The sequence below is a fragment of the Streptosporangium sp. NPDC049248 genome, from assembly GCF_040678965.1.
Lineage (GTDB): Bacteria > Actinomycetota > Actinomycetes > Streptosporangiales > Streptosporangiaceae > Streptosporangium > Streptosporangium fukuiense.
The window spans coordinates 346,653-401,348 of record NZ_JBFAQY010000006.1 but is presented as its reverse complement, the minus strand read 5'-3'; the positions used below and the strand labels follow the sequence as shown (position 1 = coordinate 401,348).

Sequence of the window (54,696 nt, the reverse complement as noted above, 5' to 3'; positions counted from 1 at the left end):
AGGATGGACGTGCCGGGCTGCCCGGCGGGGCCGACCGTGATCCAGCGCATCTTGCCCTGTCCGACGTCGTTGCGTACCTCGAAGCCGAGGGTGTCACGGTAGAAGGTCAGGGAGGCGTCCGGGTCGTCGTGCGGGAGGAAGCTCGTGTGAATGGTGATGTCCATGTCTGTCACGTTATCTGCGGTTCGGTGGCCGGTGCTTCTCGAATCCTGATCGGTTCGGCCACCTGTTCACCCGGGATCTCCAGGACCGCCTCCCAGGTGATCGTCGGTTCGGCTTCGCGATCTTCCGGCGGAGGGCTCCTCCCACAGTGAGCCCGTCTCCCCCTGACGGCAGAAAACGGCCCGAACCGGCTCGGCTTCTGGCAGGGTCGAGCGAGACAGGACCGTTGACGGATGACGATCGTTCAAGTTGGCAGTGGTGCTTCTAAAAGCGCGATCGGCGGTGTGCGCGATGGCCTCTGGACGGCAGGCGGGTCACGGTGCCGACGGCGGTGTCCTCCGGGACCGCGATCGGGAGTCCCCCGTCCCGGCACGGACGCGGGTGAAGTGCCGTTTCCGCATGATGGCGGCCGTACTGCTGATGGGAGCCTGCGCCTGCGGGCCCTCCGTACCGCCGTCGGCCACCGACGGGCAGGCTCCGAGCGTCCCTTTCGAAGAAGATAATTCACCGGCGTGGCTCGCCCCGTCGGAGACACCCCCACCCGTGCCCCCTCCCGTTCGGAAGGCCGAAACCCCTTTCGCGCGGGCCTATCCCCGGGCCAGGATCCTGTGGATCCCCGCCAAGGACACGATGTCCCGTTCCGTCGTCGGTGCCCTGCCCGACGGGCGGCTCATCGTCCGCAGGTTCTCCCGGTACCTCCCGTACCTCGACCACGTCGACATCCTCGACCCTGTCACCGGCCGCAGCACGCTGTTGCAACGCGAGAACAGGGAGTCGTACACCGCCGTCGCGGCGGCGCACGGCACGCGCGTGGTGAAGCTCCTCGGAAACAGCGAGCCGGGTGGGTGGATTCTCGAGGTCACCGACATGCGCACCGGCCTGACCCGGCAGGTGATGAACACCTGGGGCGTTCCCGGCGGGCACTGCGGGACCGACTGGCAGTACCCCATCGACCTGCAGTTCCATCGGGGTGAGCTCTACTTCTCCGGGTGCGTCACCAACGCCACCGGAGACGTGGGCGTCTACCGCATGGGCCCCGGCGACAGGACTCCCCTGCTGTGGCTGCGGGGACTGTACGACATCGTCTGGGAGGGCGGCACCTTCCTCGCGAGGTCCCCCGTAGTGGCGGATTCGTCGGATCCCGGGGAGTTCACCGGCTCGCCGCCGGCCCGCTACGGCCCGGACGGGGCCAGGCGCGGCGTTCCCGATCAGGCCTCGTACATCGCCGGGGTGGGCAGGAACCGGGATCTCCTGGAGTACAGCGACGGCACCGTCGCCGGCCTGAGCCCACATGCCAGGAACATCGGCATCTCGCGTCACGGGCGTTTCGCGACGTGGCGCGAGGGCGGGGCCGGATGGCTTCTCGACGCGCGGACACGTACCGCGGTGCGCCTGCCGGGCCGGGAGACGGACAAGGTGAGCGTCTCCAACGCCAGGTACCTCCATTGGAGGACGGCGGACGGCTACCACGTCCTGGACCTGGCGGCCCTGAGCGACCGGGGTTGAGCGTCCTCGTCTCCGGCGAGGACCGGAGCAGGAACGCTCCTCCCGGTTCGAGAAGCCCTATGACAGAGCGGCATGGGACCGCCGACGGCCGGGCCCCTCCACCGGCACGGGTGGAGGGGCCCGGGTCAGCGGATCAGCCCGGGGGGAAGTTGCCGTTCTTGGCGACCGGCAGGGCCAGCTGGCTGGCGCCGCTGAGGGTGGCCTGCTCGACCGGGAGACCGGCGAGGACGGGGTTGATGTGCCGCAGGGTCAGCGAGACCGTGGGCAGGGCGGCCGGGGTGACGATGTCGAACTTCTCCAGGTCGATCCACCGGACGATGTTGAACACTTCGCCCGGGATGTTGTCGCCGGCCTTCTGCACCGGGACGCACAGCTGGCGGGCGTAGAGGACCTGCGCGCCGTGCGTGGGGATCACCGGGGTCAGGACGGGGTTGAGCTGGCGCAGGGACACCTGCTGGTTCAGCGGGTTGTTGGGGGTGATGCCGTAGCACTTGAGGTCGATGTGGCGGACGAGCGACAGCACCTCGGCGGGTGGGGCCACGTTGTTCTTGATGACCGGCACGCACAGCTGCTGCGGGGTGTTCATGGAGATCTGCGTACGTGGCAGGCCCTGGAACAGCGGGTTGAGGTGGCTGAGCACCAGGCCCGTGTTCACCGTGGTGCCGGAGATCTTGTAGCAGGCCAGGTCGATGAACCTGATGAAGTCGAGCGCGGGCGACGGCGGCGCCTGGTTGTTCTTGGCGACCGGGACGCACAGCTGCTCACGCTGGCCGAGGGTGACGGTCTCGATCGGCAGGTTGCCGAGCACGGGGTTGATGTGCCGCAGCGTGAGCGTGGTGGCGGGTGGCTGGTACGGGTTGGTCTTGAAGCATTCGAGGTCGAGGAAGGCGGTCAGATCCTTTGGCGTCGGCAGCGCGAGGGCGGCGGCGGGCGGCACGCAGAGGAATGCCACGGCGAGCATCGCGACGATGGCGGATGTGAGGCGCCGGAGCGTCGATTTTCTACGCCCGTGAATTCCGATTACGGCTCGGTTCATTGCGGCTCCAAAAATCTGGGATGGCCTTCTCAACGCCGAGTGTGTGCCTCCACGACCGGACTTTCAATATTGCTACCACTTTTTGTTATACGCAGAATTCGGACCGGCGGGCCGGGGAGTTACCATCAGACATAAAAGCGTTGTCAGCTCGCCGACAACCGGAACACGGCATCTTTATCGAGGCTCTGGCAACCCGATGGAGCAGGACATCAAAAATACGCACCGGGGTGGGTTGACATGAGAACAGGCTCCCGGTAAGGCTGTGATTCGTTATATCGAGGGATTCCATAATCGGCGTCGACTTCATTCGTCCGTTGGCCACCGGACGCCATTCGAAGCCTTCGGCGAGTATGCGGCTTCAGCCGGTTGCGTAGTGCACGGCCGCAGATTCCGGCCGCCTGTGCGGTTGGTCCAAGATTTTGGCCGTGTAGTTCGCCGGTTGTGCCCTCATCTGCTCGGCGGTCATGCCGCCGAGCAGATGAGGGCGATGCGGGTCTTACCGGTGGTCACGCAGGCGTGCGCGCAGCAGGTTGGGATCGGTGGCCGTGGTGTAGGCGGCGCTGAGCACGTACACGTCGTTGCCGCGCAGCGCGACCGAGGTGGGGTTCTGAAGTCCGTCGGCGGCATCCAGCACGGTGGTGCTGGTGCCGTCGGACCGGATGTGCACGACCGTGTTGGGGGCGTTGAGGGCGGCGAGGATCTCGTCGCCCCGGCCGGTGAAGGTGAAATCGTCGATACCGACCATGCCTGACGCCTTGACCTGCGGTGCTCCCGCACGGTTTCCGGAGCGGATCGGAATGCGCAGGAGGGTGCCCTGGTCGAGGTTGGTCACCCACAGCGCGCCACGGTGTACTTTCGCACCGTTGGCTCCGAGGAAGCCGGTCGAGGCGAGTTCGGGGGCGGTGGACCACGCGGTGGGAGTGCCGCCGGTGACGGGGACGGTCCACACGGTGCCGAGCACCGAGTCGGTGATGTAGAGCCGTTCACCGTGCTCACCCAGTGCCAGCCCGTTGGGCAGGCCGTTTGCGGGCAGCGCGGCGATGCGCTGCGGGACCTGCCCGGGGCGCAGCCGCCACAGCCCTGTCAGATCGGCCGTGCCGGTCGCGTACAGCACGTACACGGTGCCGTCCGAGGTACGGGCGATGCCGGTGGCCAGAGGGAAACCGAGGATCGGTGTGTTGACCCCGCCGTCGGCGGGTGCGGGCAGCGTCGCCAGGATGCGCGTCGTACCCCGGGGGGTGATCTGAGCCACCTGGCGGCTGGCGGCGAAGGTGATGTTCGCCGTGCCGTCGGGCAGCAGGGTGATGTTCTCCGGCATCTGGCCCGCGGACAGGTCGAAGTGGGTGGCGATCCGCACGTCCGTCAGCGGCCCCTTGGGGGGCGTCGCGTTGGCCGGCGCGGCCGTCGTCAGGGTGGCCGCGGCCATCAGAAGGGCCGACATGGTGATCTTGATGCTTCGCTTGGACATGGTTCCTTCACTGTTTTCGGGCATGCGGCAGCCGCGGTGCGGCGCCGTGGTCGAGGGGGCGCCTCGGAGGGAAGGTCGCGATCGTGCTGCCGACCGGCAGGCGTGGGAGCGGTCGGCGACAGGGCGGCCCGGCAGGGACGCCGCGGACGGAGGGGCTCAGGTCAGGTGGCGCGGATTTCGGCTCCGTGGCGCGGCTGGGCCGCTTCCTGCGATGCGGTGACGTGGGCGAGCAGGGTCAGGGCTGTCGCAGAGGGGGAGCCGGGATCGGCTGTGGCCACCACCAGGGCCGGGCCGTTTCCCTGCGGGCTCTGCAGCGTCTGCTGGGTGACCGTCAATGTCCCGACCAGGGGGTGGCGCATCTCGTAGTCGGCGACATCGCAGGGTAGAACCCGGTGATCGGCCCACATCGCGGCGAACTCCGGACTCCGCATGGTCAGCTCGCCGATCAGTCCGGCCAGCAATGGATCGTCCGGGTATCGCCCAGCCGTCGGGCGCAGGTTGCCCACCACGGCCCTGGCCTTGGCGAGCCAGTCGGTGTACAGGTCACGGGTGTGCGCGTCAAGGAACACCAGCCTGGCCATGTTCGGCCGCCGGCCTGGGTCGTTGGGGCCGTCCGGGTCGAGATGGCCGGCGAACAGCCCGTGACCTTGGCGGTTCCAGGCCAGGACATCGCTGCGGCGGCCGATCACGATGGCGGGTGTGCGCTCGAAGGCTGCCAGCAGAGCGCTGGTCGCCGGGGTGACGCGTTCGGCACGCGGCCGGCCCGCGGGTCCGCCCCGTCCCGGTGCGCGGGCCAGGGTGTGCAGATGGGCACGCTCGGACTCATCCAGTCGCAGGGCACCCGCTATGGCGTCGAGCACCTCGCGCGAGGCGTTGCGTGACTGGCCCTGCTCCAGGCGGGTGTAGTAGGGCGCGCTGATGCCTGCGAGCATCGCGAGCTCCTCCCGCCGCAGCCCAGGCACCCGGCGCCGCTCGCCGTAGGTCTGCAGCCCGACGTCTTCCGGCCGCAGCTGGCCCCGGCGTGTCTGGAGGAAGTCGGCGAGATGCCCGTGCTCGTTCATGGAACCGAGTATGCGTGCCACCGACGATCCGCGCCTCACCCCGCTGGGGTAGGGATCCGCAGGGTCTGGCTCACCCGAGCCCCTGCCTCCAGGATGAGCGCGTTCGCCTTCGTCGTCGGCGGCGCCGACCACGGCATCGTGCGCTGGGGCTGGCACTTTCGCGAGCAGGGCAGGGGCAGCATCGTCCAGCAGTCCTGGCGGCTGTCACGCGCCGATGCGGTCCTGGGCGAGACCCGCGAGGACGTCCAGGCGTTGCGCGACCACATGGCCGACAGCGCGGAGTCCACTCTGCTCGCCCTGGCGGAGTGGATCGCCGGCCATCGTACCCGCTGATCATTCGGGCCCGTCTCCGGTACGCCGCTGCCGCCGGGAGCGCCGGTCGAGAGGCGACCGCATTCGAGGAAATCGGTGGGATGCCGAGGCGGTGCCCGCCACCCCTTTCCCAAGGCTTGTTGGAAATGTCATAATCCCAACATGTCTTGGGAAAATGGTGACGGCCTGGTGCCGCTGCGCGCGCTGGCGAACCCGCTCCGGATCCGCATCGTGTCGCTGCTCACCGGCACGTCCATGTCGGCCACCGAGGTCGCGGAGGAACTGGGCATCGCCCACGCCTCCGCCAGCTACCACCTGCGCCAGCTGGCCGAGGCCGGCTTCCTGCAACAGGTGGACGAGCGGCCGTCACCGGGCGGCAAGGGCAGACCCCGCCGGCTCTACCGTTACGACCCCTCCAGCGGCGCGCGGCTGGACCGCGCGAACGGCCGGCAGCTCGTGCACGAGGCGCTCAGCACCGACCTGGCACGACGCCTCGTCCAGACAAAGCTGCAGCGCATGTCCATGGACGCCGAGGTATGGCTGGATCGCACCGTGTGGGAGGAGATCGTCGGACTGATCGAGCAGGCGGTCGCGCTGGCCCACGACAAGGCCGGACCGCCCCGCTCCGGCGACCGGGTCAAGGTGAGCATGACCGCGATCCTGCTGGAACTCGACGACGTGCGATGACCCGCCCGCTGATGGTGTGCGCGGGAGCGTGCTTCCTGTCGCTCGGGCTGCTCATCCCCACGATCCCCAAGTACGTCACCGGCCCGCTGAACCAGGGGCCGGGCCTGGTCGGCGGTTGCTTGGCGATCACCGCCGTGTGCGCCGTGCTCTTCCGCCCGCCGGCCGGTCGGCTGGCCGACCGGCGTGGCCGCAGGGCGGCGGCCTGCACCGGCGCCGCGCTGCTGGCGATCACCTCCTTCGCCGTGCTCATGGTCGAGTCGCTGCCGCTGTTCCTGGCGTGCCGGGCGGTCGCGGGAGCAGGGGAGGCCCTGACCTACGTCGGCCTGGCCGCCGCGGCCAGCGACCACGACCGTCCGGGCGCCGCGATCAACCGTTTCTCCATCGCGGTCAACGCCGGCCTGCTCGCCGGACCGGCGCTCGCCGAGGCCGGCCACTCCGTCGCCGGCCTGCGGGCCGTATGGGCACTGTCCGGAGCCGTGGCCCTCGCGGCCTTCGTGGCCTGCCTGTTCCTGCCCGCGGGCCCGGTCGTCGCCGGCGATCCGGCCGGTACGAGGAAGGCCGGGCCGCTCGTGCATCGCGCGGGACTGCGTCCCGGGCTGGCGTACTGGGCGTCGGTGTGGGGATACACCGCCTTCAGCGCCTTCCTCCCGCTGCACGTCGCCGCGCTGGGCGGGAGCGGCAGCGGCCCGCACTTCCTCGTCTACGGCGGCGTGCTGCTCGCCGTGCGGCTCGGCGGCCAACGATGGACGAACCGGATGGACCCGCGTGGGACGGCGACCGCGGCGCTGCTGGTCACCGCGGCCGGGCTGGCCCTGCTCGTCGCCTGGCCGTCCGTGACCGGGGCGCTGGCCGCCGCGGCGGTGATCGGCGCCGGGCAGGCGCTGGGGCTTCCCGCGTTCCTCACGATGGCGGTGGCCGGTCTGCCCGCCGCGCAGCGCGGCTCGGCGGTGGCCACCACGACGGCGTTCTTCGATCTCGGGTTCATGACGGCCGCGCTCGCGCTGGGCGCCATCGTGCAGTCGTCCGGCCTGACCTACGGCTTCGCCGTCGCGGGCTGCGTGCCGGCCCTGGCGCCGCTGCTGTTCCTCTCCCGCTCTCGCAAGACCCGCAGGACATCACCCCAAGGAGACAGCCGTGACCATTCCCACCGCTGAGCTGGCCGGCTACGCCGACGTCGTCTTCGACGTCGCCGTACCGGTCGTCGCCGGCGACCGGGTGCTGATCAACGCCGAGATCGAGCACGCCCCGCTCGCCCGCGCCCTGGCCGAGGCGGCATACGCCCGAGGTGCCCGCTATGCCGACATCTGGTACTTCGACCCCTACGCGAAGCGATCCCGGGTCCAGCACGCGGACGCGGCCACGCTGAGCGAGGTCCCGGCCTGGCTGGACGCGCGCAACGAGGAGCTGGCCCGCCACTGCGGCATCCTGCTCAACATCCGCGGCGCCGCGGCACCGGATCTCCTCGCCGGGCAGGACCCGGTACGGGCGGGCCTGGACCGCATGCCGTACCTCACGTCGAGGCAGCGGCTGCAGCTCGGCAACCTCGTCCGCTGGGCGATGGTCCCCTGCCCGACCGCGGAATGGGCGCGCGCGGTCTTCGGGGAGCCGGACGAAATCCGCCTCTGGCAGCACCTGCGCCCGATACTGCGCCTGGACCGGCCCGATCCCCGTGCCGCCTGGGAGCAGCGGATCGCCGAGTTGCTGGGCCGCGCGGGGGTGCTGAACGGGATGCGGCTCGACGCCGTCCGGTTCGAAGGGCCGGGCACCGACCTGACCGTCGGCCTGCTCCCGGACGCGCACTGGACCGCGGCGCGCCTCGAATCCGTGCGGGGGCACCGCTTCCAGGCCAACCTCCCCACCGAGGAGGTGTTCACCACGCCTGACCACCGCCGGGTGGAGGGCACCGTCCGTTCGACGCGGCCACTCGCGCTCAACGGGAACGTCATTCGCGACCTGGAGCTGACCTTCACCGCCGGGGTGGTGACGGAGGTGAGGGCGAGCGCCGGCGCCGACGTGGTCCGCACCCACCAGGCGACCGACGCGGGCGCGGCCCGTCTGGGCGAGCTGGCCCTGGTCGACGGCTCGTCGCCGGTCGGGCGATCGGGCCTCACCTTTCTCGAGACCCTGCTGGACGAGAACGCCACCTGCCATCTGGCCTGGGGCGCCGGCCTGCCTCCGGGCGTGCCCGAGCACCTGCGCGAACGGGACGCCGCCGGGCTTGAGGCGGCCGGGGTCAACATCTCCGGTGTGCACGTCGACTTCATGGTGGGCGGTCCCGACGTCACCGTCACGGGGATCGGGCACGACGGCGGCGCGATCGAGTTGCTCCGCGGCGACGAGTGGCAGGTCTGAGTCGAAGACGAGTCCACGGAGCCGGGTCCAGCCGGTCTTGTGCGGCCGGTGTCCGAAAGATCGTGCTTCGCACCCCAACGGACACACCAAGGGTCAGTCGACACAAGAATATTTATTGTGCACTGAGTTCACAATATGCTTTACTCGTGATGCACGCTCACCTTCGAAAGGGGGCCCCGCGACAGCCTCGCCCCACGGGCGCGTCTCGCGTGGCCCCCCATCGCGACCACCAGCCGACCCTTTATGAGGACCCCGACTCACCGACGACTTCCCGTACGCAAAGACGGAGCCTCCCGAGCAACAGCGCAATCCCAGAGGAGATGCCTGATGTTCCGCCAGATCATGCCAATCACAGGAATATTGTTCCGCTCTCCCGAAAATTTCGACCCACCCTTTTCGGCAAGCCGAACAAACGCCACATATCTACGCCGATAACCATCTAACCTGGCCACCACATATTCCAGGGTGTGGCTTCCAACAGCTTCACATCGATGACTCAAGGCGCTTAGTCCGTGATAAATGATCAAATTCCCGCCAGGTGGCCCATCGGCACCCTCATGGACAGACTCAGCCCGGAGGAGCGGAAGGAACTTCTGGGTCTCGTGCCGCCGTCCCCGCGGCAGGCCGGCGAAACACTCATCTATCAGGGAGACCGAGAGAGGTCCGAGGTCTATCTGCTGAGGTCCGTCCCCGGCCAGCTGCTCACGGCGTGCGTGAAGGTGACGGCCTACCTGGAATCGGGCGGAGCGGCCATATTGGGCATCCGGGTCAGCGGCGATGTGGTCGGCGAGCTGGCGGCTCTGCGCAGAGAGCCGAGATCGGCCATGGTGACCGCGTGCAGTCCGATGTTGGTGCACGTCATCCGCGCGGAGGCGTTCACCGACTTCCTCGACCGTCATCCGGCGGCATGGAACGCACTGGCCAGGATGATCGCCGACCGGCTCGACTGGGCCAACCGCAGAAGAGCCGACTTCGCCCAGTTCAGCGTGCCCGTACGGGTCGCGAACGTGCTCGTGGAACTCTCCGGCCGGCATGGGGTCGACAGGGCGGACGGCAAACGGGACCTGGGAGTCGATCTCACCCATGAGGAGATCGCCAATCTTGTCGGGGCCAGAAAAGACGCCGTCTTCAAGGCCATCCGACGTTTCAAGGAGCTTGACCTGATCGACCCCGGTCATCGCAGGAAGCTCGTCATCGACCCAATCGGTCTGTCCAATTACCGGTAAAACGTACTGGTACGTCTTGAGGCGATGCGATCTTCGCCAGACTCGTCCCCGGCGATCTCCCCCACCGCTCTGGTGGATCTTTCTCGCAACCACAAGGTGACGTGATGCTCGATTCTGATTTCAGCCGCCGCTTGGTCATGGCGGTCGACGCGGAGGGATACGGCCGCGGCGACGACCTACGGCACGACTCGATCCAGTCGGGCCTGGCCCAGGTCATGGACCGTGGCGCACGAGAGGCCGGCCTGCGCCGCGAGACCTGGGCCCGCCAGGAAGCCGGCGACGGTGAGGTCATCGTCCTTCCCGAAAGGGAGGGCGAGCTTCGGGTCGTCGACGACCTGGTCCACCGCGTGCGCAAGGCGCTCCACGACCACAACCGCGAACGCCGAGACGACGCCCGCCTGCGAATACGCATCGCGATCGGCCACGGCGTCGTGAAACGCGGCGCGATGGGCTTCGTCGGCCAGGTCGTGGTGACCACCAGCCGGCTGCTCGACGCGCAGGCCGCCCGTACCGCCCTGAAGGTGAACCCGCGCGCCGACCTGGTGCTGATCCTCACCGATCGGCTCTATGAGGACGTCGTCCGACAGCTCCACACCTCCTACCGGCCAGAGTCGTTCACCCGGCTGGAGGTACCGACCAAGGAGCGCACCGAAATCGCCTGGATGTGGATTCCTTCCGAGGACCTGGATCAGAGAGGAACTGTCGACATGGACAACCTGCCCGAGGTCGCGGACACCCTGTGGGCCCTGATCGCCGGAGGCGCCATCGAACGTCTCGGCGCCTACGGCACCGAGACCGGCCTCGGTGGAGCCCGCAGACTGCTCGCGAAGATCACGAAATTCCGGTCGGAGCAGGGCCAACCGACCGCCCCGGAGTCGCGTGACGACCTGCTGGAGTCTCTGGAGAAGCTGGTGCGCGTCGACCCCACCGCGAAGCGGTTCGCGCAGCAGTTCAATGCCGAGCAGATGACCGTAAACATGATCACCGCTCCCGTTTCCGGGGAGGAGATCAACTTTGGCATCCGAAACTGATTCGCCGCCCGATGGCGTCCTGATCGGCGAGGCGGCCATGCCGGTGGATCTGACCGATCAGGCCGAGGCGACGGACGAAGGTTTCGCGCAGGTCTCCCAGGTCCAGACCGTCATCAACCACATTCACGGCAACGTGGGGGACGCCTCTTTCGGCATCTCGGGTTCCCGCCCCAGGTCCCGCCGCACCGCAGGACCCGTATCCGCTGACGAGATGGCGGAGGCCCGCACCCGCCACGTGCGCCATGCCACCTACGAGGCCGCCGCCGAACAGCTGGGCAGATGCAACATGGTGGCCTTGATCGGCAATGCCGGCACCGGCCGCCGGACGGCGGCGCTCAATCTGCTTCATGACGTCGTCGGGGGACGACGCGAGGTGGTGGAACTCAGCCCGGCCTACACGCTGGAGAAGCTGGCCGCCCGCGAATACCGGAAGGCTCACGGCTATTTGCTGTGCGACTGGCCCAAGGACGACATCGACGGAAGCATCGCCGACTTCCACGTACGGGAGATCAGGCGCCGCGTGCGCGATGCCGGGGCCTACCTGGTGATCACGACGACGGCGACCTCGCTGCCGGAAAGAGACCGGATTCTCTGGCTACCTCCGCCGGCCCGCGACGTCCTGCTGGCTCACCAGGTGGCGCCCGAGGTCGCCGACGAGGCGGCCGCGCGGATCACCGTCGACCATGCCATGGCCGACGTGGTGACACTGGCGCGCGACCTGGCCTCGGGGATTCCGCTGGGCAATGCGCTCGGCAGGCTGGAGTCCGCCGGGCGGCGCGATGTGGTCGCCTGGTTCGACGGCCCGCGTACTCGGGGGGAGCTCTTCGAGATGGCCGCGATGGCCTTCATCGCCGGCCTTCCGGAAGCCGGCTTCGAGTCGCTGCTCGCCCGGCTGGAGTCGATCGCCGGTATCGGCGCCGAGGGTGCGGTCGCCGTTTCCGCGGATGATCCGATGCCGAGCCGCCGCCTGCTTCGGGTGGCGGAGGGCTCGCTTTTCAGCCTGTCGCCGGGGCGCAGGCTGGAGTTCAGGGTCCCGAGTCATCGAACGCATGTGATGCGGGAGCTGTACCGGCGACACGGCATGCGGTTGTGGGAGCCGGTCACCGAATGGCTCCATGAGTGCGCGGCTCTCCGCGACCCGAGCGCGCAGGCGGAGATCGCCAGGGGCGTGGCGGTTCTCGCCTCTGTCTCGGACTACTCGTACGTCGAGAGCACTTTTCTCACCCCCTGGGCCCGTGGAAGAGGCGTCATGCGCAGCCAGGCCACCGCCGCGATGGCCATCTCATGGTTGTGCCTGGACGAGACGACCCGTCCGGAGGTGCTGCGTACCGTCAGCTTGTGGACGCGGGCGTCCGCCGCCAGACCCAAATTCACCGCCACCCTCGCCTGGTCCGGTGAGCTGGGCATCCGGTTCCCGCTGGAGGCGGTCCGGATGCTCTGGATACAGATCAGAGGCAGTGAGAAGCCTGTCCGGCATGCGGAGATCGCGCTCGCCCGTCTGTTCGCGGCGCTGACCGAGGCCACCGGTAACGCCCTGCCGATGCTCGACTGGCTGGCACGTCAGATCGGCAACGACAGGCGGATCGGCCGCGCGGTCGATCCGCTGATTCGGGCGATCTTGAGTGTCCTGTCGGCTCGCGCGGATGGCGTCGGGCCTCCCACGGTCACCGCTCATCTGCGCAGTTGCCCCGGTTCCGCCGTCCCCCTCGCCGAACTCTGGTCCGCGGTTCTCGTCAAGCGCCCTCACCGCAAGGATGCGCTGGCCGCCCTGTACGACGCCGTCTGCGCCTTCGATGGGCGCGACGGCGATGACCGCGACCATGTCCATGCCCTGTTCGCGGCGCTCGTGGAGACGCTCCCGGCCAAGGAACGGCCGCTACTCGCCCACGACCTGCGGCGTTATGCCATCTCCCGCGACACCGACGAGAACCGGCTGGAGATTCTCCTGTCGCTGCTCCGGGTCTTCCTGAGCCCGGCCGTTCTGTCCCTCGACACCATCGGAAAGCGTCCATGAGCTACCCCGTGATCAGCCAGACCTCCCTTGATCCTGTCGCCAGGCAAGGGTTCCTGAGCAAACCCCGGCGCCCGATCTCCAGCCTCCCCCGCCAGCTTCCGCACCAGCGACTCGTCTTCGAGTACGACGGCACGTTCGTGCTGGGCGACCGGCTGCTGCGCGGCGACGAACCGCACGTGCTGCACGCCGCCAGCGTCAGCGTCGTGGACGTGACCAAGGATCACCCCACCACGATCCAGGTGCCGATCAACTCCTCCGGCGCCCACGACTTCACCGTCTCGATCCACTTCCGCTGCACGGTCGACGAACCGATCGAGGTGGTGCGCGCCGGTCTGACCGACGTCAACGAGCACCTGGTCACCTACATCCAGGCCTACCACAAGCTCTTCGAACTCGGCCGTGGCCACGGGTTGCACGAGGTCCACGAGTTGTGGACGCTCGTGCACGCCCAGGTGAAGGCTTACACGACCGTGGTGCCCTGTGTGCTGCCCGGCATGACGGCCGAGTTCTCCGGGCTCAACGTGCACGCCCCCGACGAGATCGCCCAGAAGCGGCGACACTACGAGACCAGCCTGCACAACATCAAGGGCGAACACGGCCTCCGCGACGTCAAACGCAGGCTCGATCGTGACTACGAACTCGACGAGCAGGATTATCTGCACGCCAAGGGCCACAGCGCGAACGACTTCACCCGGCAGGAGGCGGCCCTCGACCGGGATCAGCAGATCACCGAGGCCAAGAAGATCAGGGACCTCCTCAACAGTGGTCCCGGCGCCGCCGACGGCCTGTACGTCACCGTTCGCGGTCTCAGCGAACAGCAGATCGCCGAACGTTACGCCGCCCTGGGCGACCGGGAGTACAGCGCCATCCAGCGCGGAATCCAACTGGAGCACGACCTGCAGGTCGTTCAGGCCCGTGCCCGGGCCGATGTCGTCCGGGCGGCGATCGCCCAGGGCCTGTTCAACGAGACGACCGGCAAGGAACTGCTCGCCACCTTCGACGACGTCGAGCCGGAAGCGGAGGCGAAGCACCTCGAAAGACCCGCTTACCAGGCCCACGCCGAGGTGACGGCAGGCGACAGCGACGACGACTTCTTCATGGAGGAGGACGTCCGTGGTTGACATCCTCCACGGCCCCAAGGCGGCCCAGCAGCACAGACGGCACCCCCGGCGGCGGGAGAAGCCCGATCTTGGGAGGTTCTTCCGACGGTTCACCGGAGTCGACGAGAAGATCCTCGCGAGTGTTCCTCAGGAACGCTCCCGCTACACCAGTCTCGGCGGGATCGTGGCCAGCACCGCACTCATAGCGGGCACCTCCCTGCTGGGCGCGCTGACCCTGATTTCGCAGGCGTCTCCGCTGTATCTGTTGCCGGTGGCAGCGCTGTGGGGCCTGATCGTCGCCAACATCGACCGGTTTCTGATCACCAGCCTCACCGGTGACAACGACGGCTGGTCCCGTTGGGGCAACCTGCTCATCCGGCTCGCCCTCGCCGTCGTCATCGGCGTCTTCATCGCCGAGCCCTTGACCCTCAAGCTCTTCCAGGAACGGCTCGACCGGCAGATCATGGCGGAACGCGACCAGGTGATCAGCCTGACGGAGAGCCGGTACAAGCAGTGCAACCCCCTCAAGGGACCGGATCCCGGAGGTGTCGACTGCGCCGATTTCGTCCTCGACGGCGGCGGCCGGGCACTCGCCGTCGAAGGCAACATGACGGCGAGGCAGAGCGTCCTCAAGGCCGCGGAGGATCGGCTGGCAGCGGACATCAAGGAGAAGGAGAAGCTGAAGGGAGACCGCAACCGGGAGTGCTACGGCATCAAGGTCCTGGGCCAGACCACGGGCGTGTTCGGCAACGGACCCGAGTGCAAGGTCAGAAAGAACGAGTTCAACACCTTCGTCGCCAACCACGACATCCCCCGGCAGCAGACGGAGGTGGCGAAACTCAAGGCGGAGCTCGGTTCTCTCGCGGCCGATCGCGCCAGTGCGGAAACGGAACGCGCGGCGGTACTCAGCAAGAAGATCACCGAGCGCGTCGAGGAGAAGAAACGGGCCTACACCCACATCGGCCTGCTTGACCGATGGGAGGCATTGGGTACGGTCGCAGGGCAGAGCGGCATGGTCAACTTCGCTCACTGGTTGTTGCGCGTCATCTTCGTGCTGCTCGACTGCATGCCGATCATCTCGAAGATGCTGAACGGCAAGACCGAGTACGACCGCCTTCTCACCCAGGAACTGCGCGCGGGCTCGGCCTGCCACGAGGCCGAACTGAACTTCACCACCCGGCAGAGGACCGGCGAGTACGAGATCCGACTGCGCGAGGAAGAGCGCCGGCTGAAAGCCGAACGCGGCCGGATCGACCGAGATCAGCGCGTGGACGAGGCTTCCAGGGACGACGAAATCGATCGCCTCGCCCGTACTTTCATGAGCTCGATGCCTACGCGCCGGTAAGGACCGGAGCGACCGCGAGCCCTTCCGTGACACCACCGGTCACTTCCTGGGGTTACATGTCCTTCGGTTCGTCAGTTCAGGACGTCGTCTTGCCCGAGGTGCGCACGAACGGCTCCAGCAGGGCCCGCGCGGACTCCCAGGTGGTCTGCAGGTCGGTGCCGGACTCGATCAGCCGGGACCCGGCGAACACGATGGCATTGATCATCTCCGCCGTCTCGGGCACCGCGGGGACGCCGAGGTGGCGCAGCGCCTCCACGAGCGGCTCCAGGAGCTGCTGGTGCATGGCACGGCTCTGCTCGGCGACCGTGTCGCCCGGCGCGACCTCCGCGAGGACGGTGGCCAGCGCGTGCTCGCCCTCGGTGATGAGCTCGAAGTTGGTCAGCACGTAGGCGAGTACCCGGTCGGCGGGGGTCGCGGCAGCGTCCATCGCGGCGGCGACCCGGGCCGACCAGCGGGGGAAGACGTCCTCCACCACCGCGTTGAGCAGGTCCTCCGATGACCGGAAGTACTGGTAAAGGCTGACCCGGGCCAGCCCGGCGCGCGCCGCGACCCGGGTCAGCGTCGGTGGGCGGCCGGTCTCCGCGAGGATCTCCCTGGCCGCGTCGAGCAGCATCCGGTGCTGGGCGGCCCGATGCTCGGCGACGGTCGCCGCCTGAATGCGTGGCACCTGCCCTCCTCCACCATGGTCGGCCTACTTCGACAGTCTCCCATCCACCATCGACAGAACGCGGTCACAGTGGCCGAGTACATCGTGATCGTGGGTGACCATGATCGTCGCGACTGCGGACTCGTGCGTCTCGTGCGCGAGCAACGTGACGATGTCGTCGCTGCGGGCGCGGTCGAGCGCGGCGGTCGGCTCGTCCACCAGCAGTACGGCCGGGCGGGTGACGAGTGCGCGGGCGATGCCCACGCGCTGTCGCTCACCGCCGGACAGCTGGTGGGGGCGGTGCCCGGCGCGGTGCCCCATGCCGACCCGATCGAGCAGCTCTCGCGGGTCGTGACCGTCACCCGCGCGTTTGCCCGCCACGTCGAGCGCGAAGCGGAGTTGGTCGAGCGCGGTGAGGGCCGGGATGAGGTTGCCGGACTGGAAGACGAACCCGATCCGTTCGCGGCGGTGGCGCGCCTTCTCACGAGCGCTCGCCCGGGAGATGTCGACGCCGTCGAGCAGGACCCGGCCGGTGTCGGGCGTGGTGAGCGCGCCGGCGACGGCGAGCAGGCTCGACTTGCCGGAACCGGACGGCCCGACGACGGCGACGAACTCGCCGGACGCCACGTCGAGGTCGACGTCGTCGAGCGCGGTGACCGTGGCGTCGCCGTCGCCGAGGGACAGGGTGACGCCCTCCACCAGCAGGCCGCGGCGTTCCTGGGCGCCGGCCCGGCGGGAGTCCGGGCGCGGGGACGTGGAGCTGGTGGTCATCTTTGCCCTCCCAGGGCTGCGAGCGGGTCGACGCGGACGATGCGGCCCACGGCCGCCGCGGCACCGGCGAGGCCGAGGCCGATGAGGAGCAGCGCGGCGAAGACGAGCGAGCCCACCTCCAGCGCGAACGGCATGGGCGTTGTAGTGAGCAGCGTGCCGCCGCCCACCCCGATCAGGAGGCCCACGGCGGTGGACGCGGTCAGGATGACGGTCGCCTGGATCATCGTGTCCCGCATGAGGTAGCCGGTCGAGGCGCCCATGGCCCGTACGACGGCGAGTTCGTGCTTACGCTGGATCGTCCACACGGTGAAGAACGTTCCGACGACGAGCGCGGAGATGGCGTACAGGAAGACCTGGATGAGCGTGAGCGTGGAGGTCTCGGCGGAGTAGCCGGGGGAGGCGCTGAAGGACTCCTTGAGCGTCATGCTCGTGGTGCCCGCCGCGGCGTCGCCGCCGGACAGGTCGATCCGGTTTCCGTCCCGGGCGCGCAGGGCGATGGCCGTGGCCTCCTCGTACGCCCCGTCACGCGCCTCGTCGCCCGGCCCGGCGCCCGCGTGCACCTGCTGCCAGGCGCGCAGCGGCAGGTACGCCACGTCGACGTGCCCGAAGGTGCGCTGGTCGCCCGTGGTGCCGACGACCTTGAGCCGGGTGCCCAGGCGGTCGATGACGACGGTGTCGCCGATGGCCAGGCCCTCGTCCAGGACGGTCTGGCTGACCACGATCCCGTCGGGGTCGCCGAGTCCCGCGCCGTCGGAGACGGCGGGCGCGAGGAACGAGCCGGGCTCGACGCCGAACAGGGCCAGGTCGATCGGCACCTGGGCGCCGGCGGCGGTCGTGGCCTTGGCGTTGACCAGCATGTTGCCGAACGGCGCGGCGTCGCCGACGTCGTCTCGGCCCTTCCACGCCTCGGCCTGGTTCAGGTTGACGGTGCTGCGGGAGAAGGCGGAGTCGGTCTTGGTGCCCTCGGCGAAGGCGAACGCGGTGACGGGCAGCCGCTGGAGCCCGGAGACGCCGTCGTTGACGAGCCCGGAGGAGAGGCCGGACAGCAACACGACGAGGATCGCGATGAGGGCGACGACTCCGCCCATCAGGCCGAAACGTGCGCGGGCGAAGACCAGCTCGCGCCAGGCCAGGAACATGGCACTCCTTCACAGGAACGGATTTCACGGGGACGAGCGCCCCGACTTACCGACGCGCCGTTGGTAAGATACCAACATTAAGTCGGAAAGATAGCGTTCCCGATGTGATCCGCGCGGTGGAGCAGGGCCGCTCGGCTGCTGGTCACCGCGGCCGGGCCGGCCCTGGCGCCGCTGCCGCTCCTCTCCGCTCTCGCAAGACCCGCCGGGAAGTCATCGGTCTCCCCCGCGTGAGGTGTCGGTGACGGCACATATGGTCAGGGGATGGCAGAGACGCTGACCGGTGAGGGTTCCCGGCTGGAGCCGTTCCGGGGCGAACTGACCGGTTACTGCTACCGGTTGCTCGGCTCCGGCTTCGAGGCCGAGGACGCGGTGCAGGAGACGCTGCTACGTGCCTGGCGGGCGTTCGACCGCTACGACGAGCAACGGGCGTCGCTGCGTACCTGGCTCTACAGCATCGCCACCAACGTCTGCCTCGACATGCTGCGCAGCACGCAGCGCCGGGCCTTGGCCATGGATCTCAGCGGGGCCGCGGACGGCGGGCCGAGCATCGGTGAGCCGCTGTCGGAGCGGATCTGGGTCCAGCCGGTGCCAGACAGTCTCGTGCTGCCGGCGGATGGCGATCCGGAAGAGCTGGCCGTGCTGCGGGAGACGATCCGGCTGGCGTTCGTCGCCGCGCTGCAGCACCTGCCGCCCCGGCAGAGGGTGGTGCTGATCCTGCGCGACGTGTTGCGGTGGAGGGCCGGGGAGGTCGCGGCCCTCCTGGAGACCACCGTCGCGTCGGTGACCAGCGCGTTGCAGCGGGCCAGGTCGACCCTCCAAGCGGTCGACGTCATGTCCGGTGAGCCGTTCCGGCCGTCCGACCCGGGCCAGCGCGAACTGCTCGCCCGCTATTGCGCCGCGTTCGAGCGTCACGACATCACCGCGCTCGTCGCCCTGCTGCACGAGGACGCGACGATGTCGATGCCTCCCTTCGCCTGGTGGCTTCGCGGTCGTGACCGGATCGAGCAGGCGCTGCTGGACCCGAACGCGTCCTGCGCGGGCGCGCGCCTCGTCCCGGTCGCGGCGAACGGCTCGCCGGCGTTCTGGCAGACCAGACCCGGTCCCGACGGCGTTCACGTGCCCTTCGGGCTGGTTCTCCTGGACGTGTCCGAGGGTCTGATCAGCGACATCACCACGTACCTGGACGCCGACCGGCTGATCCCGCTTTTCGGCGCTCCGGCCGACTCCTCCCGGCCGTCGCGAATGATTCCCGCACACCGATGAGTTTCGTGACGCCCCGGCGTATCACCGTGGACGGCCACGCACAGCAGACCTGAGGAGCGGACATGACGACCGTCCAGCCCATCATCACCACATCCGACCTGGCTCGGATGCGAACCTTCTACGAACGCCTGCTCGGAGCGGTGGAGACGAGCCGCTTCCCCGATGACGGTCCCACCTTCTTCGTGAACCTGAAGCTGGGTGACTCGGAAGTAGGACTGGTCAACGAGGCGGCGACCGACCTGTCCGCCCCGCAGCGGATCCTGCTGAGTGTGCGGGTCGACGACGTCGACGGTCTGCTGGAGCAGGTCGGGGCGGCCGGCGGCCGGGTGCTCGGCCCGTCGAACGACATGCCCTGGGGAGAGCGCGTGGCCCACATCCACGATCCTGACGGAAACATGGTCAACCTGACCCAGCAGCTCCAGGGGCACACCGGTTGAGAGACGGCTGAGGACCGGTGCGAGCCGCGCGACCGCTCACCGAGGCGTCCGGACGCCGGTTCCGCCCGCCTGCGGCGGTGGTGATCGCGTCGTACGGCTCGCCGGTCAGTCGCCCGCGGTCACGGGGGCGTGCAGCGGGAGCAGTGCGGTCCCGACCAGCGGCAGTTCGTCCGCTGGTCGCTGCTGGCCGGCATCACCTTCGGCAGGCCGGCGTCTCGCGTTCCCCGGTCAGAACCCGGCTACGGGCGGTCCTCTCGGTGCGGGAAGGTGGGGAGGGTCGGGGGTTCGAAGTCGGCGCCGGTCCGCGGGTCGCCGGTCGACTGGGTCAGCAACAGGCGGGTGGTCTCCAGCAGGTGGTCGTGCATGGCCTGCGCGGCGCCCTGGTTGTCGCGGGCCCGGATGTTGTCGAGGATGCGCTCGTGGACCCGCCAGATGTCGGAGAGGGTCCGCGTCTGGGTGGTGGACAGGCCCCGCGCGGACATCTGGGCGCGGGTCGTCGCGACCGACTGGGTCACCCGTTCGTTGCCCGCCGATTCCAGGATGAGCTGGTGGAACTTCACGTCCTCCTCCTGGAAGAGGCGTTCGTCCCCGGCCTCGCCCGCCTGGCGCATCTTCTCCAGGGCCTCGGAGACCAGTGCCATCTGGGCGTCGCCCATCATGGTCGCCGCGCGGTACACCGAGGGGACCTCCAGCAGGAAGCGGAGCGAGTAGATCTCCTCGATGTCGCGCGTGGTCATCTGGAGGATCCGGACACCGCGGCTGCGCTCGAATCTGACGACTCCGTGCGTGGCCAGCTGGAGCAGGGCCTCCCTGACGGGGGTCCTGGACACACCGAGCTGGGCCGCTATCCCCACCACGGAGTGCAGCGTCCCGGGAGCCAGTTCGCCGGTGATGATGGCGCGGCGGACCACCTCGAAGGTCCGGGCCGTCAGCGATGCCTGGTCCACCGCAATCTGTTCCATCCGACAAGACTCCCGGGGGGATCGGTCCGGCGCCCGACCGAATGATCAGGCGCCCCTGTTTGGGGAAAAACGGTACCACGCGTGCGGTAGTGCAGCATGCAACATGCAGCATTACCGCTCCGCGGGGTCAGAGGAACGACAGGTCGGCACCCTCACCCGCGGGGAGGACCGTCTGCGCGTACAGTCGCCGCCAGCCTCGCTCGGGCAGCTCGGGCGGGGTGAAGTCCGCCCGGCGGCGCTCAAGCTCGTCCTCGTCCACCAGCAGATCGAGCCGTCGCGCCTCGACGTCCAGCCTGATGAGATCGCCGTTGCGGACCAGCGCGATCGGCCCCCCGGCGGCGGCCTCAGGGTCGCAGTGCAGCACCACGGTGCCGTAGGAGGTGCCGCTCATCCGCGCGTCGGAGACCCGCACCATGTCCCGGATCCCGGCGCGGGCCAGCTTGGCCGGGATGGGCAGGGCACCGGCCTCGGGCATGCCCGCGGCGATCGGGCCCGCGTTGCGCAGCACCAGTACGTGGTCCGGGGTGACGTCCAGATCCGGGTCGTCCAGGATCCGCTGCGCCTCCTGCGCCGAGTCGACGACCAGCGCGGGGCCGGTGTGGTTCATCAGGTGGGCACTCGCGGCGGCGGTCTTGATGACCGCTCCGCCCGGGGCCAGCGTGCCCCGGAGCACGGCCAGGCTTCCCGCGGGTCCGAGCGGGTCCTCCAGGGGGCGGATCGTCGTCTGCCAGTCCTCCCGAGCGGGGGTCTCGGCGAGCAGCGATTTCAGGCTGTCCCCGGAGACCCCGACGGTCTCCGGTTCGAGCAGCGGTTCGAGGACCTTCAGCAGCGCGGGAAGCCCTCCGGAACGGTGGAAGTCCTCCAGGTACCCCGAGCCGGCGGGCTTGCAGTCGACCAGGAACGGCACCTCGGCACCGATCACGTCGAAGTCCCTGAGTTCGAGCTCCACGCCGGCCCGCCGGGCCACGGCGAGCAGGTGGATCAGCGCGTTCGTCGAGCCGCTCATCGCCGAGAGCACCCGGATGGCGTTGCGGAACGCCGCGGGGGTCATGACCTCCTTGGGCACCGGGCCACCGGAGCGGGCGAGCTCGACGGCGCGGCGGCCGGTCTCGGCGCCGTGCCTGAGCCGGGCGCCGGTGGCCGCCGGGGGCGTCGCGCCGCCCGGCAGCATCATGCCGAGGGTCTCGGTGACGCAGGCCATGGTGGAGGCGGTGCCCATCACCGCGCAGGTGCCCGCGGTCGTCACGAGCTCGTTGCGCACGCTGGTGATCTCTTCCTGGTCGAGTTCCCCACCCCGGTGCCTGCCCCAGAAACGACGGCAGTCGGTGCAGGCGCCGAGCCGCTCGCCCCGCCAGCTGCCGGTCATCATCGGCCCGACGACCTCCAGCAGTACCGGCTTGTCCGAGGAGGCCGCGGCCATGAGCTGGGCCGGCACGGTCTTGTCACACCCGCCGAGCAGCACCGCGGCGTCCATCGGGAGGGCGCGGATCATCTCCTCGGTGTCCATCGCGAGCAGGTTGCGGAACAGCATCGTCGTCGGGGAGGTCAGGATCTCCCCGAGCGAGATGGTGGGGAACTCCATGGGAAGGCCGCCGGCCTCCAGCACCCCGCGCCTGACCGCCGCCAGCAGCGCGGGCATGTCGCGGTGGCAGGTGTTGTAGTCGGAGTTGGTCACCGCGATGCCGATGATCGGCCGGTCCAGCGCCTCGTCGTCGTACCCGCTGGAGGCCAGGAAAGCACGCCGGAGATATTTACTGAAACCGTCGTCACCGTAGGACGTACGACTCCGGTCGATGACCGATTCAGTGGGTTTGGCGTGCATGGTGGTAATGCCTCCGGGGGTCAATCCGATCAGGGAAGAATGGGGCCGCGTCAGGGGCGGAACGGCATGGCCAGCGGGCGCATCGGGGCGCCGGTCGCGCCGCGCAGTTTCATGGCGGCGGCCACGAAGGCGAACTCGTGGAGCCGCTCGGCCGAGATCTGCTCGCAGTCGACCACCTCCATGATGGGGATGCCCGCCTCCCCCAGCAGATAGGTGTGGACGACCTGCCAGTTCTCCTCGTCCGCGGCGGGCATCTGCTCCAGGGCGAGGGTGTCGCCGCCGATGACCGACGCGCCCAGGTGGGCGAGGAACCGCGCCCCTTCCAGGTTCAGGCCGGGGCTGTTGTCGATGTAGGCGTCGATCTTCGGCCACGCGCGCATCCGGCCGGTGCGCACCAGCGCCACGTCACCCGGCCGGAACTCGACGTTCTGGCGTCGCATGGCCTCGCGCAGATCGTCCTCGCCGATCCCGTGGTTGTCCGGGAGCACATCGACGCCGTGCAGCGCGGCGATGTCGAACAGGACCCCGCGGGCGATGATGGGCGGGATCTTGTCGGCGCCGCACTTGGTCCAGTGCCGGGAGGTGATGTGCTCCTCCGCGGAGAACCCGTTCCAGATCTGGCCGTTGTACCCGAAGTGGTTGAGGGTGTCGATGTGCGTCCCGCAGTGGGTGTACATCGAGATCGCGTCGCCCGAGTAGGAGACCAGTTCGTTCTGCGCGCGGCCCATTCCGGTGATGTCGTCCAGGACGGTGCCGGCGGGCGTGTGCGTCATCCACTGCTGGAAGCCCGGGTCGCCGGCCTTGGTCCACGAGGGCATCCCGACGAAGTAGTCGACCGACAGGTCGATGACGCTGCCGCCGTCCGCCCGCCGCAGCACCTCGCGTGACGCCTCGGGGGTGAGCAGGTTCAGCATGCCGATCTCGTCGTCGGGACCGAATGGGCTACGGGTGACCTCGCGGAACTTCGCGCAGTACGCCGCGATCCTGTTCCTGGTCGCCTCACTGATGAGTGCCGGCCCGCACATGTGGTGTCCGCCTTCCTGTTACCGGTCCGGGGTCACCGGACGGGTGATCTCGCCGTACATCTCGGGGCGCCGCCCGGAGAACACCGGGAGCTCGAACTCGCCCGGCCTGATGACCAGCCTCTTCGTCCGGGAATCCCGGAGGTCGATCGCCGCCCCGAACAGCCCTTCCTGCTCCCCCGCGTCCACCAGCACCGCCCCGGAGGGGGCGATGATCTGGCTCCTGCCGATGAAGCGGGTTCCGGACTCGGAGTCGGCGCGGTCCGCGACCGCGAGATGGACCAGGTTCTCCAGGGCGCGTACCCGGACCATGTGGTCGGCGAGGATGTCCGCCCCCTCCGGCCAGTTGGTGGGCATCGCGATGACGTCGGCGCCCTGCAGCCCGAGCTCGCGGGCGGATTCGGGGAAGCGCAGGTCGAAGCAGATCATCACGCCGACCCGGCCGAAGGGGGTGTCGACCACCCGTGGCGCCGCGTCGGCGCCCGGGTCGACGAAGCGGTCCGCGCCCAGGTAGGGCAGGTGCTGCTTGCGGTACCTGCCGATGATCCCGGTGGGTCCGAGCACCAGGGCGGTGTTGTGGACGCGTCCGTCCGCCTCCTCCAGCAGGCCCACCACCGCGTGGATGGAGTGCTCGCGGCAGGCGTCCACGATGCGGCCGATCCTCGGGTCCCCCGCGCTGATCGCGGCGGCGTGCGTCTCGGCCCGGGAGCCGAGCAGGTACCCGGTGAGCACGCATTCCGGGAAGACCACCAGTCGCTGCCCGGCCGCGGCGCCCTCTCGCAGGGTGTCGACGACCCGATCGACGTTCGCCGCCACATCGGTTCGGTCGACGCCGACCTGAGCCACGCCGATCCGGATGCCGGTTTCGGTATCTGCGCCGGGCAAAGTGCCACCCCTTGGGTCCGCCGTGAGTTGAATACGCCCCAGAGTGGCATGCAACATGTTGCACGTCAACGCAGTACTCGTCATTGACATGCAGCGTGCTGCATGCCAGTCTGGCCGACCAAATCGGACATTGTGCTTGAGAGGGATTGAGTCGTGCCGGAAGTAGTGATCCTCAGTGGTGCCGGAGGCGGGATCGGCGCCGCGACGGCGCGCGAATGCGCGGCAGCCGGCGCGTCCGTCCTGCTCACGGATCAGCGGGTCGATCTGGTCGAGCGGCTCGCGGCCGAACTCCGCGCCGACGGGGCCGACGCCGTGGCACACGGGCTGGACGTCACCGACGAGGAGGCGGTCGCCGATGCGGTACGGGCCGCCGTCGACCGGTGGGGCCGGGTCGACGGGCTGGTGAACTGCGCCGCCACGATCGTGGCGAAACCGCTGGTCGACACCACTCTCGACGACTGGAACCGGGTCATGACCATCAACGCGACCGGGACCTTCCTGCTGTGCAAGCACGTGGTGACCGCGATGCTCGCCCAGCGGACCCCCGGGTCGATCGTCAACCTCTCCTCGATCTCCGGGACGGTCGGCCTGCCCAACCAGCCCGCGTACTGCGCCTCCAAGGGAGCGGTGCTGCAGCTTTCCCGCCAGATCGCCGTCGACTACGCCGCCTCGGGGATCAGGTGCAACGTGGTCAGCCCCGGCTCGGTGGCCACCGAGCAGCTGGCCACCTACCTGCGGTCCCAGCCCGACCCCGAAGCCGCCCGGCAGAGCCTCATCGCCGGCCATCCGATCGCGCGCCTGGCGGATCCGCACGAGGTGGCCAAGGTGGTCACCTTCCTGCTGAGCTCCGCCGCCGGCTTCATGACCGGCGCGGACGTGGCCGTCGACGGCGGCTACACCGCCATCTGAGCACGGATTCCCAGGAAGGGACTCGGAAATGTCTCGGCATACGACCTTGCCTCCGGCCAAGCGCGCCGGTCCTGGTGGGCTGCTCGACCTGCGCCGCCTCCGGGGCGGCCGGTTCTCCTCGATCTGGCTGATCACGCTGCTGCTCTTCGCCGTCAGCCCGCTGATCTCACCCGGCAGCCTCTCCGGATCCGCCGTACTGTCGATGCTGCCGTTCGCGGCGGTGATGGCGATCGCCGCGCTCGGGCAGACCCTCGTCGTCTCGCACGGCGGCATCGATCTGTCGGTGCCCGGCGGAATGGCGCTGGCCGCCGTGCTGGCCACCAAGCTGCCCGCGGTGTCGGGCGTCCCGATCTGGGCGGCCGTCGCGCTCGGGCTGGTCGCGGGCGCGCTGGGCGGACTGGTCATCGGCATCGCCGTGGTCCGGCTCTCCATCGCGGCGTTCGTGGCCTCGCTCGCGGTGAACTCGATCCTCATCGGTGTGGTCCTGCAGGTCTCCAAGGGTTTCCCCGCGTCGGCCGGCCCCGCGCTGAGCGCGTTCGCGGTCGGCTCGGTGGCCGGCGTCCCCAACCTGCTGCTGGTCGCGGTCGTGGTGATCGGCCTCGCGCACTGGGGCATCCGGCACACGGTGCTCGGCCGGCGCTTCATCGCGGTCGGCGCCGGACGGCCCGCGGCGCGGCTGCTCGGCCTGCCCACCGGCTCCTACGAGGTGGGCGCCTACGTGGTGGCCGGAATCTGCTACTCGCTGGCCGGAATCCTGCTGGCCGGTTACCTGCGCACCCCGGACATCCTGCTCGGCGACACCTACCTGCTCCCCACCATCGCGGCCGTCGTCCTCGGCGGCAGCCTGCTGTCCGGCGGCATCACCAACCTGGCCGCCACCGCCGTCGCCGCGCTGTTCCTCACCCAGCTGAACCAGGTGGTCCTCGCCGCCGGCGCCTCCACCGCCACCCAGCTCCTGGTCCAGGCCGGCGTGCTGGCGCTCAGCGTGGTGGCCCGCGGGGTGCCCTGGAACTCCGTCCGCGCGCGGCTGCGAGGCCGCTCCCTCAAACCCGCTTCCACCCTGTCCTCGCCCTAGAGGCCTCCCCCAACAGGAGATCGCAATGTCCCTCACCAAAACCCGCCTGCGGGCCCGTCAGTCGGTCGCCGTCCTGGCCCTCGCCGCCCTCGGCGCGGCGGGCTGCGCCGGCGGCCCCGGTGAACCGGCCGCCGCCAACGGCGGTGTCGAGGCCGTCTACAACGACGCGGCCCGGACCGGAGACGTCTCCGCCCTCCGTCCCATGACGGACTTCTGCGGCACCAAGCCGGTGAAGGTCGCCCTGGCCGACGGCACCGGCGACAACGCCTTCCGCAAGACGGCCCGTGCCGAGTTCGAGGACGAGGCGAGCAAGTGTCCCAACATCACACTGCTGCCGTACGCCGACGGCCAGAACAACCCGCAGAAGGCGATCAGCGACGTCAAGGCCCTGGTCGCCCAGGGCGTGGAGGCCCTGGTGGTCTTCCCCGACGCCGGTGAGGCGCTGCTGCCCACCCTGCGTGAGGCGTACAAGGCGGGCGTGCAGGTGGTGCCGTGGACGGCCAACCCCGGCGGCAAGCCGGGTACGGACTACACCACGTTCGTCGGCCACAACACGGTCAACGACGGCGTGACCTGGACCCGCTGGATGTGCGAGGCGCTCGGCGCCAAGGGCGGCAACGTGGTCTTCCTCGGCGGTACGCCGGGCAACACCCAGAGCCTCACCGAGATGGTCGGCATCGAGAAGGAGCTCAAGGAGAACGCCGGCTGCTCGGCCGTCAAGCTGCTGAACGACCCGGGCAAGCCGATCGACACCAACTGGAACCCCGCCCAGATGCAGAAGGTCGTCTCCGGGTTGCTCACCAAGTACCCCACCATCGACGGCGTGATCACCGACTCCGGTGACGCCTCCCTCGGCGGCATTCGCGCCTTCCTGCAGGCAGGCCGGCCGCTGCCGCTGTGGACCGCCAACGACCTCAACGGCTTCGCCTGCGCCTGGAAGGACAACTCGGACAAGCAGCCGAACTTCCAGACCGTGACCGTGTCCTCGCGTACCTGGATCATCCGTCTCGCGCTGCGCAAGGCCGTCGCCGCGCACCAGGGGATCAAGAACGACGAGCCGGAGATCATCAACATCCCGATCTTCGAGAACACGCTCGACACGTCGAAGGCCCCCAAGTGTGACCCCTCCCTTCCCGCCAGCGCGATCCTGTCCTCCGAGCTCACGCCGGAGCAGCTCAAGCGGGCCTACAGCTGATCACTCGTTGTCTTCCGCCGGGCACGCGCCCGGCGGAACGCACTGAGCCGGAGTAAGGAGTGATCCTTCGCATGGTCGAATCGACCGCTGGACTGGTTCTCCGTGGAGTGACCAAACGCTTCCCCGGCGTCGTCGCGCTCGACGGGGTCGACTTTCAGGCGCACCCGGGCGAGGTGCACGCCCTGGTCGGCGGGAACGGCGCCGGAAAGTCCACGCTCATGGCGGTGGCCTCCGGTGCGCTGGCACCCGACGCGGGCACCGTCGAGATCTCGGGCTCGCCGATGCGGCAGTCGTCCCCGATCGCCGCCCGGGAGCAGGGCCTGGCCATCGCCTTCCAGCATCCGGCGCTTCTGCCCGATCTCACGGTCACCGAGAACCTCCTGCTGAGCGTGCCGAAACGGCTCCGCCCGTCCTTCGGCGACGCCCAGGACTGGGCCAGGGAGAAACTACTGCCCATGGGGATGGACATCGACCCGGCCGCCGCGGCCGGCCGGTTGACCCTCGCGGAGAAGCAGGCCGTCGAGATCTGCGGAGCCCTCGCCTGTGAGCCCAGCGTCCTGATCCTCGACGAGCCCACCGAGCCGTTCATGGTGGCCGAGATCGAGAGGCTGTTCGAGCAGATCAGAAAACTCGCCGCCGACGGGATGGCGGTGGTCTACATCAGCCACCGGCTGCCCGACGTGATGGCCCTGTCCGACCGTCTCACCGTGCTGCGCGACGGGCAGATCCGCGGCACCTTCCTGGCCTCGGAGGTGACCGAGGAGGAGATCGTCACCCGCATCGCGGGACGGGAGATCGAAGCGCTGTTCCCGCCGCGCCCCTCCTCGGTCGGCGACGTCGTGATGGAGGTCCGTGACCTGCGCTCGGACCGGCTCCACGGGATCACCACCACGCTGGCCCGCAACGAGGTCCTCGGCCTCGCCGGGGTGGAGGGCAACGGGCAGCGCGAGTTCATCCGCGCGCTGGGCGGAGCCGACCCGGTCACCGGCGGCACCGTCACCGTCGACGGCCGGGCCGTCGAACTCGGCAGCCCCCGCCGCACCCGGCGGGCCGGGGTGGTGCTCATGCCCCAGGAACGGCATGTCGAGGGCGTCGCCACCGTACTGTCGGTCAGGGAGAACCTGGGCGTCGCCGCCACCGGCAGGACCGCGGTCGCCGGAGTGGTGCGAGGCTCGGCGGAGAACGCGATCGTGGCCGAGGAGATCAGAGACCTCGGCATCAAGGTGGCCTCACCCGACTCCGCCGTCGATCACCTGTCCGGCGGCAACCAGCAGAAGGTGGTGCTCGGCCGGTCGCTGCTCTCCGCGCCCAAGGTGCTGCTCTGCGACGAGCCCACCCAGGGCATCGACGTCGGCGTCCGCTCCGACATCTACCACCGGCTCCGCTCCACCGCCGACTCCGGGACACCGGTGGTGGTGCTCAGCTCCGACAACGTCGAGCTCGCCGGACTCTGCGACCGGGTGCTGGTCTTCTCCCGGGGGGAGGTCGTCCGCGAGCTGACCGGGGACCGGATCTCCGAGCACGCCATCACCGAGGCGTCCCTCACCGCCGCGACCTCGGCACGGAGCGCCGAGGCCACCGGACGGGCACGGGGCACCGGCCTGCTCGGCGGGTTCCGCAGGCTGCTCTCCAGCGAGCAGGCGCCCAGCGCGTTCCTCGCCGTCGCGATCGTGCTGCTGGCCGCGGTGAGCGCGACCCGGAGCGACCGCTTCCTGTCCGAGTTCAACATCGCCAGCATGCTGGGGCTGCTGGCCCCCGTGCTCTTCCTCGCCGCGGGCCAGCTCATCGTCATGCTCACCGGAGGCATCGACCTGTCGGTCGGCCCGCTGAGCGGGACCCTCGTGGTCATCGCGTCGTTCTACGTCCTCGACGGGTACGGCACCGGATGGTGGATCCTGGGCTTCCTGCTGATGATCCTCGCGGCGACCGGCGTGGGACTGACCAACGGCATGCTGGTGAGATTCGCCCGGGTGACACCGGTGGTCGCGACGCTGGTGACCTACACCGCGCTGCAGGGACTCTCCCTGGTCATGCGGGACTCGCCCGGAGGCTCGATCTCCACCGCCGTCACCGAGGCGCTCGGCGCGCGCATCGGCCCCATCCCGTACGCGGTGATCGTCGGCGCCGGTGTCCTGGTCGCGCTGGAGGTGATGTCCAGGCGCTCCATGACGGGGCTCCGGCTGCGCGGGGCCGGCTCGTCCGAGCAGGCGGCGCGCAAGCGCGGAATCCCGGTGGCCCGCGTGCACCTCGTGGTCTACCTGGCCAGCGCGCTGTTCACCGTGGTCGGCGCCCTGCTGCTGATGGCACAGATCGGCGTGGGCGACCCGACCGCGGGCGTCAGCTACACGATGGCCAGCATCACCGCGGTCGTGCTCGGCGGCGCCTCGATCTTCGGGGGCCGGGGCAGCTTCGTCGGCGTCCTGTTCGGCGTCGTCCTGCTGCAGGTCATCCAGAACGCCACGGTGTTCCTCGGCCTCTCGCAGTCATGGCAGTACTGGATGCTCGGCCTGATGGCCCTGGGCGCGACGGCGGTGTACTCGCAGGTCCGCACATCGCGGGCCTAGGCACCGTCCGAATGAGGCGGGCCGGGTCGCGGCGCTCGCGGAGACCCGCGTCGCGACCCGGCGGACGGCCGTCCCTCCGCTCGGGGACTACGCGACCTCAGGTGGGCGGTTCGGGCAGGACCAGCCCCAACGCGGCTGCCAGGTCGATCGTTCTGCCGGGTGTCGAGCACCGCCTGGCCAGGCCTGCCTGGTCGAGCCGGCCGTCACGGGCTTGGAACAGGTACTTCGCGGCGGGATGCCGGCGCAGTTCGTCCATGGTGAGCTCGCCGGCGACATGATGCGCCGCGGCCACCAGGGCGGGAAGCGACGACCGCAGATCCGCGGCCCACTTCTCGACCGTCTCCAGCCAGCCGCGTACGGCGGCGTCGGGCACCGAGCCGGCCACCGGGTCGGCCACCGAGTCGGCCACCGGGGAGAATCGCACGATCGCCTCGGCCAGCTCCTGCCAGGTGAGGTCACGCCAGGGCTTGGTCTTCAGGACGGGCAACTGCCACTGGCGCTTGGCGATCGACCAGTGATCCGCGTGCGCCCGCACCGAGTGGACCGTGAATCCCGGCACGCACAGCGCGGTCAGGTTCCAGCCGTGGCAGGCACCGGTGTCCAGGCCGAAGATCCTGCCGTCGCGGATCATCGGCTCACGCCCGGTCACGTGATGGCCGAACACGACCGGCTTGGCGTCGGTGTAGTGGTCGTGCCAGTGGCCGTCCGGGAACAGCGCGGTGAGCTCTCGCTGGCCGCCGGTCGAGCCGCAGAGGATCTCCTCCTTCTGGTCGGCCGGCGGAACCCCGGGCAGCATCGCGGCGTGCACGACCCGGACATGCTCGTTCTCGAAGTAGTAGGGCAGCGTCCGCATCCAGTGCACCGTTTCGGCGTAGCCGTCGCCCAGCTGCAAGCGCGTGATCTCCTGCGCGTAGGAGAAGATGCCGCGCACGTGCTTCCTCTCGTGGTTGCCCATGACCACGACCGAGTTCGGGCGCTCGCGGAAGAACCTGACCACCTCACCGGGCGCCGGGCCGCGGTCGACCAGATCGCCGACGCTGACCAGCAGGTCGTCCGGGCGGAGGTCGACTTTCTCCAGCAGTTCGAGCAGTTCGTCGAAGCAGCCGTGGATGTCGCCGACGATGACGGTACGTCGCACCCCGGCGATCCTAGGCAGGCGGCGGTCCGGCGTGCAAAGGGTTTCCTCCGCCGGCCGGTGTGATCACCGGTCCTCACCTGCGACACCGGCCCCAACGCCGACCGACCGGGCGCGTCCCGGATCCCGATCTCAAGCGCTCGTACCCCCAACGGCGAACATGTCCTCCCGGACGGATCGCCGCTCGGGTACGTTGAGGCCGATGAGAGATCAGCGCGCGGTGGTCGCACGGTCCCGGCCGAACGAGGAGACGGTGCCCGCGACGAGCCTGTGGACAGGCCGGTGGCGCGGGAGGCCGGTGGCCGCGGCGCTCGTGGGGCTGGCCGTCGCGCTCTCCGGCTGCGCCGGCTCGTCGGGTGCCGCCTCATCGGCCGCTCCCCGGCGGACAGCCCCGAGCGAGACGGTTCCGAGCGAGACGGTTCCGAGCGAGGCCGCTCCGGAGCCGTCGGCGACGCCACGGCCCGCCCTGCCCGATCCGAAGGCGGCGATTCCCAAGGACCCCGCGAAGCTGGCCCGTTCCCTGACCGGCACCGTCGCGGAGCTTCGACGCGCCACCGACGACTGGATCCGCGACGGGGACCCCGGCAAGGGGCGGCCCCCCGAGCCGGTGGTGCTGCTGGCCCTGCAGCAGCAGCGCGTCTACCGCCATCTCGCCCGCAACCCGGAGGTCGCGTCCCGCACCTACGCCAAGCTGTCGAAGTCCCTGGCCGCGCAGGCGAAGGACAACGTGACGGCCATCCGGAACCTGCTCTCCCTGGTCCACCCCATCAGCGGGTCGGCGAAGTTCCGCGTCCAGCCGGCCAAGCCCGCCGATGTCCTGCTCGGTCACTTCAAGCACGCCGAGCGCCGGTTCGGCGTCGACTGGGAGATCCTGGCGGCGGTGATGTTCGTCGAGACCAAGTTCGGCCGGGTACGGTCACCGAGCCACACCGGGGCCAAGGGGCCCATGCAGTTCATGCCGGGCACCTGGGCCGCCTACGGAATGGGCGGCGACATCCAGGACACCCGGGACGCCCTGCTCGCCGCGGCCAACTACCTGCATGCCTCGGGGGCACCGCGCGACTACCGGCGCGCGCTGTACGCCTACAACCACTCCTGGGCGTACGTCGACGCGGTGCAACTGCACGCCCGCCAGATCAAGCGCGACATCAGGAACTACTACGCGTACTACAACTGGCAGGTCTACGTGGTGACCACCAACGGCGACCGCCGCCTCACCGGTCCCTGACCGGCGCACGAGTTCAAGCGTGTCCGTGCTCTGTCTGCGGTGACCGCGTGTTGGCAGGTTCGGCGACGGCCGACCGAGCCCAGATAACGACGCTCCCCTGCCCTGCCGCCGTCCGGGACCTTGCCGGGAAAACACGTAGCCAATGGCTGTGCCCTGATGTGGGTCTGCCGCCCAACCTCTACCGGTCATACGATCGCCGGTCGCGTACCTTGACGAAGTCTGTACCGTTCAGAGCGGTGTGCCACAGAGAACGCCCTGCCGGCCGCAAGCGCCTCGACCCTTGCCAGCCCGCAGTCTCGATCTTGACACGCCCGACACCGGCCGCCATCTCCAGGGCAGGCTCCATGTCGGTGTCATGAGAAGCCAAGATGACTATGTCGTACTGACCGAATTGAGCAAGCTGGACCAACTCCAGGGCAACCATGACATCGATGCCCTTCTCCCGCGCCCGTTCGATACAGGTGGGGTGTCCCCAGTTGGACGGATACCGCAGCGGGCGATAGGTCACGTGCACGCGCGCGTCCCGGGTCCACTCAGCTCTCTGCCTCTGGGTCACACTGTAGAGAACCGGCTCCTTGGCGTTGCTGGGAGAACCTCTGAAGACATGAACCTTAGCCAGCGACACAGACTCTGGGGCGGGATGGGTCTTGGAGTCCGGCTCGCACCTCAAGAACCCGCTCGGCGAAGGCCAGAGGGCTCACGAGGGTGTCTCTGGCAGGTGTCCCATGCGGGGCGAACAGGCCCCCGGCCGTGAGATGGATGTTCTGATAATCGATCACCATGCACGCCGGGAGGGTCGCTTCGCTCGCCATCGAGCACCTCACACAAAAAAGGCCCGCCAGTTCCGGAGAACGGCGGGCAGCAACGGAATGAGCATAAGCCGCTTCAGCACGTGACCGCAACACGTCCGCGCCAAGTGTAAGTCAAGCCTCACCAATGCGTAGCGTTACCAGCCATCATCTTTTTGTCATGCTTCGCAGCTCCGAAGAGACCCATGTCGGGATTCTGGGAGCTCACGCTTTCTCCTCCACCGCCCCGCCCCGGCAGCTTCGAACACATCCGAACCAGCCCCAACGCCGCCCTCTGCTTAAAGGTGCTCCACGGGAAACCCTTGATGCGGGAGTCACCGCACCGGGAGGTCCCCATCTCATCGCGCCGCCACCGGGCCCGATGACCACTACGGCAGGCTGTCCTTGCCCTCAAGCTTGACGGTCCCGAAACAGGTCGGCAGCGGGGCGGATTCCTCGGAGGCGGGGGGCGACTGTGCGCGTCCCGCAGGGGAAGGGTCGGCCACACGCGCCCGTGGCCAACCGCATCATCAAATCATCCCTACAGGTCGGTAGCGATGATCTTCTCGATGTTCCGTTCGGCGAGGGCCGTGATGGTGACGAACGGGTTGACGCTGGTGTTGCCCGGGATCAGTGAGCCGTCGATGACGTACAGGCCCGGGTAGGCGGTGAGACGACCGTAGTTGTCCGTGGCCTTGTTCAACACCGCGCCACCGAGGGGGTGATACGTCAAAGTGTCGTTCCAGACCTTGTAGACGCCGAAGAGGTCGGTCCGATAGATCGTCCCCTCCTTGGAGTTGATCTTGTCGAAGATGGTCTTGGCCATGTCGATCGACGGCTGCTTCCAGGCGAGCTGCCAGTTCAGGTCGACCTTGCCGGTGGCGGCGTTCCAGGTGAACTGGGCCCGGTTCGGGTTCTTGGTGATCGACAGGTACAGCGAGGCGTAGGTCTCGATCCCGGTGGGTATCGGGGCGACCTCGGCGAACGCGCCGCCGGCGTCCCAGTTGTCGATGCCGGAGCAGGGGATGGTCGACTGGAGGCTGCCGGTCGGGTCCCACAGGTGGTTGGCCCGGCCGCACATGACGTTGCCGTTGTCGCCCCAGCCCTTGCCGATCTCGTTGTTCAGGTTGGGCAGCGCGCCGGTGGCCTTCAGCCTGACCAGCAGCTTGCTGGTGCCCACGCTGCCCGCGGCGAAGAACACCCGGTCCGCGGTCACGGTCTTGGTGGTCGCGACGCCACCGGTGGTGTTGAGCTGGTCGATGACCACCGTGTAGCCGCCACCGGCCGCCGGGGAGACCGAGGTGACCTGGTGCAGCGCCGAGACGGTGACCCTGCCGGTGGCCTTGGCCTGGGCGATGTAGGTCTTCTGCAGTGACTTCTTGCCGTGGTTGTTGCCGTAGAGGATCTCGCCGGCCAGTGCCGACTTGGTGACGGTTCCGGCCGCCTCCTGCTTCATGTAGTCCCAGTCGTACACGTCGGGCACGAAGACGAACGGGAAGCCGGAACGCTGGGCCTGCTTGCGGCCGACTCGGGAGTACTGGTAGCAGGCGGTGGAGTCGAACCAGGCCGGGTCGATGGTGCCGACGCCGAGCCCGGCGTTGGCGCGCGGGTAGTAGGTGTTGTACATCTCGTCGGCGTTCACCGACGGCAGGATCGCGGCGAAGTTCTCCCGCTTGGGGGTGACCGCCATGCCGCCGTTGACCAGCGAGCCGCCGCCGACGCCGCGACCCTGGTAGACGGTGATGCCGCCGAACTCCTCGGCGTCCAGGATGCCGGTGTAGCGGGAGATGTCCCGGTCGATCGGGAAGCCGAGGAAGAAGTTGAGGGGTGCCTTGGTCCTGGTGCGGAGCCAGTAGGAGCGCTGGTCGGGCGAGGTCGTGTTGCAGAAGATCTTTCCGTCGGAGCCGGGGGTGTCCCAGGCCATGCCCATCTCGATCATGTGCACGTCGACGCCCGCCTGGGCGAGGCGCAGGGCGGCGACGGAGCCGCCGTAGCCGGTGCCGACCACCAGGGCCGGGACACGGGCCCCGTCGGCGATCGGAGCGGCTGCGCGTGCGGCTTTTAGCTGGGCTGCTGCGGCGGGAGTCGCGAGGGCCGCGACTCCCAAGATAGAACCGGTTCCAGCGATGAATCCACGGCGCGAGATGCCTTCGGAACCTGTTCTACGCGAGGCTTTGTCACTCATGTGATTTTCCTCACTCTTGACGTATTAGAACAAGTTCTACATGTTTCCCGGATGTTAATCCACCGCGTACCAGCAAGTAACTTGTGTCAGGTCGAGGGCGACCTGCCGCTGGGCAGCACGCACACGGTGTCGAGGCCGAGCACGTGGTTGAGCCGGCCGAACGCCAGCCAGGAACCGATGCTCATGCTCAGCTCCACGATCTCCAGTTGGCTGTAGTGCGCGGTCATCCGGGTCCAGAACTCGTCGTCTAGGCCGTGGTGGTCCAGGGCGTACCGCTCGGCGTACTCGGCGGCCAGCCGGGTGCGGTCGTCGAAGGCGTCGGTGGTACGCCACTCGGTCACCGCGTCGGCGAACTCCTCCTCGACCTTCTGCCCGTCCCGTTCGGTCCGCCAGTCGAGGCAGAAGACGCACCCGTTGATCTGCGCGATCCGCAGCCGGGCGGCCTCGAACTCACGGAGTCCGAGGGTCGTGTGGGCGTACACCGCCATCGAGAACTTCGAGGCGGCGACCCCGATGCCGGGGACCATCTCCCCCCACACGTAGCCGATCGCGTCCTTGCCCTCGGGGATGTCGATGTTCACGGTTCTCTCCTTCCGAGCTTGCCGACGAGTTTGCCGACCGCCGGGCGCAGCGGGACGTCGAGCGCGTCGTAGAGTCCGGGTTCCGCGTCCACCAGCCAGTCGATGGCGCTCACCAGACGGCCGACCGCGGTGGCGTTCCCGCCCGCCGACCGGTTGCCGCCCTCGTCGGTGGCCTCGACCGTGACCTCGATGCGCGGCCGGCCCTCGATGACGACCCGGTGGGCTCCGACGCCGTCGGGCGGCATCGGCCAGTCCGGGGCGCAGGAGGCGTGGATGCGGGTGACGTGCTCGATGACGATGCGGGGTTCGCCCTCGACGATGCCCTGCACCTCGAACCGGACCGCGCCCTGGGTGCCGGCCTCGAACTCGCCCATCATCGCGGTGCTCACCGTGGCGTCGAGCGCGCGCCGGTCCAGGGTCTCACGGATCTCGTCGAGCTCGACGCCCAGCGCCCTGGCCATCAGCCGTATCTGCCCGCCCCAGACCATGGTCGGGACCGTCGGCGCGGTCATCGGCGGTTCGTAGTCCATCGGCTGGCCCATGCCGACCAGGTAGCGGACCGAGTCGGGCTGGTCGTAGGTGGAGTAGTCGAAGATCTCCTGGCAGCGGATCACGTCCACGACGGTGCCGAGTCCGCTGATCAGCAGGGGCAGTACGTCGTTGCCCCAGCCGGGGTCGACGCCGGAGACGAAGAGCGAGCCGCCGCCGTCCGCGATGGCGGCCAGCACCGGCTCGCGCAGCTCCGGCGGGGCGCCCCGCTGGTCGTAGAGCGCGTACAGCGAGGGGGTGACGACCACCGCTCCGGCCCGGATCGCCCTGATGATGTCGGCGAGGGCCTCGTCGGGGCGGATGTCGCCGGACGCCGCGTACACCACGGCGTGCGGGCCGCCGGCCAGCACCGCGTCGATGTCGTCGGTGGCGGCGATTCCCAGCTTGTGGCCGAGGTCGCCGAGGTCGCCCGCGTCGCGGCCGACCTTGTCGGGGTTGTGGACGAGCACTGCCGCGAGTTTCAGCGCCGGATGGGCCTCGACGGCTCGAATGGCCGCGCGGCCGACGTTGCCGGTGCCCCAGACAATCGTGGAGAGCATGCGCGGAGAGTAGCAAGCGCTTGGTTAGGTGTATAGTGCCGCCGCCCTCTCCACAGCCGGCCGCCGCACGGCCGCGACGCGGGCGAGATCCCGGCGATCCCCCGGCCGGGCGTCAACCGGCCGTCCCGACCTTCTTCACACCCGCCGTCGGGCCAGTACGGAGAGCCGTTTTTCGCCCGTTGACGTGGTCGTAGCGCGTATGTAACCTTTGGCCAACACTACGCAAGAATCTTGCAAAGAAAAGTTCTTTTTCTCGCGGCTCTTCGCAACTTCAGGAATGCGCTGCGCCCATGCACCTGCCCCCCATCCGTGTGCGGTGAAGGCGCATGCCTTCACGCCTCGGCCCTGTCGTGCTCGACGAGAGATGGAAGAACGCGCATGAGAAAACCGTACGGACCGTTACGGCTGGTGGCGGCCATGCTGGCGACCACGGTCACCGCCGGCCTGCTCGTCGCGGGGTCGGTCGTGCCGGCCTCCGCCGCGGGCGGACCCAACCTGTCGCCGGGCAAGGCGACCCAGGCAGGCACTTCCATCGCCGAGTACCCGGTGTCCGCCATCAACGACGGCGATCAGAACACCTACTGGGAGAGCGCGAACAACAGCTTCCCGCAGTGGGCGCGGATCGACCTCGGCACCGCCACGAGCGTCGACCAGATCGTGCTGAAGGTGCCCGCCCCGGCCGCCTGGCAGACCCGCACCCAGACCCTCTCGATCCAGGGCAGCACCGACGGCATCGGCTACAGCACGGTGGTGGCCTCGGCGAACCACACGTTCGACCCGGCGACCGGTAACAAGGTCACGATCGACTTCAACGCCGCGACCTACCGGTACTGGCGCGTCAACGTCACCGCCAACACCGGCTGGCCCGCCGCGCAGATCTCCGAGTTCGAGATCTACGCCGCCGCCGGCGGCGGCGACACCGAGAAGCCGTCGGCCCCCGGAAACCTCGCCTTCACCCAGCCGGCCCCCGGCCAGATCAAGCTGACCTGGAACGCCTCGACCGACAACGTGGGCGTCACCGGGTACGACATCTACGCGGGCGGCCAGCTCCGGGGCAGCGTCGGCAACGTGCTGACCTACACCGACGACCAACCGGCATCGGCGACCGTGACGTACTTCGTGCGAGCCAGGGACGCGGCGGGCAACGTCTCGGCGAACAGCAACACGGTGACCCGCAACGGCACCGGCGATCCCGGTTCGAACCTGGCCGTCGGCAAGGAGATGGTCGAGTCCGGCCATGTGCACACGTTCGTCGCGGCCAACGCCAACGACAACAGCACGGCCACCTACTGGGAGGGCAACGCCGGTTACCCGAACACGCTGGCGGTCAAGCTCGGCGCCAACGCGAGCGTCGGCTCGGTCGTGCTGAAGCTGAACCCGGACGCCGCGTGGGGCACCCGTACCCAGAACATCCAGGTCCTGGGCCGGGAGCAGAACGCCACGGGCTACACCAACCTGGTGTCGGCGCAGAACTACACGTTCAACCCGGCCTCCGGTGGCAACACGGTGACGATCGGCGTCAACGCCACCGTCGCCGACGTCCAGTTGAGGTTCAACGGCAACACCGGCGCACCGGCCGGACAGATCGCCGAGTTCCAGGTCATCGGCGTCCCCGCGCCGAACCCCGACCTGACGGTCTCGGCTCTCGGCTGGTCCCCGAACGCGCCGATCGAGACCAACGCGATCACGCTGACCGGCACGGTGCGCAACATCGGCACCGCCGCCTCCGGCGCGACCAATGTCAACTTCTACCTCGGCGGCACCCTGGCCGGCACCGCTCCGGTCGCCGCTCTCGCGGCCGGCGCCCAGGCCACGGTGACCGCGAACATCGGCACCCGCGGCGCGGCGACCTATCAGGTCAGTGCCAGGGTGGACGAGCCGAACACGGTCTTCGAGCAGAACGAGGGCAACAACGCCTTCACCGCGGCGTCACCGCTGGTGGTCACCGAGGCTCCCGGGCCCGACCTGCAGGTCCTCGGCATCAGCTCCAACCCGCCGAACCCGGCGGTCGGCGCGGCGGTCACCTTCACCGTGTCGGTGAAGAACCGCGGGAACACCGCGACGGGTGCGACCACGGTCACCCGGCTGACGGTGGGCGGCACCACGCTCAACACCAACACCCCGTCGATCGCCGCGGGCGCGACGGTCAACGTGGCCGTCGGCGGCGGCTGGACCGCCACCGCCGGCGGTGCCACCATCACCGCCACCGCCGACGCGACCAACGTCGTCGCCGAGACCAACGAGACCAACAACGCGTTCTCCCAGGCGATCGTGGTCGGGCGCGGGGCGGCGGTTCCGTGGGTCGAGTACGAGGCCGAGGCCGCCAGGTACCAGGGCACCCTGCTGACGGCCGACCCGCTGCGCACCTTCGGGCACACCAACTTCGCCACCGAGTCCTCGGGGCGGCAGTCGGTACGGCTGAACAGCACGGGACAGTTCGTCGAGTTCACCTCGACCAACTCCGCCAACTCGATCGTGGTACGCAACTCCATCCCCGACGCGCCGAACGGCGGTGGCATCGAGGCCACCATCAGCCTGTACGTCAACGACACCTTCGCCCGGAAGCTGACCCTCTCGTCGCGGCACAGCTGGCTGTACGGGAACAGCGACGGCCCGGAATCCCTGACGAACACCCCGCAGGCCGACGCCCGGCGGTTGTTCGACGAGTCGCACGCGCTGCTGTCGTCGACCTACCCGGCAGGCACCAGGTTCCGGTTGCAGCGCGACGCGACCGACACGGCCTCGTTCTACATCATCGACCTGATCGACCTGGAGCAGGTGGCACCGGCGGCGAGCCGACCGGCCGGTTGCACCTCGATCACGGCGTACGGCGCGGTGCCCAACGACGGGCTCGACGACACGGCCGCCATCCAGCGGGCGGTGACGGACGACCAGAACGGGGTCATCGACTGCGTGTGGATCCCGGAGGGACAGTGGCGGCAGGAGAAGAAGATCCTCACCGACGACCCGCTGAACCGGGGTCAGTTCAACCAGGTGGGCATCAGCGACGTCACGATCCGCGGAGCGGGGATGTGGCACTCCCAGCTGTACACCCTGACCGAGCCGCACCTGGCGACCGGCGGCATCAACCACCCGCACGAGGGCAACTTCGGCTTCGACATCGACGACAACGTCCAGATCTCCGACATCGCCATCTTCGGCTCGGGCCGCATTCGCGGCGGCGACGGCAACGCCGAGGGCGGGGTGGGGCTGAACGGGCGGTTCGGCAAGAACACCAAGATCTCCAACGTGTGGATCGAGCACGCCAACGTGGGCGTCTGGGTCGGCCGTGACTACGACAACATCCCGGATCTGTGGGGGCCCGCCGACGGGCTGGACTTCAGCGGCATGCGCATCCGCAACACCTACGCCGACGGCATCAACTTCAGCAACGGCACGCGGAACTCGCGGGTGTTCAACTCGTCGTTCCGCACCACCGGCGACGACTCCCTGGCGGTCTGGGCCAACCGGTACGTCAAGGACCCGGCGGTGGACATCGCACACGACAACCGGTTCGTCAACAACACCATCCAGCTGCCCTGGCGGGCGACCGGCATCGCGATCTACGGCGGCTACGGCAACAAGGTCGAGAACAACCTGGTCTACGACACCATGAACTACCCGGGCATCATGCTGGCGACCGACCACGACCCGCTGCCCTTCTCCGGGCAGACCCTGGTGGCCAACAACGCGCTCTACCGGTGCGGCGGCGTCTTCTGGAACGAGGACCAGGAGTTCGGGGCCATCACGCTCTTCGCGGCGAACCGGGACATCACCGGTGTCACCATCCGGGACACCGACATCCACGACTCGACCTACGACGGCATCCAGTTCAAGACGGGGGGCGGCAACATGCCGGGCGTCGCGGTCACCAACGTGCGGATCGACAGGTCCAACAACGGCGCCGGCATCCTGGCGATGAGCGGCGCCCGCGGCAGCGCGACGCTGACGAACGTCACCATCACCAACTCGGCCAAGGGCGACATCGTGAAGGAACCGGGGTCGAGCTTCGTGATCAACCCCTAGGCCTCCCGCGCCTGAGAACGACCGGCCATGCTGGACACCCGCATGGCCGGTCGTACCGGTTCCAGGCCGAGGTACGGCGCCGGAACGGCACCGCCGCGATTCAGCCCGCGGGCCGGCGCGAGGTGACCAGGCCGCAGTCGTAGGCGGTGGCGACGACATGGGCGCGGCTGGACAGGCCGAGCTTGCTCATCGCGCGGTTGAGGTGGGTTTTCACGGTGGCCTGGCTCAGGCACAGCTTCTGGGCGATGTCATGGTTGGACAGCGTCTGGCCGACCAGGGTGAAGATCTCAAGCTCGCGGGCGGTCAGCGCGAAAAGCTGGGACACGTCACGATCGGGCACCGCGGGCGGGGCGGGTGTGAACGCCTCGATCAATCGCTGGGTACTGGTGGGCGACAGCAGGACGTCCCCGGCCGCGACGGTGTGAATGGCGGACAGGAGGCGCTTGGCCGGGGTCTGCTTGAGCAGGAAACCGGAGGCTCCGGCGCGCAGCGCCTGGTAGACGTACTCATCGATGTCGAAAGTGGTCAGAATGAGTATCTGCGGGGTACGGGACGCGCTGCCGTCGGCCAGGATGCGCTTGGTCGCGGCGATGCCGTCCATGCCGGGCATGCGGATGTCCATCAGGATCACATCCGGGTGGGTGGCGGCGGCGCACTGGACGGCCTCGTGACCGTCCGAGGCCTCACCGACTACTTCAAGGTCCGGGGCGGCGCGCAGGAGGGCGGTCAGTCCGGCCCGGATGAGTTCCTGATCGTCGGCTACCAGCACCTTGATCATCGTCACCTCTCGCTGGTTGGAGTGGCGGGCTCCCGACCGGGACGGGTGAGCAGGGGAAGGGTCACCACGACCTGGAATCCGCCCGTGGGGCGAGGACCGGTGGTGATCGTGCCCTGGTACAGCTTGACTCGCTCGGTCATGCCGATCAATCCCTGGCCTGGTGTGTTATGGATCACTTCGACCGGTTGGTCGATACCGAGACGGCCGTCGTCGCACACCTGTAGCGTCAGGACGCCCGCACCATAGGTGAAGGTCACCCGCACCCGGGTGGGGGCGGCGTGCTTGACGACGTTTGTCAGGCATTCCTGGATGATCCGATAGACGCACAGATCCAGCCTCTGCAGCAGGGGCTTCTCCTCGCCGATCACGACCACCTCCACCGTCACGCCGGCCGTGCGCACCCGCTCGATCAGCGTTCCCAGGTCCCCCAGTCCGGGCGTCACGCCATAGTGCGCCTCCCGTTCGTCGTCGGCCCCGATTCGCAGGATCAACAGCAGCAGTCGCATCTCGTCCAGGGCCTCACGGGTGGTGTCCGCGATGGTGGCCAGTGCCGTGCCGGCGGTGGCCCGATCGGTCGACAGCACGTACTGGCCCAGCTCGGCCTGGACCGCGACCACCGACAGATGATGGGCGACCACGTCGTGCAGTTCGCGGGCGATCCGCGTTCGCTCCTGAGCCACCGCCAGCCGGGCCTTGTTCTCCTGCTCGTCACGCAACTGCCTGGTCAGTTCGGTGAGCCGCCGGTTGCTCTCGATGACCATTCGGGTGGCGCTGCCGAAAGCCCAGGTGAAGCCGACGGCCATCAGCGGCCACACGACGGCCATCCAGAACTTGGTGCCCGGGAACGCCATCGAGGAGCACCACCACAGGCCGAAGGTGAGCACCGCCCCCGCCAATGACACCGCCGCCGGCCGCTGGACGGCCACGGTGTACAGCACCAGCAGCGTTCCCATCTTGTTCACCTGGGAGTGGTAGCCGAGTACCAGATGAATCAGGGACATCGCACACGAGAACACCAGCACCGTGCACGGCATCCGCCGTCGCAGGGCCAACGGCAGGTTCACCGCGAGGGTCAGTGCGAGCGACAGGCCGTCCGGCGGGCGCGTCCCATACCTGGTGTCGCTGAGTTCCCACATCCACATGACGGCGGACAACACCACCGCGATCACAGTGTCGACGAGCAGTGGATGCGCTGTGAGAAGTCTCAACCAAGATGTCCTCGCATAGCTGTACATCAGCGCATGCTAGTCATATTCTCCCGGGCTGACATCCCTCCTCCTGTCATATACCGCAGGAGGTGTACAAGGCATAACGCGGCAGGTGTAGCAGCGAATAAACCTTGCGCGGTATGTGGCGGATATGCAACTCGGGTAGCTTTTCAGGGAGAGTTTCACTCCGCCGAAAATTACGGCGATCCTCTCTTTACGGAGGCAGAGAGGATCGCCGCCGAAATCCATTCATGACCATAATCAAGACCACTGCGGAGCGGAGCCGATGCCTTTGCCGTCTCAGCGCACCTCGGGGGAGGCGAACTCGGTCATCGCGTCGAGCAGCCACCGGGCGACGTAGTCGGCGAAGGAGGAGCGGGGCAGGATCAGGTACGTCGAGGGACCGGACTGCCAGAGCAGCACGGGCACCGGTCCGAGCGTGGTCGTCACCGCGTCGCCGGGGCCGAACGACCGGGGATGCAGGTCGGCGGGGCAGCCCTTCTCCAGCACCTGACGCGCCGCGGCCCCGCTGAGCTCAAGGATCGTCCGGTTCGCCGACACGTCGACCACCGTGCCGGAATCACCCGCCAGTGCCTCGACAAGGTCCGCCACCAGCGGGCCGGGGTCGGCCGACGAGACCACGAGCCATTCGTCCGGGCCCAGCCACAGGGCGGTGTGCGCTCCCGCCCGAGTGGTGTCCGCGACCCGCTCCGGCAGGCCGCCCCCCAGGGCCGCCCCGATCCGGTCGAAGGCCGCGGATCCGGGTACCACCCGGACGGAGATCATGGTCAGGAACGGCAGCTCCCGCAGTGACCCGCCCCGGGCGGCGCGCATCCGGTCCTCCAGATGCGCCAGCGGGCTCCGCCGCAGTTCAGCCGTCACGCCTGCTCCCCTCCGGGTCGTACAGCACGGGTCCGGTGACCTCGACCTCGACCGGGGAGTCGCCCACGCAGGCGATGAGGGTCTCCCCGATCCGATCCCGGCCGCCGGCGACGAGAGCGAGGGCGAACGGCCGGCCGAGCGCCTCGCTGTGGTAGCTGGAGGTGACGTGCCCGAGCATCGGGACGGGTCCCCGCTCCGGGGTGACCGGCGTGTCCGGCGCGATGATCTGCGTGCCCTCGGGCAGCCGGGTCACCCGGTCGGCCGGCAGCAGGCCGACCAGGTGCCTGCGGTCGGCCCGCGCGGTGTCCGCCCTGGTGTAGGAGCGGTTGCCGATGAAGTCCTTGCGTTTCGAGACCACCCAGTCCAGGCCGGCGTCCTGCGGCGTGACGGTCCCGTCGGTGTCCTGCCCGACGATGGGGTAACCCTTCTCCGCGCGGAGCACGTGCATCGTCTCGGTGCCGTAGGGCGTGATGTCGAGGTCCGCTCCGGCGGCGTACACCTGCTCCCAGACGGCGAGGCCGTACCAGCCCGACACGTTGATCTCGTAGGCGAGCTCGCCGGAGAAGGAGATCCGGCAGATCCTGGCGGGCACGCCGGAGGCCAGCGTGGTCTCGCGGAAGGTCATGAACGGGAACGCCTCGGCCGAGACGTCCAGGTCCGGGGCCACCCGCGCGACCACCTGCCGCGATCTCGGGCCCACCACCGCGATCGTCGTCCACTGCTCGGTCACCGAGGTGCAGTACACGTCCAGTTCGGGCCACTCGGTCTGCAACCACTCCTCAAGCCAGTCGAGGACACCGGCCGCACCGCCGGTGGTGGTGGTGAGCAGGAAGCGGTTCTCGTCGAGGCGCAGGTTCACACCGTCGTCCAGGATCATGCCGTCGGGCCTGCACATGACCCCGTACCTGGCGGAGCCGACCGGCAGTCTCCGGTGGGCGTTGGTGTAGACGCGGTCCAGGAACTCGCCCGCGTCGGCGCCGCAGACCTCGATCTTGCCCAGCGTGGAGGCGTCCATCATGGCGACGCCCCGCCGGGCGGCCCGGCTCTCGCGGGCGACCGCCGCGTCGATGTCCTCACCGTCCCTCGGGAAGTACCGGGGGCGCAGCCACTGCCCGACGATCTCGAACCTGGCGCCGTGCGCGACGTGCCAGGGGTGGATCGGGGTGGTCCGTTCGGGGTCGAGGAGGTCGCCCCGCTCGCGCCCGGCGAGGGCCGCGAAGGAGACCGGGGTGTACGGCGCCCGGTAGGACGTCGTGCCGATCTCTCCGGGTGTCGCGCCGAGGGCGGTGGCGATCACGCCGATCGCGTTGACGGCGGAGGTCCTGCCCTGGTCGTGCGCGGTGCCGATCGAGGTGTAGCGCTTCACGTGCTCGATGCCGCGCAGGCCCGCGCCGGTCGCCCGCCAGACGTCGGCGACGGTCTGGTCGCGCTGCAGGTCGACGAAGTGCTCGTGCCAGTCGGCCGGCCCGCCGGTCCGCCCCGGCACCAGCCAGAGCTGCCGGACCGGCCCGTACTCGCCGGTGGCCGCCCGCCCCACCGGGGCCTCGGCCTCGATCGGGAACCCGGCGGCCACGGCGGCCGCGACCCCGGCCTCGGTGCCCTCCTCAAGGCAGCCGCCGAGGTCGAAGGTGCCCCGGGCCGAACCGGCCACCTGCTGGTCGCGGACGGTCCCCTCGGGTACGAAGGCCGCGAGCACGTCGTCCCAGCGCAGCCCGCCCTGCCGCTGACTGTGCAGGTGTACGACCGGGCTCCAGCCGCCGGAGACGGCGAGCAGGTCACACGCGATGGCCTCGACATCGGCCTCGACGTCGCCGCCGAGCAGTCCGTCCTCGTCCAGCGCGCCGACCAAGACGCCGCCGACCCGCGGGGCGCCGGTCGTCTCGACGACCGCGCTGCCCGGCACGACACGCACTCCGGTCCCGGCGACCTCGGCCGCGCGCGGCGACAGGGCGGGACGGGCGTCGATCACGGCCGCCACCTCGACACCGGCCGCGACCAGGTCGGTCACCGTGTCGTACGCGCTGTCGTTGGTGGTGCTCACCACGGCGCGGGAGCAGGGCGCCACCGCGTACCGGTTGAGGTAGCCGCGCACGGCCGAGGCCAGGAGGACCCCGGGGCGGTCGTTGCCCGCGAAGACCAGCGGGCGCTCGTGCGCACCGGTGGCGATCACGACCCGCGCCGCCCGGATGTGCCAGACCCGCTGGCGGGACACGCCCTCGGGAGCCGGGTGACCGAGATGGTCGGTGCGGTGCTGGACCGCGACCACGTAGTTGTCGTCGTAGCTGCCGAAGGCGGTGGTACGGCTGAGCACCCTCGCCTCGGGGGCGGATTCGAGTTCGGCCACCACCTCGCGCACCCAGTCCAGCGCGGGCGAGCCGTTCACCGTCTCCTGGCGGCAGGAGAGCAGCGATCCCCCCGGCTCGGACTGCTCGTCGAGCAGGATCACCCGGGCGCCCGACCTGGCGGCGGCGGAGGCCGCGGCGAGCCCCGCCGGGCCGGCACCGATGACCAGGACGTCGGTGTGCGCGAACCTCTTGTCGTAGACGGCCTCGTCACCGGTGGGGTCGAGCCGGCCCAGGCCGGACAGCGTCCGCACGGCCAGCCCGTCGACGAGGGAGACCGTGGTGGCCGGGAGCATCGACTCCGAGCACCGCCCGAGGACCTCAAGCAGCGCGTTCGGCTCCTCGACACCGGCCGCCACGATGCCGCGCGGGCGCCCCCGGTAGATCGAGGGGGCGACGTCGAGCCTGCCCGCGGCCAGCATCGCCGAGGCGACGGTGTCACCCGGGTGGCCGGTCAGCTCCTGGCCGTCGACGGTGAGGCGGAGCACCGTGTCGCGGTCGATCCGGCCGCCGGACGGGAGCCGGTGGGGCTGGGCGCTCATCGCGATCCTTCCGGGCGGGGGTCGGTGGGCCGGTAGACGGCGAGCACCCGGTAGCTGGTGGTGTCCCGCACGACGTTGAACCAGCGGCGGCAGCCGGCGCTGTGCACCCAGCGTTCGGCGAAGGGGCCCTCGGGGTTGTCGCGGAAGAAGAGGTACTCGGCCCATTCCCGGTCGGTCAGGTCGGCCGGGGCCTGCGGGTAGCGGACGTGGGCCTGCCCGCCGTAGTGGTACTCGGTCTCGTCCCGCGGCCCGCACCAGGGACAGTTCAGCAGCAGCATGCGGCTCCTTCTGGGTCAGTGGGCCACGGCCGCGGCGCCGTGCTCGTCGATGAGGGCGCCGGTGGTGAACCGCTCCAGGGAGAACGGCGCGTTCAGCGGGTGCGGCTCCCCGGTCGCCATGGTGTGGGCCATGGTCCATCCGGCCGACGGGGTGGCCTTGAAACCGCCGGTCCCCCAGCCGCAGTTGACGTAGAGGTTCTCCACGGGCGTCCTGCCGATGATGGGCGAGGCGTCGGGGGAGACGTCGACGATGCCGCCCCAGGTACGGAGCACGTGCGCGCGGGCGAAGATCGGGAACAGTTCGATCGCCGCCGCCATCTGCTTCTCGATGACGTGGAAGGAGCCGCGCCGGCCGTAGCCGTTGTAGGAGTCCACCCCGGCGCCCATGACCAGCTCGCCCTTGTGCGCCTGCGAGACGTAGACGTGCACGTGGTTCGACATGACCACGGTGGGGTGGACCGGCTCGTACAGCTCGGAGACCAGTGCCTGCAGAGGTTGCGACCGGACCGGCAGCCGGAAGCCGGCCTGCTCCGCCAGGACGCCGCTGTGACCGGCGGCGGCCAGGCCGACCACCCCGGCGTTCACGGTGCCCCGGGTGGTGCGCACGCCGACGACCCGGTCGCCGTCCTTGACGAAGCCGGTGACCGCGCAGTTCTGGATGAGGTCCACGCCCAGCGCGTCCGCGGCGCGGGCGAAGGCCCAGGCCACGTGGTCGTGCTTGGCGATGCCGGCCCGGGGCTGGAACGTCGCGCCCAGCACCGGGTAGCGGACGTCCGGGGAGATGTCGACGATCGGGCACACCTCGGCCACCTCCTCGGCCTCCAGCCACTCCGCGTCGACGCCGTTGAGCCGGTTGGCGTCGACCCGGCGGCGGGCCTCGCGGACGTCCTGGAGGGTGTGGGCGAGGTTGAGCACGCCCCGCTGGCTGAACAGGAAGTCGTAGTCCAGTTCCTCGGGCAGCCGCTCCCACTGCTTCAGCGCGAACTCGTAGATCCCGGCGCTCTCGTCCCACAGGTAGTTGGAGCGGATGATCGTGGTGTTGCGGGCCATGTTGCCACCGGCCAGCCAGCCCTTCTCCAGCACCGCCACGTTGCCGATGCCGTGGTTCCTGGCCAGGTAGTAGGCGGTGGCGAGCCCGTGCCCGCCGCCGCCCACGACGATCGCGTCGTACGACGGCTTCGGCTCCGGGTTGCGCCAGAGCAGGTCGGGGTGTTCGGGGAGCGGGTTCGTGGTCACGCCGAGGCTCCGTTCGGGTCGAGGCCACCTAGTAAACTATTGATATATCAGTTGATGGGGTAATCTACGTCAGGTGCGAGCGACGGTCAACGCAGGGGGCGACGGGGCACCGCTCTCGCTCTCCGAGCAGGCGTACCGAGCCATCCGCGACAGGCTCGTCATGCTCGACATCCGCCCCGGGATGCCGATCAAGGAGGACCAGCTCGCCGCCTCGCTCGACATGGGCAGGACACCCGTCCGCGAGGCACTGAAGCGGCTGGAGGGCGAGCGGCTCGTGGTCGCCTACCCGCGCCGCGGCACCTTCGCCACCGAGGTCAACATCACCGACCTCGCCCACATCTCCGAGGTCCGGCAGCAACTGGAGCCGGTGGCCGCGGCCAAGGCGGCCCTGCGCGCCACGCCGGCGGACCGGATCGCACTCGGCGAGCTCGGCGCGGAACTGGCCCCCGAGCGCATCTCCACCCTGTCGCCGGAGCAGTTGATGCGTCTCGACCTGCGCGTGCACCGCGCCCTGTACGCCGCCACCCGAAACCCCTACCTTGAGGACACCCTGGTCCGCTACGACAACCTGGCCACCCGGATCTGGTGCCTGTTCGTCGACCGGCTCCCCGGCATGGCGGGCCACGTCGGAGAGCACGGCCCGCTGCTGCGCGCCGTCGTCGACGGCGAGGAGGAGCGGGCCGCCCGGCTCGCCGCCGAACACGTCGCGGGCTTCGAACGCGAGGTCCGCGCCCTGCTCTGACCCCCCGGCCGCCCTCATACCCGCGTCCTCGTGACTGAGGATGTGGCAGTGCGGGACCGTCTTGCCGGTGTGGTCGGTGAAGTGGATCCGGTGACGGGCCACCGGCGAAGCCACTCACCACCGAGGTCATCCGTACCAACGGCACTCGGGCCCGGTTCGTCACTCGTTTCGAGGACGTGAGGCACGTGCTGAGCGACCGTAGACTGTTCGACCAAGCTCCCGGTGGAGCGGAGCTGACATTCGTCGGCCTGTGTCTCCGGCTCTACCGGCCCGGTTCGGTCACCAGGGGTCTGACGTACGGCCGCCGACCTCGATGCCGAAACGTTGGAGCCGTTGTGCCTCCTGAGCGCGTCCGAGGTGCTGGAGCAGGAACCACAGTCGGCGGTCGGATTTGGGGACTCCCGCCTCGATGCTGTGACGTAGCCACCGTTCGGACTCCGTGTGGCGCCCGGCCCGCTCCAGTTGGAGGGTCAGGTCCTTCATGGCGGATGTGCCGCCGGCTTCGGCGACCTCGCGCAACCACCGCTCGGTCACAGGCCCGAACGCGACCCTGCTGAGCAGGGAAATTCTGCTGTCACCGGTTTCGACGACGGTCCGCAACGCCTCCCTGGCGTCCTGACGGTGCTCCCCGCCGGCGATCCACATGGGACCCAGGGTCACCGCGGTGTCGTTGTCCGCCTCGGCCGCGCGGCGAAGCCAGTGTTCGACGTTCTCGTCGTCCCCGGCGCGCGCCAGCAGACCCGCCCAGACGCACATCGCGTCACCGTCACCGGCGCGGGCGGCGCGACACAGCCACCGTTCGGCGCCGTCGTTCTCGCCGGCGTGCAGCAGCCTTGCCCCGAGGACGCGCATCGCGTAGGCGCTGCCCCCGCGCGCCGCGCCGGTCCACATCTGGTTCACCTCCGGCTCACGTCCCTTACCGACGAGCAGGCGGTGGAGCATTCTCAGCGCTGTTCCGTCGCCACGATCGGCCGCCTGGCGGAGGACCGACTCGACCGCGGGATCGTCGCGGGTCCACATCTTTCTGTCGGACATGGAGACGATCGCCTCGCGGATACCGGCTTCGGCGCCACGCAGGAGCCAGTTCTCGTACTCGGGGTGATCCGACCACCGAAGCGTCGCCGTCCACCACAGCATCGCCTCACGGTCGCCGGCCTCGGCTGCCTGACGCAGTCTCTTCAGCCAGTCGTCCGCTTCGTGGGAACGACCGGTGTCCCTCAGCCGGGAGGCGAGTGCGGCGATCGACTGCGCGTGGCCCCTTTCCGCGGCACCACGCACCACCGGCTCCATCTCGTCCTCGCGCCCGGCCTGCTTCAGCCAGGTGACGAGCCTGCCCACCGCCCAACCATTGCCGGCTTCGACGGCCTGCCGGAGCCGGCGCTCGCCCGCTTCCCGGTGCCCGGCTTCGTACAGCAGGGCCCCCAGCCGGCACATGGCCGAGATGTTTCCCGCCTCGGCCGCCGGCTGGGCCAGGCGCACAGCGTACTGGAAGAGGTAGCGGAGCTCGGCCGCCGCCGCCAGCAGGTCCCGATCATCGGCGCCGACGGCGTGGTCGGCCAGGGCATCCCATGCCTCGGCGGGCAGGCGTGCGTTCCCGCGTGCGCCCCGGGCATATTGATCAAGGTAGTCGTGCAGGCCGTAGGAGTCCGGCGGCCCCATTCCCGGCGCGATGCGATTCGGCTCCAAAGCGTGAATCCCCCGGACGGTCTCGGTCGCGTCCGCCAGCGCGGAGGCGAACCAGCCGCCGCCCACGGCCCGCTGCGCGGGTGTCAGGTAGCCGGAGACGGCCTGTTCCAGCAGTGTCGCGGGAAGCGGTTCACGGTGACCGAGGCGGCGGGCGTCCATCGCCGCTGTGATCAGGGCTCGGCCGTGGGGCCCGAAGATGTGCTCGTACCGATCGACCAGCATCTCGCCACCGGCCAGAACCTGGATGATCCTCATGCTCGGCCCCGCGGTCCGCAACGCGGTGGCCAGCCGTGGATCCACAACGGACAGGGAGTCCAGCTCGGCTCGCTCGGCATCGGTCGCCAGGGAGAAGTCGTCCGGGACGTCGACCTTGTGGACCCGGCTGATCTTGAGCAGTTCCCGTATCTGGGCGTGCCGGTCCGGCGCTCCCTCCTCCGGCTGCGCGGTGAAGGTCTGCCAGTACTTCGGCCACATGCTGCCGAGCACCACGACAAGCCTGCGGTCGTCGGTGAGCAGCCGCCGCAGGCGCGAGGCGATCGACGGGCCGTGCTCGCCTTCGAGATACAGCCGCGTCTCGTTCAGCCAGAGCAGCGACCGGGACGCCACGTTCCCCGCGAGCAACTCGTCGAGTTCCCCGCCGTCGGCCGGATGAACGATCTGCCAGCCGGAAAGATACCGAATGTCCTTGACGGCTTCGTAGCAGGCGCGGGTCTTGCCGGTCGAGGATCCGCCGACCAGCACCGCCATCACACTGCCGCGGCAGGGGTCCAGCAGATCGCGCAGCTCGGCGTCGTGACCACGACGGACATACCTCGGCAACGCGGCGAGAGGTGGCGGCTGCGGATTCTCACCGTGCTCGATCGCACGGTGCACGCCCAGATCGAACGGATCCCACCGGCTTATCGGCCTGCCCCGGGCCGGCCCTTTCCCCGTCGTCTCACCGGGCAGGCGCGCCGGCTGGGCGGCGTCGATCAGGTTGTTCCAGTAGCGCCGGTCTGGGGGCGGTTCACCTGCCCACACGCTCCACAGCCGCACGATCGCCAGCACCTTGTCGCTGTCGGCCGCCATGGGCACGTGAGCCCTGGCCGGGTCGTCCGGCAGCCAGTCACTGAACCGCTGGGCGTGCACGGTCACCATGTAGGGGGCTCTGGCCAGGGCTTTCGCCGCCTCTCGCCGCGAACTCACGGCACCCGCCGCCCGGCGGGCGGCTCTGGCACGACGTTCCAGGGCTCGTAACTCGTCGTACAGCCTGCGAGCCGCCTCAGACACCGTCCACTCCTCGCTGCCGCCCGGACAGGCGGTGCCCGCTGCGGGCGGCGGCGGGCAGATCCGTGATCAGGAGCCTAGAACCGAATCGCCCGCGGCGCCCGCGATCCACGACTTACCAGCCACTACCGGCGCACTCTTCTCCCAACACCCGGCCAGACAGGGTCGGACCGCACAGGGAGACCCGTTATGAACCTCCAGAATCGGACCGTTCACCGCCTGATCCGAGCCGTCGGGCTCGCGTTCGTCTGCGGCATCGCGACCGCTGCCGGCTCGGCCGTGGTCACCGGCGTCATCTGGTGGATCCAGGCACGCTGAGTCTCAGCGATCCGGCACCGCTCGCCCTCCGCCACTCGGAAGCCGGCGGGGTCGCCCCCGCCGCGCTCATCCTCCCTGTGTTCGACGCCGGGACGGCTGTCGTGGACGCCGCTCCCCCGCCGTGAGCCGGACGATGTACGAACTGGCGCCGGAGAGCCGGACCTGCTGGACGTGGACGGGGACCAGCCGGTGCCGGATGGCGGTGCCGAGGTCGTCGGTGTCGGGGATCAGCACCACCGCCATTCCGTCGGGAGCGAGGACCCGCCGCAGCTCCGTCCACCACCGGGAGAAAGCCCCGTCGAGCAGGCCGTGCGCGGCGACCTGCGTACCCCAGGGCGGGTTGCACACGACGCGGTCGACGCTGCCATCGGCCAGCGGCAGGTCACCGGCGTCGGCCTGGCGGACGGTGACGGCCCGCAGATCCGCCGCGTTCGTACGCGCCGCCCGCAGCGCGTCCGGGTCCAGGTCGAAGCCGCAGAAGCGGGCGTCCGGCCGCAGCCGCCCGGCCTCGATGAGCAGGGTTCCGGCACCGCAGCAGGGGTCGAGCACCCGGTGGTCGGACCGGATGTCGGCCATCCGGGCCATCGCCGCGGCCAGCGGAGGATGCAGGGTGCCCGGGATCGTGCACCGCTTGTAGGTGCGGCGGTGCAGCGGCCGGTCGGTGATCCTCAGCAGGAGCGTCGCCCGGGTGCCGTCCAGGATCAGCCGCCACGCGCTGTGGGCCGGCGGGGGCGCGGCGCCCCCGCGCCGCGAGTGGTAGCCGGCTCCCAGCCGCCACGCCAGGGCCCGGCCGACGGCGTCCTCGACGTCGTACCGGTTGAAGTTCCGCCTTCCCAGGAAGGACGCCGACACCTCGACACCGGTGAGGTCACCGGAGCCTCCACAGGCCAGCCGGTGCCGGAGCAGCGTGTCCACATCGGTGACGGCCGCGAGCTCGGCGAGCGCGTCGACACCCGTTCTGGCCGCTCCGATGTCCGGCACTTGGGCGGCGAGCAGGAACACGTCGTCCGCGGTGCGCAGCCGGACCACCCCGGGCTCCGGCCGAGGCGCGCGGAAGTGCACCTCACGGTGGCCCAGACGGGTGATCGGGCCGAGTCCGAGCTGGAGGATCTCGGAGGCCACGACGGGCTCCAGTCCTCGGACGCACCGCGCCACCAGGCGCGCCGCCGTCACGAGACGGCGAGGGCGCTGGGACGCGGGGCGGTGAGAAAACGCGCGCGAGTGCGCATGATGATCGTTCTTCTCCCACGTCAAGGTTCGGGACGGCGCCACGCCGCCCCGCCTCGTCGACGACGGGGGTTCCTCGCCTCGCCGACGGTCCCTTAACGCAGGTGGAAGAAGAAGATCATGGAACGAATGCTAGCAGCCCGATCAGTGCCGTATCCGCCCAAGGGGAGCACATCACACTCGTACGACACCGGCCGGACCGGCCCGGACGCGACGGCCCGCACGGTTCGGCCCGCCCGCGCCTCGGGTCCGGTCGCGACACCGTGACCGCCGGGAGGCCCGGTCAGAGGTTCGGCGGGCGCCACATCGGGAACATCGGCGGGCCGTCGGGCATGAACATCGGGTCGCCGAGGTCCTGATAGCCGTGGCGCAGGTAGAGCCTGCGGCTGCGGGTGCTGCTGGCCTCCAGGTACGCGGGTATGCCCGCCTCGTCGAGCCCGCGGTGGTACTCCCCGAGCAGCCGGGTCCCCGTCCTCCGTCCCTGGTGCCCGGGGAGTACGGCGAGGAACGCCAGGTAGTGGTGCGGGTCGTGGGGGTGGCGCTTGTCCATCACCTCCCCCATCTGCCCGATGCGCTCCGCGTGGGGACCGGCGAACGCCTCCACCCGGGCGTCCCGGTCGGGAATTTCGGGAAGCGGCTCGGCGCCTTTGTGAAACCAGACGGCCACGGCGGACATGTCGGCCGTCGCGTAGACCTCGCCGTGGACGAGGGCGCTCTCGGTGACCATGGAGAAGAAGGGGGGCATCACCCGGCGGCGGTCGTCGTCCGGCGGGATCATCCAGGCCGAGATCTCCTGCTCGTGGAAGGAGGTGGCGATGATCGCACCAATGGTCTCGGCGGCTCCGGGAGTGTTCCGAACGCGAATGATCTCTGTCATTCGGTCCCTCCCACGGCCGCCTGGGCGCCCCGCCCGATGTTCGCGTACACCTTCGGCCGGTTGGCCCGCAGGGCGAGTCCCCACATGACGCCGAGCCCCACGGCGACGAAGTAGACGGCGGGCATGATCCAGCGCAGCGGAGAGTCGGGGGCCACGCCGAGCACGGTGTCGAAGTTGACCATGACGAGCACGATGACCACGATCAGCAGGACCGAGGAGACACCCGGGGCGATCCTGGTCCGCCAGGCGTTCTCCTCCTTGGGATTCTTGCTGAAGAAGACCAGCACGGAGAT

General features: G+C 69.5%; 46 protein-coding genes (1 of these 46 cut by a window edge). 20 read left to right on the top strand and 26 right to left on the bottom strand.

What is annotated here, in order from left to right:
• The coding region (locus AB0K21_RS15350; RefSeq protein ID WP_364150335.1) for a VOC family protein at positions 1–164 on the bottom strand (164 nt) is incomplete at its 3' end.
• A gap of 628 nt (positions 165–792) precedes the next feature.
• Between AB0K21_RS15350 and AB0K21_RS15345 the strand changes: the two genes are divergently transcribed.
• On the top strand, positions 793–1,668 hold the full coding sequence (locus AB0K21_RS15345) for a hypothetical protein (RefSeq protein WP_364150310.1): 876 nt from the start codon (positions 793–795) through the stop codon (positions 1,666–1,668).
• A gap of 133 nt (positions 1,669–1,801) precedes the next feature.
• Here the strand turns inward: AB0K21_RS15345 and AB0K21_RS15340 are convergent, their stop codons facing one another.
• The 3 genes from AB0K21_RS15340 to AB0K21_RS15330 form a co-directional block, all read right to left on the bottom strand.
• The gene (locus tag AB0K21_RS15340) at positions 1,802–2,629 is read right to left on the bottom strand and encodes a hypothetical protein (RefSeq protein WP_364150307.1); all 828 of its coding nucleotides are present in this window, start codon (positions 2,627–2,629) and stop codon (positions 1,802–1,804) included.
• A gap of 571 nt (positions 2,630–3,200) precedes the next feature.
• Positions 3,201–4,172, bottom strand: a complete 972-nt coding sequence (locus AB0K21_RS15335) for a hypothetical protein (RefSeq protein WP_364150304.1) — start codon at positions 4,170–4,172, stop codon at positions 3,201–3,203.
• 161 nt (positions 4,173–4,333) lie between these two features.
• Positions 4,334–5,233 (bottom strand): helix-turn-helix transcriptional regulator, encoded by a 900-nt coding sequence (locus AB0K21_RS15330; protein WP_364150301.1) that lies wholly within the window; start codon positions 5,231–5,233, stop codon positions 4,334–4,336.
• Between the two features lie 93 nt (positions 5,234–5,326).
• Between AB0K21_RS15330 and AB0K21_RS15325 the strand changes: the two genes are divergently transcribed.
• The 9 genes from AB0K21_RS15325 to AB0K21_RS15285 all read left to right on the top strand — a co-directional run bounded on the left by AB0K21_RS15325 (position 5,327) and on the right by AB0K21_RS15285 (position 15,300).
• On the top strand, positions 5,327–5,566 hold the full coding sequence (locus AB0K21_RS15325; protein ID WP_343965871.1) for a hypothetical protein: 240 nt from the start codon (positions 5,327–5,329) through the stop codon (positions 5,564–5,566).
• Positions 5,567–5,707: 141 nt separating this feature from the next.
• Positions 5,708–6,232, top strand: coding sequence for a helix-turn-helix domain-containing protein (locus tag AB0K21_RS15320; RefSeq protein ID WP_364150297.1), 525 nt, complete (start codon positions 5,708–5,710; stop codon positions 6,230–6,232).
• Positions 6,229–7,386 (top strand): MFS transporter, encoded by a 1,158-nt coding sequence (locus AB0K21_RS15315; protein ID WP_364150294.1) that lies wholly within the window; start codon positions 6,229–6,231, stop codon positions 7,384–7,386. Before AB0K21_RS15320 ends, AB0K21_RS15315 begins: the two co-directional genes overlap by 4 nt.
• On the top strand, positions 7,367–8,584 hold the full coding sequence (locus AB0K21_RS15310) for an aminopeptidase (protein WP_364150291.1): 1,218 nt from the start codon (positions 7,367–7,369) through the stop codon (positions 8,582–8,584). The genes AB0K21_RS15315 and AB0K21_RS15310 overlap by 20 nt, the downstream gene beginning before the upstream one ends.
• Positions 8,585–9,141: 557 nt before the next feature.
• Positions 9,142–9,810, top strand: a complete 669-nt coding sequence (locus AB0K21_RS15305; protein WP_364150288.1) for a Crp/Fnr family transcriptional regulator — start codon at positions 9,142–9,144, stop codon at positions 9,808–9,810.
• Positions 9,811–9,914: 104 nt separating this feature from the next.
• Positions 9,915–10,841: a hypothetical protein gene (locus AB0K21_RS15300; RefSeq protein ID WP_364150285.1), complete on the top strand. Its 927-nt coding sequence runs from the start codon at positions 9,915–9,917 to the stop codon at positions 10,839–10,841.
• Positions 10,825–12,855: a hypothetical protein gene (locus AB0K21_RS15295; protein ID WP_364150282.1), complete on the top strand. Its 2,031-nt coding sequence runs from the start codon at positions 10,825–10,827 to the stop codon at positions 12,853–12,855. Before AB0K21_RS15300 ends, AB0K21_RS15295 begins: the two co-directional genes overlap by 17 nt.
• Complete coding sequence (locus AB0K21_RS15290; protein ID WP_364150279.1) at positions 12,852–13,976, top strand: hypothetical protein; 1,125 nt, start codon at positions 12,852–12,854, stop codon at positions 13,974–13,976. Before AB0K21_RS15295 ends, AB0K21_RS15290 begins: the two co-directional genes overlap by 4 nt.
• A complete protein-coding gene (locus tag AB0K21_RS15285) occupies positions 13,969–15,300 on the top strand; it encodes a DUF4407 domain-containing protein (RefSeq protein WP_364150276.1) in 1,332 nt (443 codons plus the stop codon). The genes AB0K21_RS15290 and AB0K21_RS15285 overlap by 8 nt, the downstream gene beginning before the upstream one ends.
• Positions 15,301–15,376: 76 nt before the next feature.
• On the opposite strand, the gene AB0K21_RS15280 is transcribed toward AB0K21_RS15285, so the two are convergent.
• From AB0K21_RS15280 to AB0K21_RS15270, 3 genes are read right to left on the bottom strand one after another with little or no spacing between them, the layout of a single operon-like run.
• Positions 15,377–15,967 (bottom strand): TetR/AcrR family transcriptional regulator, encoded by a 591-nt coding sequence (locus AB0K21_RS15280; protein ID WP_364150273.1) that lies wholly within the window; start codon positions 15,965–15,967, stop codon positions 15,377–15,379.
• A 24-nt stretch (positions 15,968–15,991) separates the two neighbouring features.
• Positions 15,992–16,717, bottom strand: coding sequence for an ABC transporter ATP-binding protein (locus tag AB0K21_RS15275; RefSeq protein WP_364150270.1), 726 nt, complete (start codon positions 16,715–16,717; stop codon positions 15,992–15,994).
• The gene (locus AB0K21_RS15270) at positions 16,714–17,856 is read right to left on the bottom strand and encodes an ABC transporter permease (RefSeq protein WP_364150267.1); all 1,143 of its coding nucleotides are present in this window, start codon (positions 17,854–17,856) and stop codon (positions 16,714–16,716) included. Before AB0K21_RS15270 ends, AB0K21_RS15275 begins: the two co-directional genes overlap by 4 nt.
• A 261-nt stretch (positions 17,857–18,117) precedes the next feature.
• Between AB0K21_RS15270 and AB0K21_RS15265 the strand changes: the two genes are divergently transcribed.
• Positions 18,118–19,119 (top strand): sigma-70 family RNA polymerase sigma factor, encoded by a 1,002-nt coding sequence (locus AB0K21_RS15265; RefSeq protein WP_364150264.1) that lies wholly within the window; start codon positions 18,118–18,120, stop codon positions 19,117–19,119.
• 62 nt (positions 19,120–19,181) lie between these two features.
• Positions 19,182–19,556, top strand: coding sequence for a VOC family protein (locus AB0K21_RS15260; RefSeq protein WP_343965860.1), 375 nt, complete (start codon positions 19,182–19,184; stop codon positions 19,554–19,556).
• A 239-nt stretch (positions 19,557–19,795) separates the two neighbouring features.
• Here AB0K21_RS15260 and AB0K21_RS15255 read toward each other — a convergent pair whose 3' ends face one another.
• The 4 genes from AB0K21_RS15255 to AB0K21_RS15240 form a co-directional block, all read right to left on the bottom strand.
• Positions 19,796–20,518, bottom strand: a complete 723-nt coding sequence (locus AB0K21_RS15255) for a GntR family transcriptional regulator (protein WP_343965858.1) — start codon at positions 20,516–20,518, stop codon at positions 19,796–19,798.
• A 127-nt stretch (positions 20,519–20,645) separates the two neighbouring features.
• Positions 20,646–22,340, bottom strand: a complete 1,695-nt coding sequence (locus AB0K21_RS15250) for a dihydroxy-acid dehydratase (protein ID WP_343965856.1) — start codon at positions 22,338–22,340, stop codon at positions 20,646–20,648.
• Positions 22,341–22,390: 50 nt separating this feature from the next.
• Positions 22,391–23,365, bottom strand: a complete 975-nt coding sequence (locus tag AB0K21_RS15245; RefSeq protein WP_343965854.1) for a cyclase family protein — start codon at positions 23,363–23,365, stop codon at positions 22,391–22,393.
• Positions 23,366–23,383: 18 nt separating this feature from the next.
• Entirely contained in the window at positions 23,384–24,247 is an 864-nt protein-coding gene (locus tag AB0K21_RS15240; protein ID WP_343965852.1) for a carbon-nitrogen hydrolase family protein, read from the bottom strand.
• Between the two features lie 153 nt (positions 24,248–24,400).
• On the opposite strand from AB0K21_RS15240, the gene AB0K21_RS15235 reads away from it, so the two are divergent.
• From AB0K21_RS15235 to AB0K21_RS15220, 4 genes are all read left to right on the top strand, one after another.
• Positions 24,401–25,156, top strand: coding sequence for an SDR family oxidoreductase (locus AB0K21_RS15235; protein WP_343965850.1), 756 nt, complete (start codon positions 24,401–24,403; stop codon positions 25,154–25,156).
• Positions 25,157–25,184: 28 nt separating this feature from the next.
• Positions 25,185–26,231 carry an ABC transporter permease gene (locus AB0K21_RS15230; RefSeq protein WP_343965847.1) on the top strand — a complete coding sequence of 349 codons (1,047 nt, stop codon included), beginning with the start codon at positions 25,185–25,187 and terminating at the stop codon, positions 26,229–26,231.
• Between the two features lie 25 nt (positions 26,232–26,256).
• Complete coding sequence (locus AB0K21_RS15225) at positions 26,257–27,426, top strand: substrate-binding domain-containing protein (protein ID WP_343965845.1); 1,170 nt, start codon at positions 26,257–26,259, stop codon at positions 27,424–27,426.
• Positions 27,427–27,497: 71 nt separating this feature from the next.
• Positions 27,498–29,990, top strand: a complete 2,493-nt coding sequence (locus AB0K21_RS15220) for an ATP-binding cassette domain-containing protein (protein WP_364150256.1) — start codon at positions 27,498–27,500, stop codon at positions 29,988–29,990.
• Between the two features lie 97 nt (positions 29,991–30,087).
• On the opposite strand, the gene AB0K21_RS15215 is transcribed toward AB0K21_RS15220, so the two are convergent.
• Positions 30,088–31,128 (bottom strand): metallophosphoesterase family protein, encoded by a 1,041-nt coding sequence (locus AB0K21_RS15215; protein WP_364150253.1) that lies wholly within the window; start codon positions 31,126–31,128, stop codon positions 30,088–30,090.
• Between the two features lie 199 nt (positions 31,129–31,327).
• On the opposite strand from AB0K21_RS15215, the gene AB0K21_RS15210 reads away from it, so the two are divergent.
• Positions 31,328–32,353, top strand: a complete 1,026-nt coding sequence (locus AB0K21_RS15210) for a lytic transglycosylase domain-containing protein (RefSeq protein WP_364150250.1) — start codon at positions 31,328–31,330, stop codon at positions 32,351–32,353.
• Between the two features lie 178 nt (positions 32,354–32,531).
• Here the strand turns inward: AB0K21_RS15210 and AB0K21_RS15205 are convergent, their stop codons facing one another.
• The 4 genes from AB0K21_RS15205 to AB0K21_RS15190 form a co-directional block, all read right to left on the bottom strand.
• Positions 32,532–32,867 (bottom strand): hypothetical protein, encoded by a 336-nt coding sequence (locus AB0K21_RS15205; protein ID WP_364150247.1) that lies wholly within the window; start codon positions 32,865–32,867, stop codon positions 32,532–32,534.
• Positions 32,868–33,682: 815 nt separating this feature from the next.
• A complete protein-coding gene (locus AB0K21_RS15200; RefSeq protein WP_343965835.1) occupies positions 33,683–35,248 on the bottom strand; it encodes a GMC oxidoreductase in 1,566 nt (521 codons plus the stop codon).
• A 164-nt stretch (positions 35,249–35,412) separates the two neighbouring features.
• On the bottom strand, positions 35,413–35,907 hold the full coding sequence (locus tag AB0K21_RS15195; RefSeq protein ID WP_343965832.1) for a carboxymuconolactone decarboxylase family protein: 495 nt from the start codon (positions 35,905–35,907) through the stop codon (positions 35,413–35,415).
• Positions 35,904–36,995: a dihydrodipicolinate reductase gene (locus tag AB0K21_RS15190; protein WP_364150243.1), complete on the bottom strand. Its 1,092-nt coding sequence runs from the start codon at positions 36,993–36,995 to the stop codon at positions 35,904–35,906. Before AB0K21_RS15190 ends, AB0K21_RS15195 begins: the two co-directional genes overlap by 4 nt.
• Positions 36,996–37,373: 378 nt before the next feature.
• On the opposite strand from AB0K21_RS15190, the gene AB0K21_RS15185 reads away from it, so the two are divergent.
• A complete protein-coding gene (locus AB0K21_RS15185) occupies positions 37,374–41,021 on the top strand; it encodes a CARDB domain-containing protein (RefSeq protein WP_364150240.1) in 3,648 nt (1,215 codons plus the stop codon).
• A 100-nt stretch (positions 41,022–41,121) separates the two neighbouring features.
• On the opposite strand, the gene AB0K21_RS15180 is transcribed toward AB0K21_RS15185, so the two are convergent.
• The 6 genes from AB0K21_RS15180 to AB0K21_RS15155 all read right to left on the bottom strand — a co-directional run bounded on the left by AB0K21_RS15180 (position 41,122) and on the right by AB0K21_RS15155 (position 48,287).
• Complete coding sequence (locus AB0K21_RS15180) at positions 41,122–41,799, bottom strand: response regulator transcription factor (RefSeq protein ID WP_364150332.1); 678 nt, start codon at positions 41,797–41,799, stop codon at positions 41,122–41,124.
• 2 nt (positions 41,800–41,801) lie between these two features.
• A complete protein-coding gene (locus tag AB0K21_RS15175) occupies positions 41,802–43,007 on the bottom strand; it encodes a sensor histidine kinase (protein ID WP_364150237.1) in 1,206 nt (401 codons plus the stop codon).
• A 300-nt stretch (positions 43,008–43,307) separates the two neighbouring features.
• Positions 43,308–43,889 carry a sarcosine oxidase subunit gamma family protein gene (locus AB0K21_RS15170; protein WP_364150234.1) on the bottom strand — a complete coding sequence of 194 codons (582 nt, stop codon included), beginning with the start codon at positions 43,887–43,889 and terminating at the stop codon, positions 43,308–43,310.
• On the bottom strand, positions 43,879–46,773 hold the full coding sequence (locus AB0K21_RS15165) for a sarcosine oxidase subunit alpha family protein (protein ID WP_364150231.1): 2,895 nt from the start codon (positions 46,771–46,773) through the stop codon (positions 43,879–43,881). Before AB0K21_RS15165 ends, AB0K21_RS15170 begins: the two co-directional genes overlap by 11 nt.
• On the bottom strand, positions 46,770–47,051 hold the full coding sequence (locus AB0K21_RS15160) for a sarcosine oxidase subunit delta (protein ID WP_364150228.1): 282 nt from the start codon (positions 47,049–47,051) through the stop codon (positions 46,770–46,772). Before AB0K21_RS15160 ends, AB0K21_RS15165 begins: the two co-directional genes overlap by 4 nt.
• A 15-nt stretch (positions 47,052–47,066) precedes the next feature.
• A complete protein-coding gene (locus tag AB0K21_RS15155; protein ID WP_343965817.1) occupies positions 47,067–48,287 on the bottom strand; it encodes a sarcosine oxidase subunit beta family protein in 1,221 nt (406 codons plus the stop codon).
• A gap of 73 nt (positions 48,288–48,360) precedes the next feature.
• On the opposite strand from AB0K21_RS15155, the gene AB0K21_RS15150 reads away from it, so the two are divergent.
• The gene (locus tag AB0K21_RS15150; RefSeq protein ID WP_343965815.1) at positions 48,361–49,029 is read left to right on the top strand and encodes a GntR family transcriptional regulator; all 669 of its coding nucleotides are present in this window, start codon (positions 48,361–48,363) and stop codon (positions 49,027–49,029) included.
• Positions 49,030–49,308: 279 nt separating this feature from the next.
• Here the strand turns inward: AB0K21_RS15150 and AB0K21_RS15145 are convergent, their stop codons facing one another.
• Positions 49,309–51,984: a hypothetical protein gene (locus AB0K21_RS15145; RefSeq protein ID WP_364150223.1), complete on the bottom strand. Its 2,676-nt coding sequence runs from the start codon at positions 51,982–51,984 to the stop codon at positions 49,309–49,311.
• Between the two features lie 186 nt (positions 51,985–52,170).
• On the opposite strand from AB0K21_RS15145, the gene AB0K21_RS15140 reads away from it, so the two are divergent.
• Positions 52,171–52,299 carry a hypothetical protein gene (locus tag AB0K21_RS15140; RefSeq protein ID WP_343965811.1) on the top strand — a complete coding sequence of 43 codons (129 nt, stop codon included), beginning with the start codon at positions 52,171–52,173 and terminating at the stop codon, positions 52,297–52,299.
• Between the two features lie 66 nt (positions 52,300–52,365).
• Here AB0K21_RS15140 and AB0K21_RS15135 read toward each other — a convergent pair whose 3' ends face one another.
• The 3 genes from AB0K21_RS15135 to AB0K21_RS15125 all read right to left on the bottom strand — a co-directional run.
• Positions 52,366–53,421: a methyltransferase domain-containing protein gene (locus AB0K21_RS15135; protein ID WP_364150219.1), complete on the bottom strand. Its 1,056-nt coding sequence runs from the start codon at positions 53,419–53,421 to the stop codon at positions 52,366–52,368.
• A gap of 388 nt (positions 53,422–53,809) precedes the next feature.
• The gene (locus tag AB0K21_RS15130) at positions 53,810–54,403 is read right to left on the bottom strand and encodes a GNAT family N-acetyltransferase (protein WP_364150216.1); all 594 of its coding nucleotides are present in this window, start codon (positions 54,401–54,403) and stop codon (positions 53,810–53,812) included.
• Positions 54,400–54,696 carry the end of an APC family permease gene (locus tag AB0K21_RS15125; RefSeq protein WP_343965806.1) on the bottom strand. The gene runs 1,176 nt beyond the window's last position, so only the last 297 of its 1,473 coding nucleotides appear in the window; its start codon lies off the right edge, out of view; its stop codon occupies positions 54,400–54,402. The genes AB0K21_RS15130 and AB0K21_RS15125 overlap by 4 nt, the downstream gene beginning before the upstream one ends.

What these genes read in the sequence shown, in the direction of transcription:
- AB0K21_RS15340 (WP_364150307.1), bottom strand. Translation starts at nt 2,629, where the DNA reads ATGCTCGCCGTGGCATTCCTCTGCGTGCCGCCCGCCGCCGCCCTCGCG.
- AB0K21_RS15265 (WP_364150264.1), top strand. Translation starts at nt 18,118, where the DNA reads ATGGCAGAGACGCTGACCGGTGAGGGTTCCCGGCTGGAGCCGTTCCGG.
- AB0K21_RS15320 (WP_364150297.1), top strand. Translation starts at nt 5,708, where the DNA reads ATGTCTTGGGAAAATGGTGACGGCCTGGTGCCGCTGCGCGCGCTGGCG.
- AB0K21_RS15345 (WP_364150310.1), top strand. Translation starts at nt 793, where the DNA reads ATGTCCCGTTCCGTCGTCGGTGCCCTGCCCGACGGGCGGCTCATCGTC.
- AB0K21_RS15230 (WP_343965847.1), top strand. Translation starts at nt 25,185, where the DNA reads ATGTCTCGGCATACGACCTTGCCTCCGGCCAAGCGCGCCGGTCCTGGT.
- AB0K21_RS15180 (WP_364150332.1), bottom strand. Translation starts at nt 41,799, where the DNA reads ATGATCAAGGTGCTGGTAGCCGACGATCAGGAACTCATCCGGGCCGGA.
- AB0K21_RS15160 (WP_364150228.1), bottom strand. Translation starts at nt 47,051, where the DNA reads ATGCTGCTGCTGAACTGTCCCTGGTGCGGGCCGCGGGACGAGACCGAG.
- AB0K21_RS15330 (WP_364150301.1), bottom strand. Translation starts at nt 5,233, where the DNA reads ATGAACGAGCACGGGCATCTCGCCGACTTCCTCCAGACACGCCGGGGC.
- AB0K21_RS15165 (WP_364150231.1), bottom strand. Translation starts at nt 46,773, where the DNA reads ATGAGCGCCCAGCCCCACCGGCTCCCGTCCGGCGGCCGGATCGACCGC.
- AB0K21_RS15140 (WP_343965811.1), top strand. Translation starts at nt 52,171, where the DNA reads ATGAACCTCCAGAATCGGACCGTTCACCGCCTGATCCGAGCCGTCGGG.
- AB0K21_RS15255 (WP_343965858.1), bottom strand. Translation starts at nt 20,518, where the DNA reads ATGGAACAGATTGCGGTGGACCAGGCATCGCTGACGGCCCGGACCTTC.
- AB0K21_RS15250 (WP_343965856.1), bottom strand. Translation starts at nt 22,340, where the DNA reads ATGCACGCCAAACCCACTGAATCGGTCATCGACCGGAGTCGTACGTCC.
- AB0K21_RS15220 (WP_364150256.1), top strand. Translation starts at nt 27,498, where the DNA reads ATGGTCGAATCGACCGCTGGACTGGTTCTCCGTGGAGTGACCAAACGC.
- AB0K21_RS15245 (WP_343965854.1), bottom strand. Translation starts at nt 23,365, where the DNA reads ATGTGCGGGCCGGCACTCATCAGTGAGGCGACCAGGAACAGGATCGCG.
- AB0K21_RS15290 (WP_364150279.1), top strand. Translation starts at nt 12,852, where the DNA reads ATGAGCTACCCCGTGATCAGCCAGACCTCCCTTGATCCTGTCGCCAGG.
- AB0K21_RS15305 (WP_364150288.1), top strand. Translation starts at nt 9,142, where the DNA reads ATGGACAGACTCAGCCCGGAGGAGCGGAAGGAACTTCTGGGTCTCGTG.
- AB0K21_RS15315 (WP_364150294.1), top strand. Translation starts at nt 6,229, where the DNA reads ATGACCCGCCCGCTGATGGTGTGCGCGGGAGCGTGCTTCCTGTCGCTC.
- AB0K21_RS15210 (WP_364150250.1), top strand. Translation starts at nt 31,328, where the DNA reads ATGAGAGATCAGCGCGCGGTGGTCGCACGGTCCCGGCCGAACGAGGAG.
- AB0K21_RS15275 (WP_364150270.1), bottom strand. Translation starts at nt 16,717, where the DNA reads ATGACCACCAGCTCCACGTCCCCGCGCCCGGACTCCCGCCGGGCCGGC.
- AB0K21_RS15270 (WP_364150267.1), bottom strand. Translation starts at nt 17,856, where the DNA reads ATGTTCCTGGCCTGGCGCGAGCTGGTCTTCGCCCGCGCACGTTTCGGC.
- AB0K21_RS15190 (WP_364150243.1), bottom strand. Translation starts at nt 36,995, where the DNA reads ATGCTCTCCACGATTGTCTGGGGCACCGGCAACGTCGGCCGCGCGGCC.
- AB0K21_RS15130 (WP_364150216.1), bottom strand. Translation starts at nt 54,403, where the DNA reads ATGACAGAGATCATTCGCGTTCGGAACACTCCCGGAGCCGCCGAGACC.
- AB0K21_RS15325 (WP_343965871.1), top strand. Translation starts at nt 5,327, where the DNA reads ATGAGCGCGTTCGCCTTCGTCGTCGGCGGCGCCGACCACGGCATCGTG.
- AB0K21_RS15225 (WP_343965845.1), top strand. Translation starts at nt 26,257, where the DNA reads ATGTCCCTCACCAAAACCCGCCTGCGGGCCCGTCAGTCGGTCGCCGTC.
- AB0K21_RS15185 (WP_364150240.1), top strand. Translation starts at nt 37,374, where the DNA reads ATGAGAAAACCGTACGGACCGTTACGGCTGGTGGCGGCCATGCTGGCG.
- AB0K21_RS15260 (WP_343965860.1), top strand. Translation starts at nt 19,182, where the DNA reads ATGACGACCGTCCAGCCCATCATCACCACATCCGACCTGGCTCGGATG.
- AB0K21_RS15335 (WP_364150304.1), bottom strand. Translation starts at nt 4,172, where the DNA reads ATGTCCAAGCGAAGCATCAAGATCACCATGTCGGCCCTTCTGATGGCC.
- AB0K21_RS15300 (WP_364150285.1), top strand. Translation starts at nt 9,915, where the DNA reads ATGCTCGATTCTGATTTCAGCCGCCGCTTGGTCATGGCGGTCGACGCG.